We start from the raw sequence: 55,725 nt of genomic DNA, 5'->3' as shown, positions 1-55,725 counted from the left end.
ACCGCTAAAAAGTATTTGTCCATGATGAAGTTCCTTCATAAAATCATTGAGACGCCGGACCATTCGACAGCTGCAACCGCCATTCGGCACTGCAGAACGGCATAACCATCATTGATTAAAACAGCTGTCTCGTCGGTGTCCTGGCGTACATAGGACTTCTTACCTGCACTCCCCTGTAGCGTTCCGGGAATACGATGTCCGTCTTGCACACTCCACAGCAGAACCATCTTTTGGCGGCATTGCCTCCCGACGAATTCGGGCGCCTGCAGGCGCACCTTGAGCTAGTCTCGATGCCTCTGGGAAAGGTACTGTACGAATCGGGCAGTCAGATGCAGCACGTCTACTTTCCGACAACCAGTATCGTGTCCTTGCTCTATGTTATGGAGGACGGCGCCTCCGCCGAGATCGCCGTGGTTGGGAACGAAGGAATACTGGGGATTGCGCTGTTCATGGGGGGCGGAACGACGCCGAGCCGAGCCATCGTGCAAAGTGCCGGGCACGGCTACCGCTTGCAGGCGGCTTTTCTCCGGGACGAGTTCAATCGCGCCGGTCCGATGCTGCATCTGTTGCTGCGTTATACGCAGGCCCTGATTACTCAAATGGCGCAGACCGCGGTCTGCAACCGTCACCATACCGTCGATCAACAACTCTGCCGCTGGCTGCTGATGAGCCTTGACCGTCTTTCCTCCAATGAGCTGTTCATGACGCAGGAACTGATCGCCAACATGCTCGGAGTCCGCCGCGAAGGCGTGACCGAGGCGGCAGGCAAACTGCAAAGCGCCGGTTTGATTCAGTATCGCCGCGGCCATATTACGGTGGTCGATCGAGCCGGCCTGGAGTCGCGCGCCTGCGAATGCTATCAAGTCGTGAAAAAGGAATTTGACCGGCTCCTGCCTGACCTCATCGCCACCTGACCGCTTTGCATTGTCAGCGCTTTGCACTTAAGGATGACCACGCTGCATAGAGCATGTCCCGATGTTCGGTCCATGAACGCACGGCGTTCGACCAAGTCAGGCGACCGGCGCCAACCGAAAAATCGAGGCCGCCGGGCTTCAGTCCGTCTTGCATGAACCGGAAGCCTGCGGTCTTCGCATTCGCATCTGCCGCAGCAATCGATGACCGGACTTTGACCTGGCTGTTGACGCCATGGACGCTGAGAAGGCCGGCAATCTCGGTTTCTGCAATCCAGCGCTCATAGCCTTCGGCAACGTTTCCCGACAAGGTAACCCAGCCGTGCGACACCAGGACCCCGATTGCGTAATCAGTCTTCGGCGTCAGCCGTCCCAGCACCCGTTCGCAGTCAAGCGCAATATCTTCGTCGGCAGGCGTGATATCCGGGGCGAAGGAGGTTAATTGTCCTGACACGCCTCGTACGCCGGCGATACGCCACGCCGCCGCTTCGATCAGCCACCGCTCGCCATCTCCGTCGACGATACCGGCCAATGTGACCATTCCGTCTTTGACGTGGATGCTGATGGCGTCCGCATGCACCGAGGGCTCGATTTCCAATTCTTCGCGCACGTCCTGCTCAATCTGCATGTCCGTCCTTGCAGTGCCACACGGCTTCGCGGCACGCGCTTCGTCTTCTGATGCAGAAGAACTCTCCGACCGCATGGCAGGACTTCTGAAAGCGGCGAAATATGAGTTGTGTTGGGGCCAATAGGCCGTTTGATAGCGGTGCATACAGTTTTCCATTGGTGGCTTGAGCGAGCCTGATTGCGCATGAAGTCGATAACGTGCCGCATCGTTGCCATGTCGGCGATCCGGGCCATTTGAAACAGGATGCGCCTTCAGCTGGTCGGCGTCTGTGTGACACCGAACATAGAGGCGCGCCAGATGTCCTTTCGCGTGTCAGGCCTTCTCTGCATGTTTGAACCTCCTGACCGTGTTAGCAATCGAACCCGAGCGACACGTTCTTTCTAAAAGAAAGGAGATGACATGAATCGCGATCAGATCATGGGCGGCTTTAAAGACACCGCCGGCAGAATTCAAAGGAAATTGGGTCAACTGGTTGGAAGCCGTCGACAGGAAGCAAAAGGCACGGGAACACAAGCGGAAGGCAAAACGCAAGGCGCTGTAGGCGACGCCAGCGACGCTTTTGAAAAGACGACTGAAACTGTGAAAAACGTCTCGAGACGGTAAGAAACCGACGGAGTTCGGCGTGTTTGTTGAGAGCGGCGGGTTTTTCCGCCGCTTTTCATTTTTCAGCTATGTTCGCTTCCGCACCGACAACGATGCTGCCATGTCCGATTATCGAATTTGGCGCCACTCCCTGTCATGACTTGGCTGGATCCTGGGGCTCGGCTTTCGTCGCAATGAGCCAATCATCCGGCTTACCAACGCAAAGGATTCATCATGTCTATTCCTACACTTGAATACAAAGGGAATGAGTTACGCGCCTACGCCCACCAAACGCTGCCGCCTATTGGCGATCCCTATGCAGCGGGCCCGCATCGATTCGCGGCCGTCGTCCGGATCGACACCATGCCCCCGGGTGACGGGACAGCGCGGCGTTACCAGACCGAGTTCAAAGGCGGCGATCCGGCGACGGCTGTTGACGCGCTTGACCGCGCGATGCAGTACGCAAGGGACATCGTCGACGGCAAGGTGCAAGCACAAATGCTTTAATCCTGCTGGCGAATCTGCCTCCGTGCATGAGGCGATCGCGATTTATCAGCCATCACAGGAGAGCGCGCCATGGCTACCAACGGATCGGAAAATAGCAATGTGAGTCCGGGCATTCAGTTAGAAAAAGAAAGTGAGCGCCACGCCCTGCTTGCTGCTGAGAGAGAGGTTGCGGCGCCAATGGGTATCGGATTTGACGGCCGGTTTTATCGGTACAGAACGTATCGCTATGAACGATTCGCCGATGCAATCAATTACGCCAGGCTGGATCGCGGCAATCCCGCATATCGAGCAAAGGTGATTGATGCTGCCCCGTGGGAAGAACCGGTTGAGCCGACGAATCAGGAGCGGCGCGTCATGGCGGCGTTGGGCATCACCTTTGACGGACGAGACTTTCGCTATGACGGTTTTCGGTACGAACAATGCTCTGACGCAGCGAACTATGCGCAATTGCGGATTCGCACACTTCGGCATTGACTGTTCAATTCGATTCGCAGGTGGTCTTGAGGGGGCGCATTTTTTCGGAAATCGCACAGCGTGAATCGACAAGTCCCTCGCCTGCTTTCACACAAACCATGAAGCAGATATACAGCCGTCTCCGCGCATTCGCTCACGCAGCCAGTCGGATGCCGAGGAAACCGCAAACAGCGCCAGTCATGGAATCGGGTTTGTTGCGGTAATTGCCGGTACGCCGTTTTTGATCATGCACGCGTTCAGGTACAGCGATGCAGTCGTGGTCGTCGCAACGGCGCTGTTTGCGGCGAGCATGATCACGCTTTACCTTGCCTCTACGCTCTATCATGCGTTTCCGCCCAGAGGAGTAAAGCGGGCGTTCCGGGCGATCGAGCATTCTGCAAAATTTCTCCTGATTGCCGGAACGTACACGCCTTTTACACTCGCGATTCTCCGGGGGTGGCTCAGTGTAGACGGTTGCAATCGTCGGGATTGTGCTCAAAAGATTTGGAAAACTGCCCATTCGGTGTTATCGACCGTCCTTTATATGGTGGTGGGATGGCTTATCGCCGTCGGCTTGTCCTATTCGGTCGGCGTAGCGTTCTTTGCGCTCGATGCGCGAATTGAAATACGGTCACTTCATCTGGCATCTCTTCGTTCCTTGCGGGAGCGCATGCCATTATTTTGCCGTGCTCTGGTATGCCGCTTGGTGAATCGATCGCACGTGTGGTCGGAGATAGCAGTGACGATCAGGCCGGGAAGTGAAGACCCAAGCGTTGCACCATGGGATTTCTGCCGTGTTTGAAAAGGCCTACGCAACTCGAACGCTGGGCGACGATCAAAAGAGGCCCCTTTACACGTGTTTGCTGCATGGAGGTTCATATGGGTCTATCCCGCATCCGGCAGTTTGGCATGATCGTATGCGCTGCAGCCGCTGCAAGCCTGTCGGCGCACGCCGGCAGCCGCACAACGGCAAGCAGCAGTTCAACAGGCGCATCTGGATCCAGCAGCGAGATTGCTTTCACAGCCAACGAGGGAAGGCACACGGTGAACAGCGACGTGCTGGAAGTCAAGGGGAACGAACTTTTTCTGAATGGTATTTCATACGGAAAAGTAAACCGCTCATCGAATGTCAAATATCGCGTTCACGGAAACGAGAAAGCCGTGTACGTGGACGGGAAGAGCCGTCAACCGGTCAAGTGAGCTTGCGCCGAAATGAAACCGGGAGACGCGTCGGCGCGTTTGTTACTATTCCCATGACCCGGGCGCAAGGGAAATAACTGAAGAAAAATAAACCATTAGCGACTTGGATCCCTATCCCGACAAACCCGGCAGGCCACACAAACTTCCGTTGCGGCGAGTCAACGACCGGCTCGCTGTCGAAAGACGCATTCTTGCCTATAGCTAAAGGGCTCCCTGCACCGTCTGCTTTGGGTCGATAGCGGACGCAAAGAAGTAGCCTTTCGACATAAGCCTGGAAAAATAAAGCCGCTGTTTGACCAGCGGCTTTATTTTTTGCAACAGCGCTTACATCGGCGAAGCTATCAACACGTTAACCAACCGACTCGCCGGCAATGTCGGATGGCTTTTTCGCTAGCGGGCAAGCTTCACCGGTTCAAGCCGCAACTCCCCGCGCAGCATCGGCCTGACCAGGATCTTGTAGGTATCGACATCGAAAGTCCGGCGCGCGGGCTGCTTCACCGGCTTCGCGCCTTTCACGTGGTCGATCGATCCGATGTAGAACCAGCGGTCGATCACGTGCACCTGCTTCCACCCGTCGCACTCTTCCACGATGCCCATCGGCCCCGGATACGGCCAGACAATGATGCGCATCTCTTCCAATGCGGCGCGCAGCCGGAGGTAATGGTCCTCGACGGGCTCCTCGCCGACACAGGCGCCGAGACAGCGCGCGATCTGCCGTGCGAAGCAGGCGCGTCCGCGCACGGCGGTTTCCAGCCCCGACATTGCAGGACACAGGCGCTCCATCTCGACAATCATCCGCAGCCGCTCCAGCGCCGCCTTGCGCGTGGCAAATAGGCCGTAGAGGTCGGCCGTGACCGCGAAGTCATGGTCGCGCGCATAGACGATCTCGGGCACGGCATTCACTTCCGGCCCGAGGCGCAGCGTGCACATCTCGCGCGTGCGGCGCAGTTTCTTGTTGTGCAAGGGCTGCATCTCCTTGATCAGGCGCGACTCCAGCAGCAAGGCGCCGATCTCGCCGGCAGTGCGCCGGAATTCCACATGGCGGCTGGCCTGCAGCATGCGCGCCTCTTCCGGTGTGCGCAGGTGCGACAGCACGCGGCTGCGGATGTTGACGCTCTTGCCGATGTACAGCGGCCGCTCCTGCTCGTCGCGGAAGATGTAGATGCCGGGCTTGGATGGCAAGGCATCGAGGCTGCCGCGGTCGATGTGATCAGGATAAGTGAAGCGGTCAGCGGGGTCGGGCTTGATCAGGAGTCCGACGGAGGTGATGCGGGATTGCATGAAAGACAAAAAAGGTTGTGAAGCAATATAAAGACAGATCAATCACATAACCAATTTGACTAATCGTCGTTCGGATTCTACTGTATATTCATACAGCATATTGAGGAGCAATTTCTTGCTCAAAAGAAGAATTAAGAGGTCCGCATGTCCGCATTAGTTTCCTCCATCGCGTCGCCGAATGCGACGCTTTCCTCGCTGCCGCATTCCGTCTGGCGCGCCGACCAGATGGGCTCGTACCAGGCAGCCGTCACGCAGACCGGCCACCCCGAGCTCGACCGCGAATTGCCCAACGGCGGATGGCCCAGCGCCGCATTGATCGAATTGCTGCTCCAGCAAGCCGGCATCGGCGAAATGCGCCTGCTGCGTCCCGCGCTCGACGTCATCTCGCGCAAGCGCCGCATTGCCCTGCTCCAGCCGCCCCATCTCCCGCAGATTGCCGCCTGGACTGCATGGGGTCTGCCAGCCGATCGTCTTCTGTGGATCAAGACCGCCCGCAGCGCCGATGCGTTGTGGAGCGCGGAACAGGTCCTGCGCAACGGCAGCTGCGGCGCGCTGGTGTTCTGGCAACAGCAGGTGCGGCCCGAATCGCTGCGCCGCCTGCACCTCGCCGCACAAGGCACCGACATCCTGTTCTGGATGATGCGCCCGCTTGCCTGCGCACAGGATGCCTCCCCCTCGCCCCTGCGCCTGGCCCTGCGTCCCGCCATGGGCGGCATCGATATCGGCATCGTCAAGCGGCGCGGCCCGCACCGTGACGAATCCCTTTTCCTGCGGCTCGACGGCATGCCTGCCGGGCCGGAATTTTCCAACTCCACCGTTTCTCCCGCTCATGCGCACATGGATCAGCGTGCACCTGCCGCACCTGCCGCTCGAAACCTTCCGGCCGCGCTGGTCTGAACCGGGACTGCATGTCGTCGTCGACCGCGAGCGCGTGCTGTCCATGAGTGCGGAGGCCGCCGCTGCCGGCGTGCGCAAGGACATGCGGCGCGGCGGCGTGCAGACCCTCTGCCCCGACGCGATCCTGCACGAGCACGACGCACTGCGCGAGCAGGAAGCGCTCGAAGGCATCGCACTCGCCCTGCTGCAGTACACGCCGGAAGTCGCGCTGGCCGAGGAAGCTAGCCTGCTGCTCGACGTCACCGCCAGCCTGCGTTTTTTCGGCGGACGGCCGACGCTCTGCCGGCTGGTGCGCAACAGCATCCACGCGCTCGGCTTCACACCGCAGCTGGGCATGGCGCCGACTGCGCAAGGTGCCTGGCTGCTCGCGCGCTACCGTACCGAGCGCAGGAATGCGCAGCGCCGCAGCGTGCGCATGGAGACCATGATGCGGCGCATTGATGCCCTGCGCTGCACGCTGCTGCCCGCGCTGCGCCCCTTCCAGGAATGGCTGGAAGGCATCGGCTGCATCACCTTCGCCGACCTGCGCCGATTGCCGCGCGCCGGCCTGCAGCGCCGCTGCGGCAAGGAGGTGCTGGAAGGCCTCGACCGCGCCTACGGACAGGCACCGGAACTCTTCGAATGGGTACAGGCGCCAAAGACCTTCGCCGCGCAGCTCGAACTGCCCGACCGCATCGAGCATGCGGAAGCCGTCCTGTTCGCCGCGCGCCGGCTGCTGCTGCAGATGACCGGCTGGCTGGTCGCGCAGCAGCTCGCCGTCTCGCGCTTCGTCCTGCTGCTGCAGCACGAACGCGGGCGCACCGCCATCCCGCCCACGCCGGTCGAGATCGCGCTGGCCGATCCCGTGTGGCATGAGGAACACCTCACCCGCCTGCTGAAGGAAAGGCTGGGCCGCATCGAACTCGCCGCCCCCGTCATCGGCCTGCGCCTCGAAGCCGGACAGGTCAGCCCCATGCTGCCGCCCACCGAATCGCTGTTCCCCGATCCCGGCAGCTCCCCCGCCGACTACCACCGCCTGCTGGAACTGCTGACCGCGCGCTTGGGCGACCGCAGCGTGCTCGCCCCCTCTCCACGCGCCGACCACCGGCCGGAAGTGTGCAACGCATGGATGCCCGCCGCCACCGTCAAGCGCCCCTCGCCCTTGCCGCTGCAGAACGAGCGGCCATTCTGGATACTGGAGACGCCGCTCGCCTTGATGGTGCGGGAGCACCGGCCGTTTTACGGTTCTCCGCTGCGACTGATCAAAGGGCCGGAGCGCATCGAATGCGGCTGGTGGGATGGTGGGCTGGTGGTGCGGGATTACTTCATTGCGCAGGGAACGACGTCGACTTGCTATTGGGTATACCGGGAGAGGATGGGGGAAGAAGTTTGCTGGTATTTGCAGGGGTTGTTTGGGTAGGAGTGGATGTCCGGAGGGGGGGGGGCAAAGCAGACAGCGACTTTTCGATGCGCTGGCGTTTGATCAAGGCTCGTTTTTCTCGAATGCTCCCACATGGCGAACGTATTTCCGACAGCCGCATGCGCAAAGGGGAACGCGGCATTTGGCAGCGACGATATTGGGAGCATGTGATCCGGGACGAGCGCGACTTGCATCGCCATCTCGATTACCTCCACTACAACCCGGTCAAGCATGGGCATGTGGAACGGGTGATCGATTGGCCGTATTCTTCATTTCATCGTTATGTGGCGCGCGGCGTTTATCCGAATAATTGGGCCGCGTCGCCGGATGTGCTGAATCTTGAGATGGGTGAATGAGGTGATTTGCTGGGATTGCATCCCAGCCTACGACATCCCTCATACATGCAGCAATCAACTTACCTTGAAACAATCATTATCCCCGCGCCTTGACAGCCCCTTCCCCTTGGCAAGATGCGTTTCTTCATCGTTCTCAAGAAATCCCTCTCTCATACCCAATATCCCTGCATCTTTTCTGATCGAACGCGTCGAAGCAATAGGCCGCCAATCAATGGCGAACGGCAACACTTCTATTTGTTGCGTCGGACCATGCGATCCAACGCAAGGCAATTTGGCGGGAAACCATTCATCATGCATCGGTGGAATCACTCCGCCCTTTCGCATAAGGGCAAGGGCAAGCATATGGGGGCAAAAAAGACAGGAGGAGAAAACCGCGTCCAGGTTCTTCTTGTCGCATTCCTCACCCTCATCTTCATCGCCATCATTGCCAATCTCGTCTTTACCCTGTCCCAGGCGCGCCAGCGCGTGCTGGAGGGCCAGTATGTAACGCTCGAGAAGCTGGTCCAGGTCCTCGAACAACAAACGGTTGACAGCTTCAATGCGGTGGAAATCGCACTGCAGGCGTCATCACGCGCCATCCAGCTTCTTCCGCCGCAAGCGCCCGGCCGTGACGAAGCGGTGCAGGACATCCTTGTCAGCAGCATCCACAACCTGCCCTTTGTCAGGGCCATCTGGGTCCTTGATCCAGCAGGGAACATGATTCACGACAGTGAACGCCTCCCGGGAAAATACAACCTCGCCGATCGCGAATACTTCAAGGTTCATCGCGACAAAACCGTACAGGGGCTTTACATCGACCGCCCGATGCTGAGCAAGCACGGCGTCTGGTTCATCGGCGTCAGCCTGCGCATGACCAATCCTGACGGTTCCTTTGCCGGCGTGATCGCAGCGGCATTCGAGCCCAAACATTTCCGGCGCTTCTACGAATCGATCAAGCTAGGCAACGAAGGCATCGTGTCACTCGTGGGAGCCGACGGAACGCTGATGCTGCGGGTACCGGAAGTCGCCGGGGCAGAAGGAAAGCGCCTCCATCCGCTTCCGGGATTCATCAAGATGCTGTCGCAGTCCAATACGGGCAAATATCGTGCAGCAAGCAGCGTGGACAAGACCGAACGCATCTACTTTTACCGCAGTATCGGCAAGCGTCCGCTGGTTGTCGTCGTCGGCGTAGGTGAGCGCGAAGTCCTCGAACCGTGGCGAAATACGGCAAAGGCATACACCGCCGTGTCGATCGCCTTCCTGGCACTTGTGGCCTGGCTGGGGCATTTGGGGATCACTGAATTACGGCGCAGGACTGCGCTTCACCAAGCGTTGACGGAGAGCGAGTCGGCCCTGACGTCGGCCCAGCGAATCGCGCGGCTCGGGAGCTGGGAACTGGATTTTTCGAGCAAGCAAGGGAGATGGTCGGATGAAATGTTCGCCCTCCTGAGAATGGAAAAAACATCGCAAGCGCCGCCGCTTTCCGACTTTCTGGCCACCCTGCATCCGGAAGACCGGCTTGCAATTGAAGAGGCTGTCCGCAGCAGGGCGGCGTGGTCCGGCACCCTGCGCACCAACCCTGATCTCGGCCCCGTGCGTTACCTGTATGCGAGCGGCGTGGAGCATTTGAACGATCAGGGCGACGTGGTTGCGATGACGGGAACCCTGCAGGATGTCACGGAGCGCCACCATGCGGACGAAAAACTGCGCGTCGCAGCCCGGGTATTCGATCACATGCAGGACGCCATTGTCGTTACCAATACCGACGGCATGATCGCGGCGGTCAACGATGCCTTCGAGCGAATCACCGGCTATCGCGAAGAAGAAGTGTTCGGTCAACATCCGCGTCTGCTTCGGTCTGAGCGGCACGACGAAGCGTTCTACAACGCAATCTGGCATGCCCTTGAGACGACGGGAGAGTGGCGCGGCGAAATCTGGGGAAAAAGAAAAAGCGGCGTCACCTATCCACAATGGATGACCATCAGTGCCATGCATGATGCGCAGGCACGTTGCACGGGTTACCTCGCGGTGATTACCGACACGAGCGAAATCAAGGAGGCAACCTCCCAACTTGCATTCCTTTCCAACCATGATCCGCTCACACGCCTCCCCAACCGCCGCCTGCTCAGCGACCGCCTGCAGCAAGCCATCGACACCAGCCATCCGGAGCAGCCGTCCGTCGCGGTGTTGATTCTGAATATCGATCGCCTGCAGCGCATTAACGACAGCATGGGCCACGGCGCAGGCGATGATGTCATTTGCAAAACGGGCGCGCGCCTGATGGCGCGCGTGCCGCACGGCGACACCCTTGCCCGCCCGGGAAGCGATGAATTCGTCGTGGTGCTGACGCAGTTTGACGACATCCACGGCGTTATCACGTTTTCACACCAACTGCTCGATACCGTGGCAGAGCCGCTACAACTCCATGAACAGACGCTATCAGTGACCGCGAGCGTCGGCATTGCCCTGTATCCGCAGGACGGCGCAACGGCCAGCGAACTGCTGAAGAATGCGGACGCGGCACTTTCTCATGCCAAGCAGAGCGGTCCGGGAATCATGCGTTTCTTCAAGGCCGAAATGAATGCGCAGGCACTGCACTAGATCTCCCTTGAAAACGCTCTGCGCAGCGCCCTTCAAAACGACGAGTTCATCCTTTATTACCAACCCCAGGCAAGCATGGCTGACGGAAGTCTGTGCGGAGTGGAAACACTGCTGCGCTGGCAGCATCCTGAACTGGGGATGGTCATGCCGGCCGACTTTATTTCGATAGCGGAGGACATCGGTCTAATCGTACCGATTGGAGACTGGGTCATTCACCAGGCATGCAGGCAAGCAAGAGCGTGGTTGGATATGGGCCTGCCTCCGCTCTCGGTGGCAGTGAATGTATCAAGCCACCAGTTTTCCACCGGCGGCCTCGTGCAGACGATAGAGAGCGCCCTCGCGCAAGCACGCCTGCCTGCCGCCCACCTTGAAATCGAACTCACCGAGAGCGTCCTCATGCGCGATGCTGAAACCGCGATGAGGCAGATCGATGCCCTCAGAAGAATCGGTGTGCGCGTCTCACTGGATGATTTCGGCACCGGCTATTCGTCGCTCGGCTACCTGAGCCGGTTCACCCTGGACAAGCTGAAGATCGACCAGTGCTTCGTGCGTAACATCACGACCGACGCACGCAGCGCCGCCATCGCCCGCGCCACAACTGCACTCGCCCATGGCTTGGGCATGACTGTTGTTGCGGAGGGTGTCGAAACGGATGAACAGCTCGATTACCTGCAAAGTGCAGGGTGCGACGAGATCCAGGGTTTCCTCATCGGACGCCCCCTTCCTCCGGACCAGCTCATCGACCTGCAAATGAATCAGCAGACCTTGACCCGGTTGCTGTCCCGATTTACCTCGAAGAATCCCGGCTCTTCCTGAGGGCGACAGCCTACACACTGGCAACTTTTCAATGCTGACCTACACTGAGTACGCGCATACCGCGCGTCCCTCGGTCCGATCATGCTGTATTGAAACAGGAATACCATCATGAACAACAATAACGCCAGAGCGAAGATCGAAACCGTCGAAGCCATTCCCCTGCGCATTCCCTTCACCGCGGGAGGCCGATCGGACGCCGGCGCCTGGGGCGGCAAGGACCTGAAAAGCGTCGATTCCCTGATTGTGAAAGTCACGACGGATCAAGGCGTTGTCGGCTGGGGCGAAAGCTTCGGGTTCACCTCGGTGCCTGCCGTGAAAGTGGCCATTGACGAGATCATTGCGCCGCTTTGTACCGGCCGCGATCCCGCGCTGATCGGCAAGCTCATGCACGAGCTTCAAGTGAAACTCCACATCTTTGGACGCAGCGGGGCCATCATGTTCGGCCTGTCGGCGCTTGATATCGCGTTGTGGGACATCGCCGGCAAGATGGCCGGCCAACCGGTTCATCAGTTGCTGGGCGGTAGCGACGCCGAAAGCCTGCCCTGCTATGCGAGCCTGATTCGCTACACCGATCCCGAGCTGGTTGCGGAAAATACCCGGCGTGCGCTGCGCGACGGTTACCGGTATATCAAACTGCATGAAGTGGACATCCGCGGTGTGCAAGCGGCGCGCGAGGCTGCAGGGAGCGACGTGGAAATCACGCTCGACGTCAACTGTCCGTGGTCGGTGCGCGAAGCGCTGGACATGGCCAACAAGCTGCGCCCCTACCAGTTGCGCTGGCTGGAAGAGCCGGTGTGGCCGCCGGAAAATTACGATGGCCTTGCACGCGTGCGCCGGGAGGGAGGCATCCCTGTTGCAGCAGGTGAAAATGCCTCGACCTTGATGGATTTCCAGCACCTCCTGCAAGCGCAGGCCGTCGACTTCGTGCAACCCAGCCCGTCGAAGATGGGCGGCATCACCGAACTGCGAAAGGTATTCGCTCTGGCCAATGCGCATAACACGACCGTCATGGTGCACACTTTTTACGACGGCCCGGGATTGCTCGCCAGCGTGAACGCGAGTGCCGCATTGGGCGGCCCCAAAGCGCTGGTCGAGTGGCGCTACTTCGACCTGGAAGCGCAGTTGTACGGCGACGCGATCATCCCGAGGAACGGTGCGATCGCCGTGCCCCAAGGCCCCGGGCTTGGCATTGAACCGAATCCGGATGTCATTCGCGACTATCGGGTGACGTGACGGCGCCGTCGCTCCCGTCAGGCGATTGGCATGCATGAAACGCATGCCAAGCATGCATAAATGCCGGTTGAGTTGAATTCCCCGAATCTGTTTAATGCCGGACAGGCGTGAAGGATTCCGCCGCGATCAACTCAACAGGAGATGCAGATGATTATCGCCGTCACGACGTTTACTTTGCCGAAGCCGATCACGCTCGACGAAGCCCGCACCATCTTCCTGAGCACCGCGCCAAAATATCGCGGTGTGCAAGGTCTGCTTCGGAAGCACTACGTGCTCTCGGAAGACGGCAGCACGGCAGGCGGTGTTTACCTCTGGAATTCGAGGGCAGAGGCGGAAGCCATGTACACGGAATCATGGCGTGCGTTCGTCCGCGAAAAATACGGCACCGATCCGGTCGTCACCTACTTTGAAAGTCCCGTCGTGGTCGACAACGTGGCGCAGGAAGTCCTCGCCGGCGAGTAGGAAAGCAGCGCCTCCTCCTACCGCGCCATCCTCTCGTCAAACGCCTCAGCGAAGGCAATGTGATTTCCATCGGGGTCACGAATCATCAGCGTCGCCACTTTCTCGCTCGAAGTCTTGGTGCTTGTATCGATCCCGAACTTGCTTACGTGCGCCACGACTTCGTCCAGTCCCGTCACCGCAAGGGTGACGGAGCCTTGGCCGGCTCGCTCAGGGGCCTGATAGACCTGCAACCAACCGCCGCGCTCGAACTTCCACTCTGCAACTTCTGGCATCGGCCTTGAATCCGCCGGCCTGTCGAAGAGTCGCGCATACCATGCTTCTGCTTCCTCCAGGTTCTTCACTGCCACGCTGGCTATTGCGTTATCGATGGACATCCCGTTACCTCTTTTTTGACATTGGGAAAAACGGTTGTGGCGCTGTTCCATGCTCAATCCCGTTATCCAGAATTGACCTTCCTGCAATTGAAACGTTGCATCGAGACAGGGCCTGCATCCACGATGCCGTTACAGCTTGTTGCAATATCAGCACCGAACCCCCTTCGCTTTTTTCTGCCTAAGGAAAAGGCACATGACGAAGGAGAAAAGCCATGAAATCCGGACTCAAACAAAAACTCACCTGTGTTGCATTGGCCTCGGCCTTTGGACTGGCAGCGTCGATGCCATCCTTTGCTGCCTCCGATGCGAAAGAACATCCAACGGCAAGCAAAGCCTCTGCTGACGCGAAGCAGACTGGCCGCGATGTTCGCGCAAGCAAAATCATCGGCAAGAACGTCGAAAACGCTCAGGGCGAAAACCTGGGTGAAATCAAAGACCTGATCGTCGACGTCGGCAGCCAGCGCGTCCACTATGCCGTCCTCGAGGGCGGCGGAACGCTGGGGATGGGCGACAAGCTGTTCGCATATCCGATCAGCGCATTCAAGTCGCAATCGGACAGCGACAAGCTCGTCCTGAACGTCGACAAGGACCGGCTCAAGAAGGCACCAGGATTCGACAAGGACAAATGGCCGGACTGGAATGACAATCGCTACCGCGGCGAAGTCGACCGCTACTTCAAGTCCGACACGGCAAAAGCCGTCCCGCGCAGCGCGAGGATGGTGCGTGCTTCCGAGCTGGTCGGCAAGAATGTCAATGACCGTGCCGGCAAGGACGCCGGCGAGATCGAGGACGTCGTCGTGAACATGAGTAGCGGCCGCGTGTCGTACGCTGTCCTGGACTTCGACAAGGCCTGGAGCCCGGACGACAAGCTCCTGCCGATGCCGCTCACGGCCTTCACCTTCCCGACCGACAAGAAGAAGGACATCGTGCTCAACCTCGCACGCAACCAGATCGACATGAAAACGGGATTCGATGAGAAGGATTGGCCCGACCTCAATGCGGCCGAGTTCCGCCGCGATGTGAGGGCGCATCTTGCCAGTATCGAGAGAGGTGCCCATCGCACCGCCCGTGCTGCGCACGATGGAATGACTTCGTCCGGCCGGTAAGAACGGTCTTCAGGACGAACGCCGGACGGCCGGGAAACCGGCCGGGCGGCTTTTGCGTGTCACGCAAGGACTTGACCCTGCGAGCCACGCAGTCGAGGGTTTAATCTAACGCAAACAAACAGCCCTCTCCCCCCGTAGAGTAAGATCGCCGTATTCCGGTACAAGACAACAAGACTCACTGGGGACAATCCATGCGTTTTTCCGAGGACAGGCTGGCCACGCTCACCTGCAGCGACAAGGTCGGCCGCGCCATCCATATCTGGGAGCCGCCGCAGCCGCGCGCCGTCATCCTCGCCATTCATGGCGGCCTCGCGCACGCCGGCGATTATGTGACGCCGGGGCGCTGGTTCCGTGACAAGGGTTTCGCTACCATCAGCTATGACATGGTCGGGCACGACGGCAAGAAGCGCGTGGATATTCCCGGCTTCCGCAGCTTCCTCGATGACGGCGAACTGTTCCTGCAGTGGGTGAAGCGCCATTACCCGGGACTGCCTGTCTTCGTGATGGGGCACTCCATGGGCGCGCTCATCGCGACCCATCTCGGCCTGGAATGCTTCCCGCGCGATCCGGCCATCAAGGGTTTCATCCTGTCGTCTCCGTACTACGTGAATGCGATCAAGGTGCCTGCCGTCCTGCTCAAGCTGTCGAAGGTGCTGGCCGCACTGTTCCCGACCGGGAAGGTGCCGCTGGAGTCGATGACCCACGTGCTCACGCACGATACAGCGATCACGAAACGGCACTACGAGGACGAGCGCGACAACATCCGCGCCACGGAGGCGAGTTTCCGGTTCGCGAAGGCGCTGCAGACGGCGCAGGAAGGACTGGCGCAGAAGATGCCGGCCTGGCGTTATCCCACCTTTGCGGTCGTCGCGGGGGATGACAAGCTGGCCGATGCGCGCGCGTCGGAATCGATGCTGAAGAGCGTCAACCCCGCGCTGATGGAATACCACTTCTGTCCCGAGAATTACCACGAGAACTTCAACGAACTGAACCGCGAGACAATCTTTGCCGACATCCTGCAGTGGATGGAAGCACGGTTGGCCGGACAGGATGCCGGCCGCGCGCTCAGGGCTTGAAAGCGCTGTCGGGAAGGTCGCGGGGATAGGACACCTTTTCGATCACGGAATAACCGGTGTGCTGTCCCATCGCGTAGTGCTCCTCGCGCGCCGCATGCAATCGTCCGTTGACAGTGCGGAAATCCGAGTAGGCGGTAGCGAATTCCATCGTCCCCTCCCCCATGCGGTAAATGCCGCGCGAGCGCAGGATGCGGCCGCTGGCAGGATCGACCTCGACCACCAGCTTGAGCTGTTCTTCCAGCGGGAATTCGATGGCGTGTCCTCCCGCAGGAACCGGGCCGAGATCGACGAGTGAGGAACGCTTCGCGAGCATGTTCCATGGCAAGGCAATGCGGGCGACCTGAAGGGCGATGGCGCCGCGCAGCATGGGATTGGCCGGCGCGCCCTGCTGCCATGCCTTCTCGCCCACCATTACCCTGGCCTCGCTGCCGGTGCTGTAATCGATGCGGATGCTGAAGCGGTCCGGCGACTGGTATTGCCGCAGCAGCTTGCCGTCGCCGCGCCGGAAGGAGGTGGTTGTGCCCTCTTCCACGATGGCCGTCGGCGCGGTCGTGCCGTAAGCCGCGGCAATCCTGGCGAGGAGGTCCTTGGACGGTTCGGCTGCCATCGCTGTGCCGCATAACAAGACAAGCATTATTCCAAGGCTGCGTACTGGCAAGTTCAAGATTTTTCCTTCGCGTCATTTGCTGAAGCTCCTGACAATAGCGACGCTTCCCGGCAGCGTCAATCCGGCTTGCCGGACACAAAGAAAACCATCACAGGCTTTCGCGGTCACACGGCATATCTTCCACAGCCGAAAACACAACATGCCCTGCCCCGATTGCCTTGCCCTTGAAGGAGCGAACGTCTCCGTTTCCCCGCACGCCAACCTGCTGCTGCATTCCGACGCCGGTATCAATTTCGGCGCGACGGCAAGCGGGCACGTGGAGTATTACGTGTGCAATGCCTGCAAGACAAAGTGGGAACGGATACGGGCGAGGAGCGAACCGGAGGCGGAGTGGCGGCATACGGAGAAGGAGCTGGAGTAGGCGGAGGACCGTTGCCCGGAGGCGTACGTTCGAAGGTGGGCTTCGACAGTTGTCCCGATCACCGCACCCCACCCCGTCATCCCCGCGAAGGCGGGGATCCATAAGCCCGGTACTCGAACTGACTCACCATGGGTCCCCGCCTTCGCGGGGACGACGGGGAGAGGATATTGCCGAAGGAACTGGCAGTGCCCGCATACAAGCTCACCGACGCACGCAAAGTTCGGCAAACCGCAAACGCTTCACTGATAACTCAACTCCCGCGCCTTCCCCCAGAACACCCGATACGAAAACACCGTGTACCCAATGATCGTCGGCAGCACCACAGCTACGCCGTACAGGATGATCTTCAGCGACTCTGGCGCACTGGCCGCCTGCCAGATGGTCAGCTTGTCCACCACGAGATACGGGAACACGCTGTACGCCAGCCCATTGAACGCCAGCAGGAAAATCCCCACCGTCGCCGCAAACGGCAGCCAGCACAATGCCTGGTTATCGGTCGATGCCTGCAAGCGACGCAGCACATACTCCGCAAGGAAGAACAGCGCCGCCGTCATCAGCGGAATCGGCGCCAGCAACAGCAGGTTCGGGAAGGAGAACCACTTGTCGAAGATCTGCTGGCTCACCATCGGCGTCACAATGGACACGGCCGCCACGCCGAGTGCACACAGCAGCAGGCTGCCGCGCGCCCACGCAATCGCCTTGCGCTGCAGGCGTCCTTCCGTCTTCATGATCAGCCAGGTGGCGCCGAGCAGCGCATAGCCGGCCAGCAGTGACAGTCCGGTGAACAGCGCGAACAGGATCTGCGGCGTGCCGTGGCTGAAGCCGACGATGTACAACCCGATCATCATCCCCTGAGCGCCGGTGGCAAGAATGGAACCGGCATAGAACGCCATGTTCCATGCCTGCTTGTGCGACGCCCTCGCCTTCACGCGGAAATCGAAGGCGACGCCGCGCAGGATCAGTCCGGCCAGCATCAGCGCGACCGGAAAGTACAGCTCGCCGAGGATAACGCCATGCGCCATCGGAAAGGCGACGAGCAGGATGCCCACGCCAAGGACCAGCCAGGTTTCATTGGCATCCCAGAAGGGGCCGATGGAGGCGATCATCATGTCCTTTTCGTGGTCATCCGCGCGGCGCAGCAGGATGCCGACGCCAAGGTCGAAACCGTCGAGGATCACGTAGGCCATCATGGCAATGCCCATCAGGCCGAGGAAAACGAGCGGCAGCCAGCCGCCAGGTTGGGTCAGTTCAGTCATGGCGGTTCTCCTCAGGCGTTGGCGAGTTGCGTGTGCATCGAAGGCGCAAGGGCTTCATGCTTGCCGTATCCCGCCTTGCGCGCGAGGAAGAACAGCACGGTGACGTAGGCCAGCGTCAGCACCGCATACAGGGACAGGTACATCGCCAGCGTCGTCGCAATCATCGGCGCGGGGACGGTCGAGGTTGCCTGGGCGGTGGTCAGGACGCCCTGCACAAGGTAAGGCTGCCGCCCGATCTCGGTCACATACCAGCCTGCCACAGTCGCCAGCCAGCCGGAGAAGGTCATCACGACGAGCGCACGCGCGAGCCACGGCGCCGGTTCGCCATTGCGCTTGAGCTGCCATGCGCCCATCCATGAGAAAAGCAGCATCAGCACGCCGGTTCCCACCATCACGCGGAAGCCGAAGAACAGCGGAGTTACCGGCGGATGCTTGTCGCCGAATGCATCGATGCCCTTCAGCTCGCCATCGACGTCGTGCTTGAGGATCAGACTTGCCAAGCGCGGGATACCGATTTCAAGATGATTCGCGCGTTCCTTTGCATCCGGCACGGCAAACAGCAGCAACGGCGCGCCGCGTTCGGTTTCCCAGATGCCTTCCATCGCCGCGATCTTTGCCGGCTGGTGTTCCAGCGTATTGAGGCCGTGCATGTCGCCGACGAAGATCTGCACCGGGATCAGCAAGGCGGCGATGGCGACACCCGTCCTGAGTGCCGCAATGACAGAGGCCGCACGATCACCGCGCAGCCAGCGATAAGCCGAGATGCCCGCAACAAGGAAGGCAACCGTCAAGCCCGACGCGAGCAGCATGTGCGTTAGGCGATACGGCATGGAGGGATTGAAGATGATCGCCAGCCAGTCCACCGCATGCGCCTTGCCGTCGATCATCTCGAAACCGACGGGCGTGTGCATCCAGGAGTTGAGCGCGATGATCCAGAAGGCCGACAAGGTCGTGCCGGCAGCAACGAGGAAAGTCGCCAGCGTATGCACGCGATTCGAAACGCGCTGCGCGCCGAACAGCATGATGCCGAGGAACGTTGCCTCGAGGAAGAAGGCGGTCAGCACTTCGTACGCGAGCAGCGGGCCGGCGATATTGCCGACGGTTTGCATGAAGCCTGGCCAGTTGGTCCCGAACTGGAAACTCATGGTGATGCCGGATACGACGCCCAGCGCGAAGGTCAGCGCAAAGATTTTCACCCAGAACTGGTAGGCCTCCGCCCATTTCGCATCGCCCGTTTTGCCGTGGCGCAGCTTGAAGAACAGCAGCACCCAGCCCAGCGCGATCGAGATCGTCGGGAACAGGATGTGGAAGGTGATATTGCTTGCGAACTGGATGCGCGCAAGCATGAGCGGGTCAGTCATCGATGTGCCTCACGTATGGTGGAAATTCGTCGGCGACGGGCATGGAGCACAGTCGAATGACGCGCAACATCACACTCGTCTCCCTCGCAAATCACAGTCGGCGGCTGTGCCGCTCTTGCCGCGTATCCACGCGCACTGCTGTGCGCCGGCTCGCGTGTCTCCATACTCTTGCAGCCATTGATGACACCGGAAGGTATCGCCTTGAATTGATCCCGTAGGTGCAACTCCGTATGCGCCGACAGACAAAAAGGACTATATATGCAAAGAAAACACAAGAAAAATTAATTTTTCTGCCGATTCGATAAGCATTTGCTTATAGGTTTTCTCTCGTTCACTGGCGGCGCCAATGGTGCCGCTTGCTGAAACGAAGGAATTTTTCTCTGTCTGGCAAGTCTGTCAATCGTTCCCCTCGTGCAGGCAGTCCTTAACCATAAGGAAGAAATTCTTGGGCGCCACCACTGAAGCGATCCCTGCCTTGCCGGCGGCCTCCCGCTGGCGCTACCTCGATACCGGGGCGACCCGCGACTTGCGCATCGACTTCATGCGCGGGCTGGTTTTCGTCCTGCTGTTTACCGCGCACTTCCGCTACTTTTCGTGGTTTTCCCTGGTCGCCTGGGAGCGGGTCGGTGTCGTGTCGTCGGCGGAGACCTTCATCATCCTCGCGGGCGTCGTTACCGGCGCGGTGTATGGCAAGAAGTTGAAGTCGGAAGGACTGGGGCCGTGCACGATCAAGCTGTTCAGCCGCGCATGGACGCTCTACAAGATCGCCGTGATCGTCGGCGCGGCGATCGCGCTGCTGCGGCTGGTTCCATGGATTGCCACCGAGTCCGTTACCCACTTCACCGACCCGGTCACACGGCGTGAATACTCGTTGTATCCACCGGTGGAACAAGGCCTGCTCACCTTCTACCATGTGCTCTTCCTGAAGACCGGACCGGACCAGTTCCAGGTGATCGGCCTGTATGTCGTGCTGTTCCTGCTCACGCCGCCGGTTTTCTGGGCGCTGGAACGCAACAAGCCCGGCGCCCTGCTGACCCTGAGCTGGGCTGCCTACCTGATCAATTACTTCGCCCCCGAAAGCGAACCGGGGACGGCCGCCATCCGCCTGAGCGGCGCGCAATTCGAATTTGCGTTTCCCCTGCTTGCCTGGCAATTGCCGTTTGTGAACGGCATCGTTGTGGGCTACTACAAGAAGCAGATCGTCCGGTTCTTCCGGACGCGCGCAGGCAAAGTGCTCGTCGCCCTCTGTATCGTGCTCTCCATGCTGCTGGCCCTCTTCTCGCTCAACCACCCGCTTCCCGAGCTGCCGGACTGGGCAAGGCTATCCTTCATCCAGCCCGAAACCTTTCAATGGTGGTATGACAAGTTTTTCCTGAAATACAAGCTCGGCCCGGGACGCCTGCTGAACAACCTCGTCCTGCTCGTCACCGTGTATGCCCTGCTCACCGTGGCATGGCAACCGATCAACCGAGCGTTGGGATGGTTCTTCATCCCTCTCGGGCAGGAATCCATGTATGTCTTTTTCGTCCACGTTTTCCTGGTCCTCGCGGTTGCCAACTCGCCGCTGCCCGCAATGAACAGCGCGATGGTGAACACGGCCATCCACGCCGGTGCGCTGCTGTTGTGCTGGGCGATGGTAAAGAAACGCCTCTTCTTCCCCTGGATCCCCCATTGATGTCGCGTCGAAGCGACAAATACATTTCGTTACTGCATTGTTGACCTGTGTTACTCCTGCCCACCGCATGTAGTGGTAATGTTTCCGTATGGAAATTAGTTTCCGGTATTTCTACCGGAGGCGGAAACACAGAGGTCCGACATGAAGTTCAGGAAGCTGGCCGGTGCGCTGCTCTGTGCGGCAGGACTGGCAGTGGGTAGCAACGTGGGCGCACAGGTGACGCAGGTCTTTTACGACGACTTCAGCAACAAGGGGAAGCTGGGCGCTGCCTGGGACATTGCGTCCTGGGTGAATGGCCACCCGTTCGGCTGCACCTTCTCTGAACAGGACGTGAGCAAGTCCAAGGGCATGCTCACGCTGAGCTTTAGCGGCAGCTCTGGCAAATGCGCGGAAGTGCGCACGAAGCAGTTCTGGCGCTACGGCACTTTCATCGTGGACATGAAACCGTCCGACGTGAAAGGCACGATTAGTTCCTTCTTCCTTTATGACGGCAAGGCCGGGACCGAAAGCCATTTCGAAATCGACATCGAATTCATCGGCGGCACGACGCTGCTGCACACCAATTACTGGATCGGCGGCCGGCAGGATCCCCTCGACGTCGACCTGACCACGCTCGGCATCAATCCCGCCTCCGCCCTGCGCCGCTACAGCTTCGTCTGGCAGCCCGACTCCATCGCGTGGCACGTCATGAACGATGCGGGACAGTGGGTAGAGATCCGCCGCGTGTATGTGGCGCTGGCCGCACCAATGAAGCTGATGATGAACGCCTGGTATGGCGACAACACCGGCTCGGCGATCTACTTTCCCGGCTACTACGACGGCACGCCGGGCAAGGCGGAATACAGCTCGGTCTGGATCGGCCAGTAAGCCTATTGGCCAAGACTGCCGCGGCGCCTTTGCTGCGGCTTGCACACCGGCCGCTCGGCCGGAAGGCACGTTCCTGGTCGATCGAAGACATCCGCCAGCCGGCGATCGAAGTATCCCGCCGGCGTTTCCTCCGGATGCAGCCGTCCGCGCACCTTGAACAGCAGAGTTTCCAGCACCATCGCATTCGTCGACAGTGAAATGCTCTCCAGCGCCCCGCCGCTGTGCTCGAGCCGCCCTTCATACCATCCGCGGTTGGGCTGGTGCAGCGCCTCGACTGCCTGCAGCAGCCTGTCGGTGTACTCGCCCGGCCACAGTACCCACATGCCGAACGCGGCGCGGGTCGAGACCAGCGCCAGCTTCTCCTGCTCCTTGCCGTCCGGCCCGGCGGTGCTCCATGGCACGCCCGCGTTGTAGATCGCATCCGTCACTGCGTACGGCGCCTCGCGCACCTGGTAGTCGGTTCTTGCAGTAAGCACGCCCTGCTTGCGGTAGCGCGTCTCCTGCACCGCATACACCTGCTGCGCGATCCGGCGCAGGTCAACCCTTTCGCCCGCGCTTGCCACACTTCTGCCCGGATAGCGCCAGCCGTACTCCATCCCTAGGAGGACATGGGGCATGGTCAGCACAGGCGCCTGCGCGCCGGTCTCGCGCGGATCGCGCGGATCGAAGGGCACGGGAGCCCCGAGGATGGTCACGCTCGCCAGCTTCGGCGGGCTCCAGATTCGCGACGCGTCGAATCCCCAGGCAGAAAACCCTGCGGCGGCGGCCTGCTCATACCCGAACCTGCCCTCCTGGTAGCGATGGCGCTGCCCCTTGGCGCGCGAGGTGCCGAACATCGTCCCGCAGTCGTCGATCACCTGGCAGAAATTCCAGCGCAGGACAGCCTTGTCGAGATACTCGCGGTACTGCGGGTAACGCGCGCCGACGATCTTCATCCAGGTCAGGAGGCGGCCGGTTTCCACGGCCGACCAGCCGATGTCCTCGGGCTGGTTGCTGTAGTTGACCATCTTGCCGGTGACGCTGTTGTACAGCTTGTTCGGCACGCTGCCTTCCGACAGGTCCATCGTATTCAGGAACTTGAGCACGCGCGACATGCGTTCATCGAATTCGCGCAGCTCGATCAGGCCGAGGTCGCGCGCCGCTGACAGCGCGGCCATGTAATCGGCGACATGCCACATCGAGAAGGCCGGATAGCGGTCGAAGCCGTTGACCAGGCCGTTCTCCGGATTGGTGTTGTTCTCGAAATAACGCCATGCGACCTTCGCCCATTGCATTTCCTGCTCGGTCAGGCGGCCGTAGCGCCCGACGTCGCCGACATGGCGGCTGTAATCGATAGCGCGATTGGCCTGGCGCACGACGATGCCGCATCCGGGCAGGGCCAGCGCGGCGACCAGCGCCAGGGCGACGGGGAGCACGCGTGCCCCCGTCCGATGCGTCCGGCGGCTCAGCACGCCGGCCGTCCGCTTTCCGCGCCGTCGGACGAACAGGCTTCCCCCGCCCTGCGGAAATTGAAGCGCGTGAGCGCATTGGTGCCGTAGGGCTCGTTCATCGATTTTTCCCACAGCCCCGGCTTGCCCTGGCCCCAGCGCAGCAGCTTGCCCTGCGCCTTGTAGAGCAGCGATTCGAGCATGATGCCGTTGTTGTTGGCAGTGAAGGTCTTGATCGGCCCTTTTCCGTTTTCCAGGATGCCTTCGAAATAGCCCTTTGCAGGGTCGTAGGTGTTGACGATTTTCTGGAACAGCAGGTCGGTGTATTCCGATTTCCACAGCACCCACATGCCGAGCGCCGCCTTCAGCGAGACGGCGGCGAATTGCGGCACGTGCTTGCCGGTATCCGTGATCGTGTTCCAGGCAAAGCCGTCGGTGTAGACGGTGTCGTAGACGAAGTACGGCTCCTGGTCGAGCTGGTGTTCCGAGCGCGCGGTCACGATGCCGGTGTCGCGGTGGCGATTTTCCTGCGCCTGGTAGACGCGGTGCGCGAATTCCTCCATCCATTCGTGGCTGTGGCGGCGATCGCTGGTGTCGCGATCCTGCGCAAGGTCCCAGTTGAACTCGACGCCGTCGAGCACATAGCTCTCGGACACCACATAATTGTGCTGGTGCGTCTTGCGCGGATCGCGCGAATCGAACGGCACGTCCACACAATGCGCCGTGATGATTTCGTAAGGCTCGGGCTTCGATGCGAGCTCGGTGCCGATGCCCCACAGCTCGAACCCCTTGGCTGCATATTCCTCATAGCCGAGGCGGCCTTCCTGCACGTACTCCACCTTCTTCTGTTCGTTCAGGCGGGCGCCGAACAGCGTGCCGGTCTTGTCCACGATGTTGTCGAACTTCCAGCGCAGCACGAAGCGGTCGATGCCCTCGGCGTGTTCCGGATAGCGCTCCTTCACGATTTTCAGCCAGATCAGCAGCCGGCCCAGGTCGATGGCGGAAAAGCCGATTTCGCCGGGCTTGTTGGTGTAGTCCACCTTCTCCACCGTCTTGGCGTGATAAACCTTGTTGGGCAGCTCGTCGCGGAAGAAGGCCATGCGGTTGAAGGTCTGGATCACGGCAGCAAGGCGGTCGTGCGCCTCCTTGCGCGGAATGATGCCGAGCTCGACGGCGGAGACGATGGCGGCGATGTAGGAAGCGGTGTCCCACATGGTCGTCGACGGATAGCCGTCCACCGCATTCACCAGGCCGGATTCCTTGTGCAGGTTGTTCTCGAAATACTTCCAGGCGACGCGTGCCATCGTCATTTCCGCTTCGGTCAGTGCACCGTTGCGCTGGCTGTAGCGGGCGGCAGGAAGTTCGGGACCGGAACAGGCCGCGGCTGTTGCCACGCCATATGCGCAGAAAAGCATCGCGGCGATCGCCATCCTCGCACGAGCACCCATCATGGCTTTTCCTCCTGTCTGTAGTTCACCAGGCGGCCGCTGGCGATGAAGGCGAGGCTTTCCAGCACGACGGCGTTGGTATTGGCCGTGATTGCCTTGTTCGGCGCGCCGCCCTCTTCGTACATGCCGGCGTACCAGCCGCGCTCCGGATCGAACAGCTTCGCCGCGGCCCCCACCAGTTTTGCCGTGTAGTCTGACCGGTACAGCGCGTGCCAGCCGAAGGCGGCCTTCACGCTCAGACTGCGCAGCTTCGAGGCATCCTCTCCCTTCTCGGTCAGCGTGTTCCACGCCTTGCCGTTGCTGTAGACGGTGTTGTAGACGAAGTACGGCGCCCGGTCGATGTGGTCTTCGGTCACGGCCGTCAGCGTACCGGTGCGACGGTACCGCTCTTCCTGCGCGCGGTAGACACGCCACGCGAATTCGCGCGAGACGCGATCCCAGCCGAACTCGAGGCCATCGAGCACATAGGGTTCGCTCACCACGTAGTTATGCCCGCCGGTGGCGCGCGCATCGCGGCGGTCGTGCGGAAGCTGGATGCCATACACATCCGCATAGTCGAGCTGCGCACGGTAGTCGAGCGCCTCCGCCACATCAAGTCCGACCAGACTGGCTGCCTTGGCGGCGTATTGCTCATAACCCAGCCTGCCCTCCTGCAGGTGCTGGAACTCGCCGGCATTGACCACGTGGACGCCGAACAGCGCGCCCTCGTGCGTCAGCCGCTGCATGTTCCAGCGCGCAATCACGCGGCGTGCCGATTCGCCATGCGCCGGGTAACTCCAGGCGATGATGTTGAGCGGCACCAGCAGGCGGCTGATGTCGATAGCCGACCAGCCGATGCCGTTGGGCGTGGGCTTGTTGGCATAGTCCACCATCGATAGTGTCGCGGTACTGTAGGATTTGTTCGGCAACGCAGCATCGAACAGCGGCAGGCGGCCCAGCGCGGCCAGTGCTTTTGCCATCCGCGCGTCGAACTCCTTCATCGGGATCAGTTCCAGCCGTGCCGCTGAAATCAGCGCGAGCAGGTAGGACGCCGTATCCCACATGGTCGCCGCCTCGTACTTGTCCACCGAGTTCACCAGCCCGGTCTCGGGATGGGTGTTGTTGTCGAAATATTTCCACGCGACCTGCGCCCACTCGCGCTCGCGCGCATCCAGCGGCCGGGGCTCGGGCAATGCCGGAATACCCTGGCTATAAGTAATGGTGCGCGGCACGTTACCGGGTCCCCAATTGCGTCCCTGTGCGAGCACTGCCGCATCCTGCCCTGGCGGTGCGACGCTGTGCTTTTCCACCCACATGACCAGGCCGAAGCCTACCAGCAGGGCGATGATGAAAACGATGTTGCTCCGGGCGCGCAGCAGGTTCTCGTTGTTCATCTTGCCCCCGCCGCTTCCAGTGCCACGGCCGGAGACACCCCGGATTCCTCCGGCGGGGTCCATTGCGCTGCCCGGATCATGGGCAGCATGACGAGGATATTGTTCAGTCCCCAAGCCGTGTTGACGATCCAGCTCTGCAATTCCTGCGTCTGCCCGAGCGCAAACACCACGTAGGAGCCATACACGATGCCGGCGATGGTCAGCGCGACCACAGCCATCTGCGGGATCACCAGCGCGAGGAAATTGCCTTCCTGCCGCTCCTTCGGGGTGACCGGGAACTTGATCTTTTCGCCCTTGAGCACCGTCCATAGCGCCCGGAAATTGATCGAGAAGAACGACAGGTAAGAAGACTTCCCTTCCCACGAGCGCGCGCCCCACATGCCGAACATGAAGGCCAGTTCAGTTGTCAGCAGGAAGGGAATCGAATGCAGGTAGAACGAGGTCGAGTAAGCGGACAACGGCGGAATGCCGGTGAACAGGTAGATGATGGGCGCGGCGATGAACACCACATTCCACAGGCAGCCGAAATACGACCAGAAAGTCGACAGGTACATCGCCCGTTGCGCCCAGCTCATTCGGCCGCGGAACAAGGGATTGTCGCGAAAGCAGATGTCCAGCGTGCCGCCCGCATACTTGAACCGCTGGATCACCCAGGAAAGCAGGTCTTGCGGCGACAACATCTTCGACTCCACCTCCGGATGCAGCACCGACTTCCAGCGCCGTGCCTCGTCGTTGTGCAGGACGATGGAGGTATAGATATCTTCGGAAACGTGGAATTTGTAGGGCGTAAACTCGGTTTCCAGGATCATCTGCCGGCGCATCTCATCGCTGAAATCCTGCCGCAGCGCGGCGTCCTGGATGTCCGACGCGTAGCGCTGGACTTCCCGGTCCACGGTCAGCGCGAAGGCGCGCAAGGCCGCCTGCATCACCGCTTCCCGCCGATGGATGGAACCCGCACCGCAGCAGAACGAGGCATTGGCCCAGTTGCGGCGGCGCATGATGATGTCGTAGAACATTTGCGCGTCGCTCACGAACGGGTCCTCGCCAATGCGCACCGGCCCGACGACACGCTCCACGCATTTGCCCAGCAGCCGTCCGGCACGGCCGCCGCGCTTGCCGAGGATCTCCGGCAGCCGCTCGCCTTCGGGAATGTCGTAGAACCACTGCGGCGTCTGCACCCATGCCACGTCGACGTCGCGGAAATAGCCGAGCGTATGCTCGAGGAAGGTCGGAAACAGGCGCGTATCCGCATCGCAGATCACGATGAAGTCGCCGCTCGTATGCTCCATCGCATTGCGCAAGTTACCCGCCTTGAAACCGATGTTGCTCGCTCGCGTGATGTAGTTGACGCCTTCCTCTTCCGCCACCTGGCGCATGGCCGGGCGCTTGCCGTCGTCCAGCACATGGATGCGGATGTCGATCGGATGCGGATAGCGGACCACCTTCGCGTCGCGGATCGACATGCGCACGAGCTCTTCTTCCTCGTTGTAGGTGGTCAGGAAGATGTCGACGGCAATGCGGCGATGCTCGTCGCCCGGGTTATCCGCGCATTCGCCGATCTCGCGCGGCGGCGGGCGGCGCGGATAATCGCGCACCGTCCACAGGTTGATCGCGAACAGGATGAGTCCGATGTAGGCCAGTGTTTCCGCCACTACAAGCGGAATGGCAAACCACAATGCATCGAAATTGAGCGACTCCATCCATCGCCAGCGGATGTAGTTGGCGCCGAGAATGAGCGCGACGACGACGAGGAACTGCCAAGTCAGTTCGATGGCCGGCGAATGCGGCAACGGTGGTGGCGGCCTGCGGTGTTCGAATTGCCTGAAATAAAAATCCAAGTTCACTCCTGCATTCAATGCCCTTATCCGATCTCCACTTCCGGTGCGCCGAAACGCTTGGCCAGCGTCAGGCGGTTGACGCCATCGCTGGATTCGTATTGCACGGCATCGAATACCGTCCGGATGATGGACAAGCCCATGCCGCCTTCCGGCAGCTGCGAAATATCCGCCGGATCGAAATCGAATTTACCGAGCCCGGCACTGCCCAGCGCCGGCATGGGAATCGGCCGTCCCGCATCGATGATTTCCACGATGGCCGCGTCCGCGGACTGCTCGAAAGAGAGCTCGACTGCTCCCGGCTCCAGTCCGCCATATCCATGCATCACGATATTGGTCAGCGCCTCGACGATCCCGAGTTCGATCGCGTTGCATGCTTCTTCCGGCAGGCTACGCGACATGAAGGCGCGCAATGCCTCCGCGGTCGCGGACACATTGTCCAGCTCCGCAGGCATGGTGAAGCGCACGCGGCGAGTCATTTTGGTCGGCGTACCGGACATGGCGGCTCACCAAGGTCCCTGGCCGTGCTGCACCATTTCGCGCAACACGTCGTGCACCGGATCCGTCACCAGTCCCTTGCGCGCGTCGTCGAGCAGCCATCCGATGTCGGCATCCTCGATGTCGACCACGGCACCGTGCGGATCGATGAGCTTGCCGGCGAACACGATGCGGTCGGAGACCGATGCAACTGACGCTACCCGGGTATAGTCGCCGATGATGCTTTGCCGTACCTGCGCGCCCGGTTCGATCACGCAGTTCGCGCCGATGACTGCCGGCCCCTCGATCACCGCCCCGTCACCGATGGCGGTCGCCGCGCCGATATAGACTGGCCCATTCACCTGAACTTTGTCCCAGTCAGCGCGTATCCCGAGACCCGTCCGGATGCCGGGCCGGATTTCCTCGCCCGGCAGGCGGTATCCGCGCACCTGCCCCGTCAGCGCCAGGCGCGTCGCCTGCCAGAAGTCCGTCACCGAACCGATATCGACCCACTGGAACGGCTGCGCCGTCGCAAACACCGGCGCACCTTCGTCGGCCAGTGTCGGGAAGAGCTGTCCGCCGATGTCGTACTCCTGCCCCGGGGGAATGGTGTCAAACACCTTGGGCTCGAAGATGTAGATGCCGGTGTTGGCATCGGTCGATGCCGCATGCGCCGGCGCGGGCTTTTCCTGGAAGCGCAGCACGCGCCCGTCCTTGTCCGTGACGACGACGCCGTACTTGCTGACCTCTTCCAGCGGCACGGTCTTGGTGACGATGGTCGCCAGTGCCTTGCGGGAGCGATGGAAATCCAGCACCGCCGTCAGGTCCACGTCGATCAGGGCATCGCCGCACAGCACGGCAAAGGTGTCATCGAAGAATCCGCAGAAATCCTGGATCCTGCGCATGCCGCCCGCGGAACCGATGGGACGGTCGACGAACTGCCCGTTCTCCAGTTCGCCTTCATACGAATAGGCAATCTGCACGCCGAAGCGCTCGCCGTCGCGGAAATAGTTCTCAATGGCGGACGATAGATAACTGGTGTTGATGAAGATCTTGTCGAAGCCGTGCGCGGCAAGGTGCTCGATGATGGATTCCATCACCGGCTTGCGCACCAGCGGAATCATCGGCTTGGGAACGACATTGGTCAGCGGCCGGACGCGCGTTCCCTTCCCGGCAGCCAGGATCATGGCTTTCACGGTCAGGCCTTCAGCATGCCAATGGCTTCCGCCGGTGCCGACGCAATGGCAAACACCCGGTCCATGCGTGTGAGCTTGAACAGGCTGAGGACGGCTCCGGTCACATTGCACACTGCCAGCCTGCCGCCCGCGCCGAGCGCCTTCAGAATGGACACCATTGCACCAAGTCCGCTCGAGTCCATGAACTGCACATCCGCGAGGTCAAGCACCAGCGCCTTCTCGCCCGACTCCACCACTTGCTGCACCTCCTGCTTGAATGCCAGCGCAACGGACGCGTCGAGCCGCTTCACCTGCGGGCGGACAATGGCGATGTCGTTCTCCTTGCTCACATCGATGATTTCCATGTGCTTCCTCTTTCTGTTCTTGTCTACCGATTGTTGACCGTCTTTCCATGCATAAGTTTGGGCAAGCGGATCTACCAGCTCTTCGACCAGGAAATCGAAACGCTGCCGCGACGAAACCCGCCCTGCCCGCTATTGCGGTCGCGCCACGGAAAGCGGTTGCCCGCGTAGTTGTTGTACTGGATCGTGATCGTGCCCGGCCGCCAGTCGAAATAGCCGAAGCCATAGGTGAAATCGGGATCCCAGGGCTGCTGCTGACTGCGGTCAACGTAACGGAAGGCGGTCAGGTTCGCGTACAAGTTGTTCGGAAGCATGTAGCGGCAGCCGAGCGAAACGCTGCGTTTGTACTTCTTAATGGACAGGGTGCGCAGGTCGGTATAGCGCGGCGTCACGTTGGCGTTCACGCTGCAGCTGACTTCATCCTTTTCGTCGATCTTGAAGATGGGATCGAGCGCTTCGTGCATGCGGAATTTGTAGCCGAGGGACCAGTTCCCCTGGCGGAAGCGGCTGTGGGTTTCGCCGGCGCCCGGGTCGAGGCGGTTGCCGGAATAGTTGCCGTAGACGAGGCTGAAGGTATTCGGATGCCAGTCGTCGTAGCCGAAGGTGTAGGTGAAGTCCGGATTCCACGGCTGCTGGCGGTCGGAATACAGGTAACGGTAGAAGGTGATACCGGCAAACCAGTACGACGCCGGAGTGATGCGCAGCTCGGCCTGCAAGGTTGGCGACACTGCCGGCGTGCCTTGTGTGCCTGCGCCGACAGCGCCGGCCGCATTGGTACGCAGCGGATAGTCGAAACCGAGGCGCAACCTGGCCTTGGGTGCCGCCTCTTCCGACGTTGTCGTCGCGGGGCGCGGCATGGAAGTGTCGTTCCAATCCTGCGCGAAAGCCGTCAGCGGCAGCATGCAAGGCGCGATGAATGCAAACAGGCCCCGGGCATTGCACATCGTCATGTCGTTTCCGTTATCGTCCTCCTGACGCTTGCCTGACACGTTTCGGTGCGTGTTGGTTCGGAAGACCATATTCGACCGTGAGGAAAGTCACATCGTCCTCGAAGCTGTCATTGCCGCCACGCCATTCTTCCAGCGCGCTGTCCAGCGCTTCGCGCACGGCGTGCAGCGGCGCGCCGGGATTTTGCGTCAGGAGGCGTTCCAGGCGTTCCCGGCCGAACATTTCCTCGCTCGCATTCGGGCATTCGGTCACGCCGTCTGAATACAGGTAAAGACGCGATCCCGGCGTCATGCGCACGACGTTCGCTTCGTATTCCACATGGTCCAGGATGCCAATGGGAAGGCCGCCTTCGCCGACCGCTTGCAGCGACTGCTCCCCGGGCTTGCTCAGCAAGGGCGGCGGATGTCCGGCCTGCACTAGCGCGGTTTCGCCGGTATGCGTATCGAGGATGCCGAAAATCAAGGTGAGGTAAAGGCTGCTTTCGTTCATCGCGGCAAAACGCTGGTTGAACTCCTGCACGACGAACGAGGCGGCGGAGGCAATGTCGCCATCGAGGCGGTGGATGAGCGCGCGCGTCTCGGAGCGAGCGGAAAACATCTGGCGCTGCGCCGCGAAGGCCAGCAGTGCGGCCGAGACGCCATGCCCCGACACGTCGATGACATGGAAACAGAGGTGGCGTTCGTCCAGCGGAAAATAATCGAAGATGTCGCCGCCGATATAACTGGATGCACGAAACAGCCAGTCGAAGCAGACGTCGCCGATGTGCTTGGGGCTGGGTAGGAAGCGCAATTGCATTTCGCGCGCGATTGCCAGCTCGTCGCTGAGCTGGCGGTACGCATGGCTCATTTCCTGGTGATGGCGCTCGAGGTTGGCATGCAGCTCGGCCTTGACCTGGTCGAGCTTCTTGCGCTCCGAGATGTCGTGGCCGATCAGGACGACCTTGGCCCCGTGCCCTGTCACAAGCCGCTGCAGGCGAAGCTCGACGACACGCTCCGGTTCGCCATTTTCCGCCGCATTGCCGCGCGGCAGTTCCAGCCGAATGCTGTTAGCTGTCCCGGACTGGAAGGAATCGATCAGCTGACGGTGCTGGTCGTTGCCGTCCGTCTGGGCGATGTCGGACAGGCGCATGCCTGCCAGGCTTCCCTCCGGGAGATAGGCTTTGTGGGCGGCGAGGTTGGCGTAGGTGCAGGCGAACGTCAATGGATCGGCCAGCATGATTTCATCGTCGAGCTGGTCCAGCACTTGCCCGAGCACGGCCAGGCGCGCCTCCTTCTTGCGTGCGGAAAACAAGGCCTTGAGCACATGCGACAACTGCTTCAGGGATTCAAGCTGTGCTTCGCTTAATGCCGTCGGGCGGTCTGACAGCACGCACAGGGTGCCCAGCTTGTAGCCCTCCTCGCTGGCGAGGGGCATGCCGGCGTAGACCCGGATCGACAGCTCGCCGGTGACAAACGGATTGTCATGGAAACGCTCGTCCGCCAGCGCATCGGGCACGTAGAACACTTCATCATGGACAATCGCGTGTCCGCAGAAGCTGATGTCGCGCGGTGTTTCACGGGGCCCCTGCATCCCATGCACCGCCTTGAACCACTGGCGTTTGCTGTCCACCAGCGAAATCATTGCGTAGGGAACGTTGCATATGCGTGCGGCAAGGGAGGCGATTTCGTCGAATACGGCTTCGAAGGGCGTGTCGAGCAGCTGGTAGCTGTCGAGGTTCTGGAGGCGCTGTGCTTCGTCGGGCGGGATCGGTGCGGTTACCATGGATCAACAGAAAGATGACTCTCCCATATGACCCGGGCGGCAAAACTTGGTTCTTGGGAAGAGTCAGGCGAACGATTCAGTGAGGGCGCGGAAAGCGCGGCAGTAGCGGTCGGCGAGATCCGCCGCCTTTTGTTCCAGCAATAACGGATCGGCTGCGAGCGCGGCTTGGACGCCGTCGACGATGCCTGGCATTCCGATCGCTCCCGGCATGCCGTCGTCCCAGGTGGATGCATAAGCGCCCTGCTTGCTCCGCTCACCGCGTTGATTCATGCGAAGCAGGCTCACGCGGGGCAGGCCGAATGCCATTGCCACGATGCGGCCATGCAGGCTGCCGCCAAGGTAGCAGCGGCTGGCGGCAATGAGGGCGCAGATATCCCACAGGTCGAGCGAGGTGAATATGCGCGCGCCACGGCGCATGCGGGCGACGGTCCGTTCGAAGCAGGCGATGTCGTCATGCCAGGGCGCGGCGCCGGCGCGGAAGAAGACGATCCCGAGTCCCGTGTCATCGGCAAGTGCATCCAGCCGATCGGCCATCTCCGACAGCGTCGCGTCATCACCGAAGTCGGCACTGAACTGCACGGCGACGTACCCTTGGGGGAATGCCTTGCGCATGCGCGCAGTCTCGCCCTCGCCGCTCCGCCTGCGGATTCCCTCGCCGAACACTTGCTCCATCAGGACAGCGGGATCGGGCATGAGCAGGGTGCGCACCCCGGCGGCATGCAGGAGTGCCTGCGTAACGGTATCGCGGACGCCGACTGCATCAGCGTTGCGCAACTTTTCCAGCACCTCGTCGCGGAATGCCTGGTCCCATCCATCGAGATCCACGCCGCCCACTGCGTTGAAGACCACGCATTTCGCTCGTGGAAACAGGGCGCGATTGACGGTGTAGGGCGCCAGCGCGGCAATGCCTGTCCTTTGCCGCGCCCATTCGCGGGCATCGCGCGGGCGTTCATCGAAGCGCAGGATGGTGTCCAGCGCTTCCTCCGGAGGCAAGGTCATCACCGCGGCCTGCCATATGTCGCAGGCAAGCAGTTCGCCGCCGACGTGGAGGATGTTGACCGGCTGGTCGCGCAAGCGCGCGGCGAGGTCGGCAAGCGCCTCGACGCGATGTCCGCCGAAGGTACGCAGGTCGCGTGCGGCCACGCCGGCAAGGACGGGATGTGCCGGCGAAAGCAAGGCAAGGGCAATGTGCGGAAACAGCAGGTCGCCGAAGTTGTGGCGGTCGAATGCGCCAAACAGGATGGTGGGAACGGCGTCGGATGCTGCTGGAATCACGAAGGCCATGATATACCCGCCTCCTGTCACGAGGATGGCCGCTGTCGCGGAGGTCGGCGCAGGAAAGCCGGGAGAAAAGCGCGCAGGCGGCGCTGCAGGCGCAGCAGTCGCCGTTGATGTAGCCGCTGGAGGCGATGGCGGTAAGGCATGGCGGCGCTCAGCGCGCGGCTAGCGGTGTACAGGGAGCGCCTTCGCTGCATCCTGGCCACCAGCGTTCGACATACGTTTCCGGATGCAGCCGCGTGTCGGCGCCATTGTTCGCTTGCGGCGAGACACCGGGATCGCCGCCGCCCCCGCCGCAGGCAGCGATGGCGACCGCCAGCGGCAACGCAATGGTGCATGCCTTCACGCTTTGCGATGTAACCATGGCGGCCTCCTGCGGTTGGATCAGGATGAGTCTACCGTTGTGCAATTGATAACCTTTGAGCAGGCGCAATCGCTGCCGCATGCAACCGGCACAACAGACGCATCCTTACCGTGACGAAACCTGCTGCAGATCATATACTGTGTTTTTGTACAGTATACGATCTGCAGCATGTCCGCCCTTCCCGCCTATGCCGAACTGCAATGTGTGACCAATTTCAGCTTCCTGCGGGGCGCCTCGCATGCGGAAGAACTGGTGGCGCGCGCGGCGAGCCTGGGCTATGCGGCGCTGGCGATCACGGATGAATGCTCGCTTGCAGGGGTGGTGCGCGCGCATGTGGATGCCAAACAGGCCGGCCTGCCCCTGCTGATCGGCAGCCAGTTCCGGCTGGTGCGCGACGATGGCCGCCCTGCCTTTTCGCTGATCCTGCTTGCACAGAACCGCGAGGGCTACGGCAACTTGTGCGAACTGATCACCCTCGCCCGCATGCGCGCCGAAAAAGGCGCATACCACCTCATGCCGGAAGACCTGCACGCACCGGAACCCGCCCATGCTCATTTGCGCGGTATGCCACATTGCCTGGCGATCCTCGTGCCCGAACACGGCATCGATGCCGCCACGCTGGCGCCGCAGGCCGAATGGCTGCTGCGTACCTTCCCCGGCCGCGCATGGATCGCGATGACGCTGCTGCACCGCTCGGGCGACGACATGCACCGCACCGTCGTCGAACAGGTCGCGCAGGAACATGCCCTTCCCATCGTAGCGACCGGCGATGTCTGCATGCATGTGCGCTCGCGCAAGCCGCTGCAGGATACGCTGACCGCCATCCGGCTGGGCAAGCCGATTGCCGAATGCGGATTCGATCTCGCCCCCAATGCGGAACAGCACCTGCGCTCGCGGTTGCGCCTGGGGAACATCTATTCGCCGGCCGCACTGGCGGAAAGCGTGCGGATCGCAAGCCTGTGCACCTTCTCGCTGGACGAACTGCGCTACGAATACCCCGACGAGTTGGTGCCGCCGGGAGAAACGCCAGCCGGCTACCTGCGCAGGGAAACCTGGACCGGCGCGCATCGCCGTTATCCGAAAGGCATTCCGGCGAAGGTCCAGGAGCTGGTCGAGTACGAGCTCAAGCTGATTGCCGAAATGGCGTACGAACCCTACTTCCTCACTGTGTACGACATCGTGAGCTTCGCGCGCAGCCGGCACATCCTCTGCCAGGGGCGCGGCTCGGCGGCCAACTCCGCCGTCTGCTATTGCCTCGGCATCACCGAGGTCGATCCATCGCGCAGCCATTCCCTGTTCGAGCGCTTCATCTCGAAGGAGCGCAACGAGCCGCCCGACATCGACGTCGACTTCGAGCACCAGCGGCGCGAGGAAGTCATCCAGTACATCTACGGCAAGTACGGCCGCCTGCGCGCCGCGCTCACCGCGGTTGTCATCAGCTACAAGCCGCGCAGCGTGCTGCGCGACGTCGGCAAGGCGCTCGGGGTCGATCTCTTCATCGTCGACAGGATCGCCAAGTCGCATCGCTGGTGGGACGGCAAGACCGGCCTGTCGGAACGTTTCCAGGAATGCGGGATGGATCCCTCGTCTCCGATCGCGCAGCAGTGGTCGGACATCGCGGAAAAGCTGATGCGTTTTCCGCGCCACCTGTCGCAGCATCCCGGCGGCTTCGTCATTGCGCGCGGCAAGCTGTCGCGGCTGGTGCCGATCGAGAATGCCTCGATGCCCGACCGCAGCGTGGTGCAATGGGACAAGGACGACCTCGATGCGCTGGGCCTGCTGAAGGTCGACATCCTCGCGCTCGGCATGCTGTCCATGATCCGCCGCGCACTGGACATGATCAGCGAATGGCGCGACGAGCCGTTCTGCATGGAGGATATTCCGGCGGAAGATCCGGCCACCTACGCAATGATCCAGGAGGCCGATACCGTCGGCGTGTTCCAGATAGAAAGCCGCGCGCAGATGACGATGCTGCCGCGGCTGAAACCGAAGGAGTTCTACGACCTCGTGATCCAGGTGGCGATCGTGCGGCCGGGGCCGATCCAGGGGGGAATGGTGCATCCCTATCTGCGGCGCAGGCAGGGACTGGAACCCGTTACGTATCCGAAGGAGGAAATCCGCCCGGCCCTGGAGCGTACTTGCGGCGTGCCGCTGTTCCAGGAGCAGGTCATGCAGATTGCCATGGCGGCGGCCGACTTCACGCCCGGCGAGGCGGATCAGTTGCGTCGCTCGATGGCCGCCTGGCGGCGCAAGGGGGACCTCGGCAAGTTCCAGCAAAAGCTCAAGGACGGCATGCGGAAGAAAGGCTACGAAGAGGAGTTCATCACCGCCATCGTGCGCCAGATCGAAGGCTTTGCCGAGTATGGTTTTCCCGAGAGCCATGCCGCCAGTTTCGCTTTGCTTGCGTATGTGAGTTCCTGGATCAAGCGCCATGAACCGGCGGCCTTTCTTGCAGCCCTGCTGAACAGCCAGCCGATGGGTTTTTACGCGCCATCGCAGCTGGTGCAGGATGCGGTGCGGCATGGCGTTGAAGTGCGGCCGGTGGATGTGATGGCGAGCGAATGGGAGGCCAGGCTGGAACCGTCCATGGCGGGAACAGACGCCCTCCCAGCTGTCCGGCTCGGACTGAACATGATCCGCGGCCTTTCCCTCGAAGCCGCCTGCCGCATCGAAGAAGCCCGCGCCATCCGTCTGTTTGCCGACATGGCCGACCTCGCGCGCCGCGCGCAACTGACACGCCAAGACCTGGAATCGCTCGCGCATGCAAATGCCCTCGAGGGCCTCGCCGGCAACCGCCGCCAGGCGCTATGGCAGGCCGTCGTGAGCGAAGCCGGCAAGGACCTCCTGAAGAAAACCTCGGTGCAGGAAGAAGACGTACCCCTCCCCGGCCTCACCGAAGGCGAAAGCATCGTCGCCGATTACCGCGCGCTCGGCCTGACGCTGGGACGCCATCCGCTGGCGCTGCTGCGGCCCATCCTGTTGAAGAAACGCTTCCTGCCGGCCGAGGTGCTCAACACCTTCGCCGACCGCCAGCTTGCGCGCGCCTGCGGCATCGTCACCGTGCGTCAGCGCCCCTCCACCGCCAGCGGCACCGTGTTCGTCACCATAGAGGACGAGACCGGGCCGGTGAATGTGATCGTCTGGCCCGCACTCGTCGAAAGCCAGCGCAAGGAATTGCTCGCATCGCATTTGCTGGGCGTGTACGGCATATGGCAATGCGAGGGCAAGGTGCGTCACCTGGTGGCGAAACGGCTGGTGGACATGACGCACCTGCTCGGCAGCCTGCAGACGAAGAGCAGGGATTTCGCTTGAGGTACTGACAGGCGACTAGGCGGCAGCGAGGACGTGGCGCGCCACGTCGATCCAGACGCTGTCTCCGTTCTTCGGTTTCACCGGAAGGATAGTGTCGCGCGACAGTCCATTGACGTGCCGCGTGACGACATCCATCACCCAGCCGTGCGAGATGACGAGCACGCGCTCGCCGCGATGCTGCATGCCGATGTCGTCCATCGCGCCAAGCACACGGTCGGCGAATTCATCCATCGACTCGCCGTCGATAAAGCTGGCAGCGGGATTGCGGCGCAGGATCTGTTCGAGCAGTGCGGGATTGAGTTCGGCCAGTTCGTCCTTCGGGATGCCCTGGATGGCGCCAAAGTGTCTTTCCTTGAGACCTTCATGGCAGGACGGCGGCGGAAGACGGAGTGCGGCAGCGATGATCTCGGCCGTTTCGCGCGACCGCACGAGTGAGCTCGACCATACAGCGGAAAAACCCGCATCGGCAAACCTCGATGCCATCTCGTGCGCCTGCCGGCGTCCCAGGTCGTTGATGGGCACATCGAGCCATCCCTGCAGGATGCCACGCCTGTTCCAGTCGGTTTCTCCGTGTCGTGTCACGCAGAGATGCGCAGCTCTCGCGCGCGTCGATGGATTCAGTCGTGGAACGACGTGGTCGGCTGTTACGGCATGCATGGCGGCTACCTCCCTGAAAGACGAGCCCGCTCAATGTGATGCCGATTATGCTGGCACGAAAGTTCCCGCAAAGCAACGACCCAGGTCAACTTGTGCCGAAGCGGCAAAGCGGTACACTGAAAGCCGTTCTTTTCCCGAGCCGCCGCATGAAACCCGACACTGCCTCCGCGATCCATTTGCTGCACCGCACTTCCTTCGGCGCACTTGCCACCCAGGCATCACGCATGCCCGGCTATCCGTTCGCCACAGCCCTTCCCTTCGTCCTCGACGAGCGACATTGCCCGGTATTCCTCCTGAGCGGCCTCGCGGAGCACACGAAGAACTTGCTGGAAAATCCGAAAGCGAGCCTGCTCGTCACCGATCCGGACCAGCCCAAGGTCCTGGAATCGCCCCGCATGACGATCGTCGGCGACGTGCAGCGTTTCGACGCCACACTCATGTTGCAGGCGCGGTACGTGCGCTACCAGCCCGACGCGGCGCAGTACCTCGAACTCGGCGATTTCGCCTTCTTCCGGCTGGTGCCGAAGCGCGTCCGATACATTGGCGGGTTTGCGCAAATGGGATGGCTGGAAGAGGAAGAATGGGGGAAGGCCGAAGTGCTCGACCTGGAAGACGAAGTGGCCTTGCTGCAGGCGCAAGGCCAGGCAGGCACGAACGTGCTCGGACTCGATTGCTACGGCATCGATCTGCTGCGGAATGGGCATCGCGAACGCATTGCGTACCAGAGCGCGGTGCCGCCGGAAGTCATCCTGTCCGAAGCCAAACGGCTGCTGGGATAGTCGACAGGAGTCGTCAGAACGACGAGCCCGGCTCCTTGAGGAAAGCAATTTCCTCTGCGCTCGATTCACGCCCAAGAATGCGGTTGCGATGCGGGAAGCGGCCGAATCGCGCAATGACTTCGCGATGACGCACGGCGTAATCGAGGAAGCCCGCAAACACCTCCCTGCCCGCTTCACCCACACTGTCCATCAGCTCACGGAACAAGGCCACGGCCTGCTCCTGGTCGTCCATCGACTCCGAGTGTTCCAGCGGGAGATAGAAGAAGACGCGCTCGATCGGGCGAAGCGCGTGATGCGCATTATTGCGCAATCCTTCCTTGCACCATTCCCGCGCCATTGCATCGAAGGCAAATGCCTCCGGCGTGTTGCGGTACATGTTGCGCGGGAATTGGTCCGTGAGGATGAGCAGCGCAAGCCTGCCCTGAGCCGACTCGCTCCACGCATCGAGTTCGCGCTCTGCCGCCTTGCGCACCATGTGTTCGAAGCGCTCGCGAATCACGCCGTCGGTTTCGTCGCGCTTGATCCACCACAGCTTCGCACGCTCGGAAGCGACGGCTGCATCGTCCTTGCTTGTGCCGAACCAGAACTCCAGGACGGACGCCGGATTTTCCATCTTGCCGCTCATCGTTGCGTGGTTGCCAGTTTGAGCGCCAGCGCGGCGAACACGGTGCCGGCAACGCGGTTCATGATCTTTTCCGCCCGTGCGGACTGCCCCAACTTGCGGCCTATCGTCCCCGCAAGCAGTGCGATGCCGCCGAACACGAGCAGCGTCGCCAGGATAAACAGCCCGCCGAGCAGCATCATTTGCCCCGTCAGCGATCCCCGCGCAGGCTCCGCGAATTGCGGCAGGAAGGCAAGGAAGAAGATCGACACCTTGGGATTGGTAATGTTCATGATGATGCCGCGCCGGTACAGCTCCCAGCCGCTAGCGCCGCTGCCCTCGCCGAGATGAATGCCTGCTGTCGGCGCACGGAAAGCCTGCCACGCGAGATAAAGCAGGTAGGCCGCGCCCGCGAACTTCAGCACGGTGAACGCAATGGCCGAGGTCTGGAAGATGGCGGCAACGCCGAACGAGACGGCGAGCGTGTGGACGATCAGGCCTGTGCAAAGCCCCAGCGTGACGAAGAGTCCCGCGAGACGGCCGCGCAAGGCGGACTGTGTCAGGACAAAGATGTTGTCGGGGCCGGGCGAAATACCGAGCAGGACCGAGGTGGTAAAGAATGCGAGGGCGATGTCGAGGGGGATCATATCCGGCGTGCGTTCTCAGGCGAAAAACCAGATTATGCCTTTGAATCCTGGACCGCGTTTCGCCGGCCGTCCCTACAAATGGCTGTAGAAAACCGGCGCGTTCTGCCAGTTATCGTGCAAGCCGTCGACATAGGTAATCGGCACCCTTGACAGCTCCTCTTCCGACACGCCTTCCAGGCACATGACATTGACGCCGACCATCTTTCCGATCGGCGTTTCGTTCCCGATGCCAAACGCGCGGACTCCGCAGTGCTTGCAGAAATAATGGTGGTTCTTGCGGGTATTGAACACGTATTTCGTCAGGTCGGTCTCGCCAGTCAACAGGCGAAATCCATCCGCCTTGGCAATCGCCGGCCAGAAACGCGTACGCCTGCAGATCGAGCAGTTGCAGCGGTAGGTACTCTGGGTGAGGTCGAGTTCGGCGTCGAAGGTAACGGCGCCGCAGTGACAGCTGCCATGGTAGGTTTTCATCATGATCTAGTTCCTCCCCTCGTTACAGCGCAAGCATGACCAGCGTCAGAAGATGTCGATGACGAATTCCGATGAACAATATCACAAGCGACCAACGTGGTCTGGCGTGGGAAGGACAACCGCAATAGCCGTCGCCCCTCCTGCAGCCCATTCTCAATACGTATAAAACCCCCTCTTCGCCTTCCTCCCCAAATACCCCGCATCCACCATCTCCCGCAACAGCGGCGCGGGCCGGTACTTCGGATCATTGAACTCCCTGTACAGCACCTCCATCACCGCCAGGCAGGTATCCAGCCCGATGAGATCCGCCAGCGCCAACGGCCCAATCGGATGATTGGCCCCGAGCTGCATGCCCGAGTCGATCTCCTCCGCCTTGGCCAGTCCCTCCTGCAGCACGAAGGCCGCTTCGTTGATCATTGGCACGAGGACGCGGTTGACGACGAAACCGGGGGAATTTTTCACTGCAATCGGCGTCTTGCCCACGCGCCGCGCCAGGGCTTCGGTCGCTGCGTACGTCTCGTCGCTGGTCTGGATGCCGCGAATCACTTCCACCAGCGCCATCACCGGCACCGGATTGAAGAAGTGCATGCCGACGAACTGCTGCGGACGTGACACGGTCGCCGCCAGACGTGTAATGGAAATCGACGAGGTATTGGTTGCGATGATCGCGCCCGGCTTTGCGAGGGCGTCGATGTCCTTCAGGATGTTTTTCTTGAGTTCGAGGTTTTCGGTGGCGGCTTCGACGATGAAGTCCGATTGCGCGAGTGCGCCGAGATCCGTCGTCCCGTGGATGCGGTCGATGATGGGCTGCTTGTCGGCCGCAAGCAGCTTGTCCTTCTTGATCAGCCGGTCGAGGTTGGCCGACACCGTGTCGATGCCGCGTTGTACGGCGGCGGCGTTGATGTCGCACATGACCACCTTGATGCCTGCCGTTGCGCAAACCTGTGCAATGCCGTTGCCCATCTGGCCAGCGCCGATGATGCCCAAAGTCTGAATGTTCATGGCTTTCCTTTGCTCGCGAGAAAAAATCCGCGGTGCAGCTCTGCCCGCTTGTCCATAGATGCAGCGGCACAAAAAAGAATCCCGGATGGGCCTGGGAAGATCCATCCGGGAAAAGCCGGCACTGAGGACCGGATGCTCATGGAAAAGCGGGAATCAGAACTCCATCTTTGCGGTCAGCTTCAGCGTGCGCGGGAGACCCACGCCGAGCAGGCCGTTGCCCGCGGTCGACCAGTAGTCCTTGTCGGTGACGTTGTCCACGACGGCCTGGAAGGTGCTGCGCTTGCCGGCCACCTTCGTCGTGTAGCGCGCACCGAGCGAAGCAGTAGCGTAGCTGTCGATGAAGGCCTGGTTGGCGTTGTCGACGGCGCGCTTGCCGACGTAGTACAGCCCGCCGCTCAGGGCCAGGCCGGGCACGTCCTGCAGGCGATATTCCGCGAAAAGGCTGGCGGTACGCTCAGGCGTGTTCTCCGGCACCTTGCCGAAGGTCGATGCGCTGGCGGCGTTCAGCTGCTTCGCATTCATGAAGACCGTCGAGGCGATGAGGGAAAGCTGCTTGGTCACTTCGACGCTGGCGGCCAGCTCGACGCCCTTGTAGTGCGCCAGGCCGTTCATCATGAAGACGTTGCCGGTCGTCGTGGTGGACGGGCGCTTGATGTCGAAGTACGCGGCTTGCAGCAGCAAAGATCGCTAAGAATTCGGACTGCGGCACGAAGCTGCGTTGGCTGGCTGGCAGCGCGGGAAGCGTCGAGTGGCTGGCGAGGTGTCTCGGATTTGACCTCCTGATCACGCACGCGCGTTACCGGAAATCAACATTGGGCGCATATTAATACGAATAATTCTCATTTACAACTGGAATCCATTGCATTCTTGAGCTGGATCGTCAATAATGCAAATACGAATTGTTCTCATTTACACTTTGGATACAAAGTGATGAGAACAGCCCTGCATCCCCAGCCAGCCATCCGCGAGCCTCGCGCTCGACGGTAGCCAGCCACGAAAAACAGTCCAAGGAACGTGACATGGCTACCCATGGATGTGCATCCGCACAGACAGAACTGAATCGCGCGCGTATTGGCGCCGCCAAGGCAGCATGACGGCCGCTGCCATGCGCCCCGCCCCGTCCGCGCTTGCTGCCCACATTTGGCAGCCGTTGCGTCGCATCGGCCCGCTGGGCGCGATCATCCTGCTGCACGTCGCTTTTTTCTATGCGCTGCAAAGCGGCCTGCTGCGCAAGGCGGCCGAAGCCTTGCCGCGTGAAGTCACGGTGAGATTCATCACCCCGCAACCGCAGGTCAAACCCGAGCCGCCGAAGCCCCAACCCGCGCCGGAAAAGCCGAAAACCGTCCCCGTCGTCAAAAAGCAGGTGGCGCCGCGTCCGCCCGTACCCGTCGTCAATACGACACCCTCGCAGAACGCTATTACCGCACCGCCCGCTCCTCCTGCCCCGCCCGCTCCGGCAGAACCCGCACCGCCGGTCGTTTCCGCCCCGCCGGCACCGGCCGCCCCGGCGCTTCCGAAGACCGTGACCTCGGGCATTGAATACCTGAGAGCCCCGCAACCCGACTATCCGCCGGTCTCCCGCCGCATGGGCGAGGAAGGCAAGGCCGTGCTGCGCGTGCTGGTCAATGACAAGGGCCGCCCGGAGCGCGTCGACGTGCAGCAGAGCTCCGGTTCCGCGCGGCTGGATGAAGCGGCGCGCCAGGCTGTCCTGCGCGCGATGTTCAAACCTTTCATGGAAGACGGCAAACCGGTTCCCGCGTATGCCATCGTCCCGATCCGATTCCAACTGGATAACTAACTTAGGACTCATCATGCAATCAAGCCCGTACGGACTCGAAACCCTGTGGACCCAAGGCGACTTCGTCACCAAGGGCGTTGCCTTCCTGCTGATCGCGATGTCGATCGCTTCCTGGTACGTGATCGTCACCAAGGCGCTGCAACTGTGGCGCTACGGCCGCGCCGGCAAGGCAGCGGGACATGAATTCTGGGATACCACCAGCGTGAACGAAGGCCTTACCGCACTTGGCAAGGACAATCCCTTCGCCGAGATCGCCAACGCCGGCGTCGTGGCCATGCGCCACCATAACGCCCACAAGGGCCACCTGCACGACCAGCTTTCCGTCAGCGACTGGGTCACGCTGTCGCTGCGCCAGGCCATCGACGAAGCCGCCGGCAAGCTGCAGACCGGCATGGCAGTGCTGGCCTCGGTCGGCTCGAGCGCACCGTTCGTCGGCCTGTTCGGCACGGTATGGGGCATCTATCACGCGCTGGTATCCATCGGCACGGCAGGCCAGGCCAGCATCGACAAGGTCGCCGGTCCGGTCGGCGAAGCACTGATCATGACGGCGCTCGGCCTTGCCGTCGCCATCCCCGCTACCTTCGGCTACAACGCCCTGGTGCGCGGCAACAAGGCGATCATCGCCAAGATGAACAAGTTTGGCTTCGACCTCCACGCCCTCTTCGTCACCGGCGCCCGCGCCGAGCAGACCGAAGGCGCGAAGCTGGTCGCCGTCAGCAAGTAAGGAGCGCATCATGGCAATGGGCTCCCTGTCCGATTCCGAAGACGATTTCAATCCCGAGATCAACACCACGCCGCTGGTCGACGTGATGCTGGTGCTGCTGATCATCTTCATCATCACCGTGCCGGTGATGAACCACAACGTGAAGCTGGACCTGCCGCGCGCGACCAGCCAGCCGAACGAGACCAAGCCGGAAAACATCAACCTCTCGATCGACGCGCAGGGCAAGGTGTTCTGGAACAACGAGGTGATCGATGACGGCGAACTGAAGAACCGTATCGCCGCCGCGGCGCAGAAGGAACCGCAGCCGGAGCTGCACCTGCACGCGGAACGCACGACGCAGTATGAAAAGATCGCGCAAGTGATGTCGGCTGCGCAATCGGGTGGACTTGGCAAAATTGGATTCGTGACTGATCCGCAGGGCAAGTAACGATTGCTCGCGGGCAGGAACGATTGATTCTTGACCTTCAACACCCCGTCATTCTCGCGAAGGCGGGAATCCATACTGAGGTTGCTTCGGCGACCTGCCTATGGATTCCCGCCTTCGCGGGAATGACGGGGGAAGAAAGCGGGGAAGTGAAACAGCCTGTCCCGCCCGCGGCCATGCTGTAGCTCACGAGGATACCGTTTGCACTAAAAGATTTTCCCTTTAATCGCCAGCCAGGCCCCGTCCCAGCCAGCCTCTTCACCTAAAACCAAAACATGAACATGAAGAAGACCAAGCTGGCGCTCCTGGTGGCGCTCGCTCTACAACATCTCGCCGCTCCCGCATTCGCACAAACCAAGGCGGCTGACGCAGACCTCCCCGAAGTAAAGGTCAAGAGCAGCCGCGAGGTGCCGCAGACCTTCAACCCGCCGACGGCGTCCAGTGCCACCAAGATCGAAGCGCCGCTGCGCGACATCCCTCAGACCGTGAACGTGGTGCCGCAAACCCTGCTGCGCGACCAGGGCGCGAACTCCATGCAGGACGTGATGAAGATGGTGCCGGGCATCGGCCTGTCGCACGGCGATGGCCAGCGCGACCAGGTGACCATCCGCGGCTTCACCGCGATTGCCGACCAGTTCATCGACGGACTGCGCGACGACGCCATGTATTTCCGCGACCTGTCGAATACCGAACAGGTGGAAGTGATCAAGGGACCGGCATCGGTGCTTTACGGCCGCGGCTCCTCGGGCGGCCTCATCAACCGCATCACGAAAAAGCCCGGCATCGACAAGAATGAAGTTGGCCTCACTGTCGGCAGCTGGGGCCAGCGTCGCGGCGAATTCGATGTCGCACGCAACCTCGAGGACAGCGGCGTGGCCTTCCGCGTTACCGGCGCCATCGAGCGCGCGGACAGCTATCGCGACCAGCAATTCCTCGAGCGCGAAGCCATTTCCCCTTCCCTGTCCTTCAAGCTGACCAACCAGACCAAACTGCTGCTGCAGGCAGAGTACCTGAAAGACCGCCGCGTCACCGATTTCGGCATCCCCGCCTACCGCGGCACCCCGGTCGGCGTTCCGTCGAACACCTACTATGGCGCGGCCAATGCGAAGGCCAACGATTATTCGCAATCCGACGTGAACGCCTTCGGTTTCACGCTTGATCACAAGTTCAGCGACACGCTGTCCCTCCGTAATGCCTTCCGCCGCTATACGTATTCGCTCGACCGCAACAACACGCTGGTCGGCGCGGTCAATGAAGCCGCGCTCACCGCATCGCTCAACCGCAGCAATGTGCAGCGCGACGAAGACGGCTTCTTCAACCAGACCGAACTGGTGCAGAAGGCGAATATCGCCGGCATGGCGCACCAGATTCTGTACGGCGTGGAATTCGGCAAGCAGGACAAGGACCAGTTCTTCCGTACGCAGAACAACATCGCCACCGTGTCCCTGTTCAACCCCGTCAACCCCGTGCTGCCGTTCACGGTGACCGCCGCGCCCTCGACCGACAACTTCGGCATCCTGAAGACTGCCGGCGCGTACGTGCAGGACCTGGTGACGCTGTCGGACAAGTGGAAGGCGCTGGTCGGCGTCCGCTACGACAACTTCGAACAGGAAACGCAGGAACGCCGCGTCGGCCAGCCGAACCTGAGCCGCACCGATACCGCCTGGAGCCCGCGCGCCGGTCTTGTGTACCAGCCGACGCTCGCGCAGTCGTACTACGCATCGTTCAGCAAGTCCTTCCAGCCCTCCGGGGAAGCGTTCCCGCTGGCAGCCAACAACGCCCAGATCGCACCGGAAGAAACCACCAACAAGGAGGTTGGCGCGAAATTCGACTTCCTCGACGGCAAGGCATCCGCCACCGCTTCGCTGTTCCGTCTGGAGCGCACCAATATCAAGTCGACCGATCCGGTGACCAACCGCCTGATCCCGATCGGCACGCAGCGCACGGACGGCCTCGAGCTGACCTTCACCGGCGACCTCTCCCAGGGCTGGCAGGTCTGGACTGGATATTCCTACCTTGACGCCAAGGTCACGTCCTCGATCGCCCGCGACGCCGGCCAGCCGGTGCAGGGCAAGCGCGCCACGCTGACGCCCAAGCACGCGGCCAACCTGTGGGTGACGAAGGCGCTGGGCGGCGGCTTCGGCGCCGGCGCCGGCGTCAACTATGTCGCCGACCGCTTCGCCAATCCGGGCAACACCGTCACCCTGCCCGCTTACACCACCGTGGATGCCATGGCCTATTACCGTATGGGCAGCCTCGACCTGACGCTGAATGTGATGAACATTTTCGACCGCGAGTACATCGTTTCGGGCCATGGCACCTCGCCCAACCTGAACCTGCCGGGCTCGCCGCGTGCCGTGCAGCTGACTGCACGCTACAAGTTCTGAACATAACAAGGAAAACCGATGAAAAAACTGACCATCGCACTCGCAGCCCTGCTGGCATGCGGCGCCGCGCAGGCCCATTACCTCTGGATCGAATCCGGCGAAGGCGGCGCCAAGCTGTATTTCGGCGAAGCAGAAGTCATGCTCAAAGAAAAGAGCCCGGGCAAGCTCGACAACATCAAGGGCCCGCAGGCATTCACCGCTGACGGCGGTAGCAAGGCCGCTGCAGCCCTCACCCGTACAGCGGACCATATCGCGATCGGCGGCAAGGCCGGGACCGTTCTTGTTGCGGAAGAGTCGCTGGAGGTGCGTGATCTGAGCAAGAACAACCTTGGCATCGCCAAGCCCAACTACTACGCGCGCACCGGCCAGGCGGCCAGCACGACGGCCACCCTGCCTCTTGACGTGCAGGCGCAGGGACCGAATGCCTTTGCCATCCTGTACCGCGGCCAGCCGCTCAAGGATGCGAAGCTTGAGGTGATTGCACCCAACACCTGGATGCAGGAACACACGACCGATGCGAACGGTATCGTGCAGATCAACACGCCGTGGCGCGGGCAGTACGTGCTGCATGTGCTGCACGTGGACAAGACGCCCGGCGAGTTCGGCGGCAAGAAGTACGACAACATCCGCAGCCACTTCACCTATACCTTCGTGAAGACCGACGGCACCGATCCGGGCCCGGCCGTTCCACCGAAGCATCCGATGGAGTAAGCGATGAAGGCCGATACGTACAGCCGCACCCTCGATACGACAGCCACGGCGCCGCAGGGAGTGCAGCCTGCGGTGCGCAAGCGCAGCAGGCGCGCCATTTTCCTGACCTGGCTGCGCAAGACGCACCTTTATGTCGGTTTGTGGGGCGCTGTACTCGGCCTGCTGTTCGGCGTGACCGGATTCCTGCTGAATCACCGGGCAATCATGAAGATTCCGGTCGAGAAAACGGTGCAGAACACTGTCCAGGTCAACCTTCCGGAACGCGGCTTCGCGAAGCCGGAAGAATTGTCCGCCTGGCTGCAGCAGGAACTGAACTTCATTCCTGCTTCGCCGGCCGTCATCAAGACCCAGCCGCCCAAGACCGTCGTATGGGCCGACCGCGAGGTCCGTCAACCGGAACGATGGAGCGTCACCCTCACCCGTCCGGAGCGGGGGGTGACCGCGGAATATTTCGTCGGCAACCGCTTCGTGAAACTCGACCAGGTCGATGCGACGCCGATCGGCACGCTGACACGCCTGCACATGTCGATCGGGGTCAATGCGTTCTGGGTGCTGCTGTCGGATACGATTGCCGGCGGCATGATCCTGCTGTCGATCACCGGCCTGCTGCTCTGGACACAACTGCACACCGTCCGCACCATCGCAGTCATGACCAGCGTTGGCGCCCTCATCGGCGCGCTCTGCTTCATGTGGTCCGTCTGATCCAGCGCCGGGCCGTTTCGCCCGGCGCCCCCACTCGCAATCGCCCTTCCCGAATCTGGAAAAACTTGTTCCAGATCATTCCCTCTCTGTCTTTGCGGCATCCACACTAACACTATGCATCGTCCGGAGGCAGCCATGCAGTCGGACACCTGGCAAGAGACGCGCATGGCGTGCCGCAACCGGCACCATTGCCCGCATTCGCTTATCTGCATCGTCAGAAAGGATGTGCATCATGCGTCTCTCCAACATGAAAATCTGGGTGCAGCTCCTGCTCACCATCGGGGCCGCTCTCCTTGTCGTCTGGACGGCCGTCATCGTCTGGCAAAACCATGTGTACCGCGGAACGGCCATCCAGCAGGCGCGCGGCTTTTCCGTCAGCATGCATGAGGCGACGATGGCCGGGCTCACAGGCATGATGGTGACCGGCACCGTCAAGCAGCGCGACGTCTTCCTCGACCAGGTCAAGCAGCTCAATACCGTGCGCGACGTCCGCGTGATCCGTGCCGACAGCGTCAGCAGGATTTTCGGGCAGGCGCCGGGGCAGCAGGTGCCTGACTCGCTCGAGCAGAAGGTCCTGCAGAACGGCAAGGAAATCGTCCAGGTGGAATCCGACGGCAAGGGCGAATACCTGCGGGCGGTGCGCCCCGCCCTCGCCAGGAAGAACTATCTCGGCAAGGATTGCGTGGCATGCCACCAGGTGTCGGAAAACACCGTGCTTGGCGTCGTCAGCATGAAAATTTCGCTGGACGACGTCAATGCCATCGTCGCGGAGCAGCGCTGGAAATCCATCCTCGCCGCGATCATCACGTGCATCCCGGTGCTGATGGTCATCTACCCGTTCATCCGCAAAGTCGTTACGCAGCCCCTGGAAGATGGCGTCAGGATCGCGCGCGGGATTGCCGAAGGCGACCTGACCCAGGACATCGACGTCAGGACTACCAATGAAACCGGACGGCTGCTCCAGGCGCTCAAGGACATGAACGACAGCCTGGTCAGGATCGTGACGCATGTGCGCGAAGGCACTGACGCCATCTTCGTCGCATCGGATGAAATCGCCACCGGCAACCGGGACCTGGCTGTCCGCACCGAGTCGCAGGCCAGCTCGCTGGAGGAAACGGCCTCGTCCATGGAAGAACTGACCACCACGGTCAAGCAGAATGCCGATAATGCCCTGCATGCGAACCGGACCGCCATGAGCGCCTCGGAAGTCGCCCTCAAGGGAGGGGAAGTCGTTGCACAGGTTGTGCAGACAATGGATGCCATCAACGATGCCTCACGCAGGATTGTCGACATCATCAGCGTGATCGACGGCATTGCCTTCCAGACCAACATCCTCGCGCTGAATGCTGCGGTGGAAGCGGCCCGCGCGGGCGAACAGGGACGCGGCTTCGCTGTGGTTGCCGCCGAAGTGCGCAGCCTCGCGCAACGATCCGCTGCGGCGGCCAAGGAAGTGAAAGCCCTGATCGACGACTCGGTCGACAAGGTGAATGCCGGCACGAAGCTCGTTCATGACGCCGGCGCTACCATGTCGGCCATCGTTGACAGCATCCGGCAGGTGACGAATGTCATGGGCGAAATCGCGGACGCAAGCGGTGACCAGACTTCCGGCATCGAGCAGGTCAACCGCGCGGTCATGGAGATCGACGATGTCACACAGCAGAACGCGGCCCTGGTGGAAAAAGCGGCAGCAGCGGCACAAGCGCTGCAAGACCGCGCAAGCCACCTGGAACAGATCGTCGGCGCTTTCAAGCTGAAGGGCGGCCTGTCCGGAGAGGCGGTGCATGCCGGTGCGCCGGAGGGCACACTCTCCCTGGCATCGTTCCGGCGTCCTGCCCCGCAGCTGCGCATCGTGCAAGGCAAACCGGCCGCCGACGCCGCTTAGGCGGCGCAGGCAGTTACGGACGCACGCGAGGCACGAGGAATACTGACGGCTCCTCGATCCGGATGCCGGGATCGTCGAGCGAGGCAAGCGCGAAGCGGATAGGGTTCGTCCCGATGTTGCCGCTGCCCGGCGCAACACGCACGCGAACAGGGACGGAACGCGTGCTGACCGCGGCAACGCGGATTTCGTCATCGGACACGAGCTGGAGGGAATCCATGCCCGATACGGTGAGGCGGAAGCCGCGGGCATGCTCGTCGGTATTCATGACCTGCAGGAGGTAGACGTTCTCGATCGCGCCACCTTCCACTTCCCTGCCCATGGCGCTGCGATCGAGAATGACGTCGACTTTTACCGGCGTGCGCGTTGCCAGCGTTCCGAAGTACACCGCCGCCGCGCTTCCCAGGATGCAGGCGTAGGCCAGCACGCGCGGACGGGCGATGCGGCGGCGGACCTCCCGCAATGACAGTCCGAAGCGCATGGCGTTCTCGGTCGCATAGCGAATCAGGCCGCGCGGCGCCCCAACCTTGTCCATCACGCCGTCGCAGGCGTCCACGCAGGCGGCGCAGTCGATGCACTCGAACTGCAGGCCGTCGCGGATATCGATCCCCGCCGGACAGACCTGCACGCACAACGTGCAGTCGATGCAATCGCCAAGCTTCGGCCCGGCGCCCGCGCGCCATGTGCGCCTCGCCCCGCGCGGCTCGCCCCGGCTCTCGTCATAGGTGATAAGCAGCGTATCGCGATCGAACATCACGCTCTGGAAGCGCGCATAGGCGCACAGATACTGGCAGATCTGCTCGCGCATCCACCCGGCATTCATGTATGCGAAGCCGCTGTAGAAAAGCATCCAGAACGCCTGCCACGGCCCGAGGCCGGCGCTTGCGATCTCCTGCAGCAAGGTGCGCATCGGCGTGAAGTAGGCCACCAGCGTGATACCTGTCCACAGGGCAACGACGATCCATGCCGCATGCTTGGCGGCCTTGCGCACGAACTTGCCGGGTGAAAGCGGCTGCTTGTCGAGCCGGATGCGCGCGCTGCGGTTGCCCTCGATCTTGTGCTCGATCCACATGAAGATCTCGGTGTACACGGTGTGCGGGCAAGCAAGGCTGCACCACACCCGGCCCGCGATGGCGCTCAGCAAAAACAGCAGGCAGGCGCAGATCATCAGCATGCCCGCCAGGTAGATGAAGTCCTGCGGCCACAGCACGATGCCGAAGAGATAGAACTTGCGCGCCGCCAAATCGAACAGCACGGCCGGTCGACCGTTCCACGTCAACCAGGGCAAACCGTAGTAGACGATCTGCGTCAGCCAGACGCACAGCCAGCGCCAGCGCGTGAACCGGCCGCTCACCTCCCGCACGTAAATCTTCTTGCGCGGGGCATACATGTGGACGACGGAGGACGAGCGTTCTGGTTGCATCTGCTTGGGGCCGCCGTGGAAGACCACGGCAGGTACGTCTACTCGCCGAGAGGGTGCGCGCCGCGATCGCGGACCATGCGCAGGTGCGACAGCACGGCAGCCCGTTCCTCGGGTGTCTCGGGAAGCGTGTCCGGCAAGTGGCGAACGGAATGGCGGATGCGGCGCAGGCGCAGCCCTTCCGCGCGCTGCCAGCGAAGCACACGGTCCAGCACGACGTGGGTGCGCTTGACGCCGCGCTGCGCGGTCAGGTCGAGACGCTGTGCCGCCAGCATCACCTTGTCGAGGCTGCGGACAATGCTCTTCACGTACCACGCCCAGATCCGGTCCGCGATGATGATGGCCGTGAGGTTGACGATACCGGTGCCAATCAGGATTTTCGCGCCGTCGATGAAAAAATCGCGCAGCATGTTGTCGTCGGGCGAAAAATGGATGCGATAGGTGTTGCGTTCAATGATCTCGTTCAACGAGGCATACAGCCCCCAGATGGCAAGCGCCGTCAGTGTGCACTCGAGGACGACCAGCGCAACCAGCAGCCACTTCTGCATGATGTGGTCGACATAGAAGGTCCGGCGGCGGTCATCGGCTGAAATCGGAATCATATGTCGTGGCACTCGTAACAGAGCTTGGAATGTTCAACGGTGACCACCAGCTTGCCGTGGTCTTTCTGGTAGGCCTGGTGGCAGGACACGCAGCTGACCAGGCCGCCCGGCAGCAGGATTTTCTTCTCGACCGTCTTGCGCGGACGATAGCCCCCGAAGGTGGAGGCCTTCTGGTAATCGACACCCACCGGATGATTGATCTGGCCGCCGGCGTGACGGGCGATGCTGTTGCGGTCGACCTTGGTATTGAGGCGCGGGTCGCCGTTGTTGCCGTGGCATTCCATGCACTGCCGCGTGTACACGTCCATTGACGGGGCACTGACGTCGCTCGCCCGCGCCAGATGGCCGACCATCAGGGAGGCGCCGCCGTCGCGCATCTTGCGGAAAAATGCCGTGTCGTGGCAGGAAAAGCACAGTTCCTTGCCGGCCTTGGTGCCGCGCATGAGGCCAGGCGATTTCCCATGGACATCATGGCAAGTGCTGCACGTGAGATCCCCCTTCCAGTCGAGCGGGTAGCCGTCGGGAATTTTCGCCTTGGGTGCGAATCCGCTGGGATGACTGACCTTGATCGCCGCCGGATGGCACTTGCCGCACAGGGCCTCCTGGCTGCCGAGCAGCATGCCTGCCTGCTGCGGCGTGACGTCCCGACCGCCAAGATGGCAGGCGGCGCAATCTTCTTTTTGAAGGTGTGTCTGTCCCGTGCCGGTCAGGGAAGCGTGCAGCAGCGAACCTGCCGCAAGCATGGCCAGCGCGAGCAGCGCAATGAATTTAAAGGCGTACCTGGTCATCAAGCGCCTTGAGCCGTGCGACGGCATCCGTGTACGCAGTGGCGTCGCCCTGCTCGAACGCCGCGAGTGCCTCTTCCGCCACCTGCTCCACCGTTGCATAGTGGTCGCGCAGCGAGGAAACCGCCATCATAATATTGGCTGACTGGTCCCGCAGCGCATCACCCTTGCGCAGTTCGATCAGCCGGGAAAAATCGCTGGTGCCGGCGAGCTTGAGGTTCTGCGTGAATCGATACAAAGGACCGACGATACGGAAGCTGCTGTACAGCGTGATCAGCCAGGTAATGACGCCCGCGATCGCCACCAGCATCAACCCGATGGTGAGCATGACCTTGCCGAGGTTGTCGTTCGTCATGCTGTTGCTGCGGATGATCGCCGAATAGGTCTCGTCCGTCGGACCGGAGATGAGCAACAGCGAGATCAGCAGGGACAGCACGGCTACGGTGCCGACGCCCAGGCTGATCTTTGCCACCAGCTTGAGGTGGAAAAAAATCAGAGGTTCATTACGCATTGCGGACTCCTCCCTGTCGTCCACACTCTTGCTCGTTGCTGCCCTGTGTGCGCCTTGCGCACCCGGTCTTATCCGTTGTGTGCTTTGACCGCCGCCAGCCGCTCGCGCATGGCCGGCGTGATCACCACATTCTTTTTTGTATCGATCAGCATCACTTCCTTCAGGCCAAGCCGGTCGGCCATCGCCTGCCAATTTTCCGGCCCGACGACGAACAGCGGTTTGGTATAGCCGTCCGAGCGCGTCCCCGCATCCTTGCCGCCGGAGGTGATGATGGTGACTGCGGCGACATGATCGACCGTCTGCCCGGTGCGCGGATCGATGATGTGCGCGTGGCGCTTGCCGTCCTTCATGAAGTAGCGCTGGTAATCACCGCTGGTGCCGACCGCTTCGCCGTCGCGCAGCTCGATGGTAGCGATCATGCCCGAGCCGCGCGGGTCCTGGATGCCGACCGTCCACAGCCGGTTGCCCGGCTGCCCGATCGCCAGCAGGTTGCCGCCGACATTGATCAACGCAGCCTTCACGCCTTCCGCGCGCAGGATCTGCGCGGCGCGGTCCAGCGCATAGCCCTTGGCATAACCGCCTAGGTCGAGCATGACGAGCGGATTGCGACTGGAAATCTTCGTGCCCTCGAAGACGAGGTCGGACATGCGCGGCTTTGCATCCACCAGGCGCTGGATCTCTTCCTTCGGCGGTCCCTGCGGACGGATGTCGCTGGTCTGGAATCCCCACAGCCGGATCAGGCGTCCGACCGCGGGATTGAAGGTGTGGTCGGACTCTTCCGCGAGTTTCGTCGCCGCCTTCAGCAGATCCACCATTTCGGCGTCGGCCTGGTAGGACTCGCCTTTGGCGATGGCGTCATTGAGCGCGGTAAGCTCGCTCGGCTTCCATGCATGGAACTTCTTGTGCAGGCGGCCGAACTCTTCCATCACGCGCTCGCCAAGCTGGTTCGCGCGCGCCTCGGATTCCCCGTAGATGCTGACATCGACCACCGTGCCGAATACTTCCCCCTTGGTACGGTAGGTCGTCTCGTTACGGCTGCATGCGACAAGCAGGAGCAACAACGAGAATGCCAGCAGGGAACGAAACGCGCGCATGGAAGACATCAGCTGTTGGCGACCTTCAGATCGGCGCTGCCGTCACGCATGGCCCGGCTCATCTCATGCACCGCTTCCACCAGCACGGAAACCGATTCCGGCGGCGTGAATTGCGAAATGCCATGACCGAGGTTGAACACGTGGCCGTGGCCCGCGGACGGCTTGCCGTACGAGTCCAGCAGCTTGGCCACTTCATCGCGGATCTGCTCCGGTCCGGCAAACAGCACGTTCGGGTCCAGGTTGCCCTGCAAGGCCACCTTGTGGCCCACGCGCTCGCGCGCCTGGCCCAGGTTGACCGTCCAGTCCAGGCCCACCGCATCGGCGCCGATGTCGGCAATCTCTTCCAGCCACAGGCCGCCGCCCTTGGTGAACACGATGGCCGGGATCTTCACGCCGTCGTGCTCGCGCTTGAGCTGCGATACCACGTCACGCATGTAGGCCAGCGAGAAACGCTGGTACACGCCGTCGGCCAGGGCGCCACCCCAGGAATCGAAAATCATCACGGCCTGCGCGCCGGCATCGATCTGCGCGTTCAGGTAGGCCGCGACCGCCGCCGCATTGGTGCGCAGGATGTGGTGCATCAGGTCCGGGCGGTTGTACAGCATCGTCTTGACCTTGCGGTAGTCGTCCGAGCCGCCGCCTTCGACCATGTAGCAGGCCAGCGTCCAGGGGCTGCCGGAGAAACCGATCAGCGGCACGCGGCCGTTCAGTTCGGTGCGGATC

The 55,725-nt window shown here is 61.6% G+C and carries 57 protein-coding genes (1 of these 57 only partly in view); 27 read left to right on the top strand and 30 right to left on the bottom strand.

The features are described from left to right. On the bottom strand, window positions 1-23 hold the 5' portion of the coding sequence (locus ACNOHI_RS03705; RefSeq protein WP_420473300.1) for a hypothetical protein. The gene continues 217 nt to the left of window position 1, outside the view; 23 of the gene's 240 nt are visible here — the first part of the coding sequence; its start codon is at window positions 21-23; the stop codon falls past the left edge of the window. Between the two features lie 171 nt (window positions 24-194). Here ACNOHI_RS03705 and ACNOHI_RS03700 point away from each other — a divergent pair, with 171 nt between their 5' ends. Continuing rightward, window positions 195-914 (top strand): Crp/Fnr family transcriptional regulator, encoded by a 720-nt coding sequence (locus tag ACNOHI_RS03700; RefSeq protein ID WP_420473299.1) that lies wholly within the window; start codon window positions 195-197, stop codon window positions 912-914. A gap of 13 nt (window positions 915-927) precedes the next feature. Here ACNOHI_RS03700 and ACNOHI_RS03695 read toward each other — a convergent pair whose 3' ends face one another. Next, the gene (locus tag ACNOHI_RS03695; protein WP_420473298.1) at window positions 928-1,539 is read right to left on the bottom strand and encodes a BON domain-containing protein; all 612 of its coding nucleotides are present in this window, start codon (window positions 1,537-1,539) and stop codon (window positions 928-930) included. Window positions 1,540-1,938: 399 nt separating this feature from the next. On the opposite strand from ACNOHI_RS03695, the gene ACNOHI_RS03690 reads away from it, so the two are divergent. The 5 genes from ACNOHI_RS03690 to ACNOHI_RS03670 all read left to right on the top strand — a co-directional run bounded on the left by ACNOHI_RS03690 (window position 1,939) and on the right by ACNOHI_RS03670 (window position 4,281). Beyond that, window positions 1,939-2,142 (top strand): CsbD family protein, encoded by a 204-nt coding sequence (locus ACNOHI_RS03690; RefSeq protein ID WP_420473297.1) that lies wholly within the window; start codon window positions 1,939-1,941, stop codon window positions 2,140-2,142. Between the two features lie 213 nt (window positions 2,143-2,355). Beyond that, on the top strand, window positions 2,356-2,628 hold the full coding sequence (locus ACNOHI_RS03685; protein WP_420473296.1) for a hypothetical protein: 273 nt from the start codon (window positions 2,356-2,358) through the stop codon (window positions 2,626-2,628). A gap of 69 nt (window positions 2,629-2,697) precedes the next feature. Further along, window positions 2,698-3,102: a hypothetical protein gene (locus tag ACNOHI_RS03680; RefSeq protein WP_420473295.1), complete on the top strand. Its 405-nt coding sequence runs from the start codon at window positions 2,698-2,700 to the stop codon at window positions 3,100-3,102. 64 nt (window positions 3,103-3,166) lie between these two features. After that, window positions 3,167-3,883, top strand: coding sequence for a PAQR family membrane homeostasis protein TrhA (gene trhA / locus ACNOHI_RS03675; protein ID WP_420473810.1), 717 nt, complete (start codon window positions 3,167-3,169; stop codon window positions 3,881-3,883). Between the two features lie 77 nt (window positions 3,884-3,960). Then, window positions 3,961-4,281 carry a hypothetical protein gene (locus tag ACNOHI_RS03670; protein ID WP_420473294.1) on the top strand — a complete coding sequence of 107 codons (321 nt, stop codon included), beginning with the start codon at window positions 3,961-3,963 and terminating at the stop codon, window positions 4,279-4,281. A 390-nt stretch (window positions 4,282-4,671) separates the two neighbouring features. On the opposite strand, the gene ACNOHI_RS03665 is transcribed toward ACNOHI_RS03670, so the two are convergent. After that, on the bottom strand, window positions 4,672-5,562 hold the full coding sequence (locus ACNOHI_RS03665) for an endonuclease (RefSeq protein WP_420473293.1): 891 nt from the start codon (window positions 5,560-5,562) through the stop codon (window positions 4,672-4,674). A 144-nt stretch (window positions 5,563-5,706) separates the two neighbouring features. On the opposite strand from ACNOHI_RS03665, the gene imuA reads away from it, so the two are divergent. The 7 genes from imuA (at window position 5,707) to ACNOHI_RS03630 (ending at window position 13,305) form a co-directional block, all read left to right on the top strand. After that, window positions 5,707-6,459, top strand: a complete 753-nt coding sequence (imuA, locus tag ACNOHI_RS03660; RefSeq protein WP_420473292.1) for a translesion DNA synthesis-associated protein ImuA — start codon at window positions 5,707-5,709, stop codon at window positions 6,457-6,459. Beyond that, window positions 6,392-7,858, top strand: coding sequence for a Y-family DNA polymerase (locus tag ACNOHI_RS03655; protein WP_420473291.1), 1,467 nt, complete (start codon window positions 6,392-6,394; stop codon window positions 7,856-7,858). Before imuA ends, ACNOHI_RS03655 begins: the two co-directional genes overlap by 68 nt. Before the next feature lie 2 nt (window positions 7,859-7,860). Further along, the gene (locus ACNOHI_RS03650; protein WP_420473809.1) at window positions 7,861-8,214 is read left to right on the top strand and encodes an REP-associated tyrosine transposase; all 354 of its coding nucleotides are present in this window, start codon (window positions 7,861-7,863) and stop codon (window positions 8,212-8,214) included. A gap of 291 nt (window positions 8,215-8,505) precedes the next feature. Beyond that, a complete protein-coding gene (locus ACNOHI_RS03645; protein WP_420473290.1) occupies window positions 8,506-10,794 on the top strand; it encodes a diguanylate cyclase domain-containing protein in 2,289 nt (762 codons plus the stop codon). Next, window positions 10,795-11,610: a putative bifunctional diguanylate cyclase/phosphodiesterase gene (locus tag ACNOHI_RS03640; protein WP_420473808.1), complete on the top strand. Its 816-nt coding sequence runs from the start codon at window positions 10,795-10,797 to the stop codon at window positions 11,608-11,610. A 108-nt stretch (window positions 11,611-11,718) separates the two neighbouring features. Next, the gene (locus tag ACNOHI_RS03635) at window positions 11,719-12,843 is read left to right on the top strand and encodes a mandelate racemase/muconate lactonizing enzyme family protein (protein ID WP_420473289.1); all 1,125 of its coding nucleotides are present in this window, start codon (window positions 11,719-11,721) and stop codon (window positions 12,841-12,843) included. A 147-nt stretch (window positions 12,844-12,990) separates the two neighbouring features. Next, window positions 12,991-13,305, top strand: a complete 315-nt coding sequence (locus tag ACNOHI_RS03630; RefSeq protein WP_420473288.1) for a monooxygenase — start codon at window positions 12,991-12,993, stop codon at window positions 13,303-13,305. Window positions 13,306-13,322: 17 nt separating this feature from the next. Here the strand turns inward: ACNOHI_RS03630 and ACNOHI_RS03625 are convergent, their stop codons facing one another. Next, complete coding sequence (locus tag ACNOHI_RS03625; protein WP_420473287.1) at window positions 13,323-13,730, bottom strand: VOC family protein; 408 nt, start codon at window positions 13,728-13,730, stop codon at window positions 13,323-13,325. Between the two features lie 161 nt (window positions 13,731-13,891). On the opposite strand from ACNOHI_RS03625, the gene ACNOHI_RS03620 reads away from it, so the two are divergent. Both ACNOHI_RS03620 and ACNOHI_RS03615 read left to right on the top strand, forming a co-directional pair. Then, on the top strand, window positions 13,892-14,785 hold the full coding sequence (locus ACNOHI_RS03620) for a PRC-barrel domain-containing protein (RefSeq protein ID WP_420473286.1): 894 nt from the start codon (window positions 13,892-13,894) through the stop codon (window positions 14,783-14,785). A 191-nt stretch (window positions 14,786-14,976) separates the two neighbouring features. Further along, a complete protein-coding gene (locus tag ACNOHI_RS03615; RefSeq protein WP_420473285.1) occupies window positions 14,977-15,861 on the top strand; it encodes an alpha/beta fold hydrolase in 885 nt (294 codons plus the stop codon). Here the strand turns inward: ACNOHI_RS03615 and ACNOHI_RS03610 are convergent. Next, window positions 15,851-16,468, bottom strand: a complete 618-nt coding sequence (locus ACNOHI_RS03610) for a hypothetical protein (RefSeq protein WP_420473284.1) — start codon at window positions 16,466-16,468, stop codon at window positions 15,851-15,853. The two genes, ACNOHI_RS03615 and ACNOHI_RS03610, sit on opposite strands and share 11 nt — an antisense overlap. A gap of 199 nt (window positions 16,469-16,667) precedes the next feature. Between ACNOHI_RS03610 and ACNOHI_RS03605 the strand changes: the two genes are divergently transcribed. Continuing rightward, on the top strand, window positions 16,668-16,889 hold the full coding sequence (locus ACNOHI_RS03605) for a hypothetical protein (RefSeq protein ID WP_420473283.1): 222 nt from the start codon (window positions 16,668-16,670) through the stop codon (window positions 16,887-16,889). A 239-nt stretch (window positions 16,890-17,128) separates the two neighbouring features. Here the strand turns inward: ACNOHI_RS03605 and ACNOHI_RS03600 are convergent, their stop codons facing one another. Beyond that, window positions 17,129-18,145 carry a cytochrome d ubiquinol oxidase subunit II gene (locus ACNOHI_RS03600; protein WP_420473282.1) on the bottom strand — a complete coding sequence of 339 codons (1,017 nt, stop codon included), beginning with the start codon at window positions 18,143-18,145 and terminating at the stop codon, window positions 17,129-17,131. Between the two features lie 11 nt (window positions 18,146-18,156). Then, on the bottom strand, window positions 18,157-19,506 hold the full coding sequence (locus ACNOHI_RS03595) for a cytochrome ubiquinol oxidase subunit I (RefSeq protein ID WP_420473281.1): 1,350 nt from the start codon (window positions 19,504-19,506) through the stop codon (window positions 18,157-18,159). A 445-nt stretch (window positions 19,507-19,951) separates the two neighbouring features. On the opposite strand from ACNOHI_RS03595, the gene opgC reads away from it, so the two are divergent. Both opgC and ACNOHI_RS03585 read left to right on the top strand, forming a co-directional pair. Continuing rightward, window positions 19,952-21,181, top strand: coding sequence for an OpgC domain-containing protein (opgC, locus tag ACNOHI_RS03590; RefSeq protein ID WP_420473280.1), 1,230 nt, complete (start codon window positions 19,952-19,954; stop codon window positions 21,179-21,181). A gap of 141 nt (window positions 21,182-21,322) precedes the next feature. Next, window positions 21,323-22,048, top strand: a complete 726-nt coding sequence (locus tag ACNOHI_RS03585; RefSeq protein WP_420473279.1) for a family 16 glycosylhydrolase — start codon at window positions 21,323-21,325, stop codon at window positions 22,046-22,048. A 2-nt stretch (window positions 22,049-22,050) separates the two neighbouring features. Here ACNOHI_RS03585 and ACNOHI_RS03580 read toward each other — a convergent pair whose 3' ends face one another. The 11 genes from ACNOHI_RS03580 to ACNOHI_RS03530 form a co-directional block, all read right to left on the bottom strand. Further along, a complete protein-coding gene (locus ACNOHI_RS03580; protein ID WP_420473278.1) occupies window positions 22,051-23,499 on the bottom strand; it encodes a DUF3131 domain-containing protein in 1,449 nt (482 codons plus the stop codon). Beyond that, on the bottom strand, window positions 23,493-24,926 hold the full coding sequence (locus ACNOHI_RS03575) for a DUF3131 domain-containing protein (RefSeq protein WP_420473277.1): 1,434 nt from the start codon (window positions 24,924-24,926) through the stop codon (window positions 23,493-23,495). The genes ACNOHI_RS03580 and ACNOHI_RS03575 overlap by 7 nt, the downstream gene beginning before the upstream one ends. Continuing rightward, complete coding sequence (locus tag ACNOHI_RS03570) at window positions 24,923-26,296, bottom strand: DUF3131 domain-containing protein (protein WP_420473276.1); 1,374 nt, start codon at window positions 26,294-26,296, stop codon at window positions 24,923-24,925. Before ACNOHI_RS03570 ends, ACNOHI_RS03575 begins: the two co-directional genes overlap by 4 nt. Then, entirely contained in the window at window positions 26,293-28,134 is a 1,842-nt protein-coding gene (locus tag ACNOHI_RS03565) for a glycosyltransferase (RefSeq protein ID WP_420473275.1), read from the bottom strand. The genes ACNOHI_RS03570 and ACNOHI_RS03565 overlap by 4 nt, the downstream gene beginning before the upstream one ends. A gap of 23 nt (window positions 28,135-28,157) precedes the next feature. Beyond that, complete coding sequence (locus tag ACNOHI_RS03560) at window positions 28,158-28,631, bottom strand: ATP-binding protein (RefSeq protein WP_420473274.1); 474 nt, start codon at window positions 28,629-28,631, stop codon at window positions 28,158-28,160. A gap of 6 nt (window positions 28,632-28,637) precedes the next feature. Further along, window positions 28,638-29,795, bottom strand: a complete 1,158-nt coding sequence (locus tag ACNOHI_RS03555) for a sugar phosphate nucleotidyltransferase (RefSeq protein WP_420473807.1) — start codon at window positions 29,793-29,795, stop codon at window positions 28,638-28,640. 11 nt (window positions 29,796-29,806) lie between these two features. After that, entirely contained in the window at window positions 29,807-30,148 is a 342-nt protein-coding gene (locus tag ACNOHI_RS03550) for an STAS domain-containing protein (RefSeq protein WP_420473273.1), read from the bottom strand. A 71-nt stretch (window positions 30,149-30,219) separates the two neighbouring features. After that, a complete protein-coding gene (locus tag ACNOHI_RS03545) occupies window positions 30,220-31,095 on the bottom strand; it encodes a hypothetical protein (RefSeq protein WP_420473272.1) in 876 nt (291 codons plus the stop codon). A gap of 10 nt (window positions 31,096-31,105) precedes the next feature. Continuing rightward, window positions 31,106-32,854: a SpoIIE family protein phosphatase gene (locus tag ACNOHI_RS03540; protein ID WP_420473271.1), complete on the bottom strand. Its 1,749-nt coding sequence runs from the start codon at window positions 32,852-32,854 to the stop codon at window positions 31,106-31,108. 63 nt (window positions 32,855-32,917) lie between these two features. Then, on the bottom strand, window positions 32,918-34,138 hold the full coding sequence (locus ACNOHI_RS03535; RefSeq protein WP_420473270.1) for a polysaccharide pyruvyl transferase family protein: 1,221 nt from the start codon (window positions 34,136-34,138) through the stop codon (window positions 32,918-32,920). A gap of 148 nt (window positions 34,139-34,286) precedes the next feature. Further along, window positions 34,287-34,496: a hypothetical protein gene (locus ACNOHI_RS03530; RefSeq protein ID WP_420473269.1), complete on the bottom strand. Its 210-nt coding sequence runs from the start codon at window positions 34,494-34,496 to the stop codon at window positions 34,287-34,289. Window positions 34,497-34,664: 168 nt separating this feature from the next. On the opposite strand from ACNOHI_RS03530, the gene ACNOHI_RS03525 reads away from it, so the two are divergent. After that, window positions 34,665-37,808, top strand: a complete 3,144-nt coding sequence (locus ACNOHI_RS03525) for an error-prone DNA polymerase (RefSeq protein WP_420473268.1) — start codon at window positions 34,665-34,667, stop codon at window positions 37,806-37,808. Between the two features lie 15 nt (window positions 37,809-37,823). On the opposite strand, the gene ACNOHI_RS03520 is transcribed toward ACNOHI_RS03525, so the two are convergent. Beyond that, complete coding sequence (locus ACNOHI_RS03520; protein ID WP_420473267.1) at window positions 37,824-38,465, bottom strand: histidine phosphatase family protein; 642 nt, start codon at window positions 38,463-38,465, stop codon at window positions 37,824-37,826. 146 nt (window positions 38,466-38,611) lie between these two features. On the opposite strand from ACNOHI_RS03520, the gene ACNOHI_RS03515 reads away from it, so the two are divergent. Then, window positions 38,612-39,244, top strand: coding sequence for a HugZ family protein (locus tag ACNOHI_RS03515; protein ID WP_420473266.1), 633 nt, complete (start codon window positions 38,612-38,614; stop codon window positions 39,242-39,244). 13 nt (window positions 39,245-39,257) lie between these two features. Here the strand turns inward: ACNOHI_RS03515 and ACNOHI_RS03510 are convergent, their stop codons facing one another. The 5 genes from ACNOHI_RS03510 to ACNOHI_RS03490 form a co-directional block, all read right to left on the bottom strand. Then, on the bottom strand, window positions 39,258-39,857 hold the full coding sequence (locus ACNOHI_RS03510) for a DUF924 family protein (RefSeq protein ID WP_420473265.1): 600 nt from the start codon (window positions 39,855-39,857) through the stop codon (window positions 39,258-39,260). An 8-nt stretch (window positions 39,858-39,865) separates the two neighbouring features. Beyond that, entirely contained in the window at window positions 39,866-40,492 is a 627-nt protein-coding gene (locus ACNOHI_RS03505) for a LysE family translocator (protein WP_420473264.1), read from the bottom strand. A gap of 72 nt (window positions 40,493-40,564) precedes the next feature. Continuing rightward, window positions 40,565-40,966: a GFA family protein gene (locus ACNOHI_RS03500; protein ID WP_420473263.1), complete on the bottom strand. Its 402-nt coding sequence runs from the start codon at window positions 40,964-40,966 to the stop codon at window positions 40,565-40,567. A 150-nt stretch (window positions 40,967-41,116) separates the two neighbouring features. Beyond that, window positions 41,117-41,965, bottom strand: coding sequence for a 3-hydroxybutyryl-CoA dehydrogenase (locus ACNOHI_RS03495; RefSeq protein ID WP_420473262.1), 849 nt, complete (start codon window positions 41,963-41,965; stop codon window positions 41,117-41,119). Window positions 41,966-42,118: 153 nt separating this feature from the next. Beyond that, window positions 42,119-42,646, bottom strand: coding sequence for a TonB-dependent receptor domain-containing protein (locus ACNOHI_RS03490; RefSeq protein ID WP_420473261.1), 528 nt, complete (start codon window positions 42,644-42,646; stop codon window positions 42,119-42,121). A 409-nt stretch (window positions 42,647-43,055) separates the two neighbouring features. Here ACNOHI_RS03490 and ACNOHI_RS03485 point away from each other — a divergent pair, with 409 nt between their 5' ends. The 7 genes from ACNOHI_RS03485 to ACNOHI_RS03455 all read left to right on the top strand — a co-directional run bounded on the left by ACNOHI_RS03485 (window position 43,056) and on the right by ACNOHI_RS03455 (window position 50,593). Then, window positions 43,056-43,763 carry an energy transducer TonB gene (locus ACNOHI_RS03485; RefSeq protein ID WP_420473260.1) on the top strand — a complete coding sequence of 236 codons (708 nt, stop codon included), beginning with the start codon at window positions 43,056-43,058 and terminating at the stop codon, window positions 43,761-43,763. 13 nt (window positions 43,764-43,776) lie between these two features. Beyond that, window positions 43,777-44,487 carry a MotA/TolQ/ExbB proton channel family protein gene (locus ACNOHI_RS03480; RefSeq protein WP_420473259.1) on the top strand — a complete coding sequence of 237 codons (711 nt, stop codon included), beginning with the start codon at window positions 43,777-43,779 and terminating at the stop codon, window positions 44,485-44,487. Between the two features lie 10 nt (window positions 44,488-44,497). After that, the gene (locus ACNOHI_RS03475; protein WP_420473258.1) at window positions 44,498-44,914 is read left to right on the top strand and encodes an ExbD/TolR family protein; all 417 of its coding nucleotides are present in this window, start codon (window positions 44,498-44,500) and stop codon (window positions 44,912-44,914) included. A 272-nt stretch (window positions 44,915-45,186) separates the two neighbouring features. Continuing rightward, entirely contained in the window at window positions 45,187-47,298 is a 2,112-nt protein-coding gene (locus ACNOHI_RS03470; protein ID WP_420473257.1) for a TonB-dependent receptor, read from the top strand. Between the two features lie 18 nt (window positions 47,299-47,316). After that, a complete protein-coding gene (locus ACNOHI_RS03465; RefSeq protein ID WP_420473256.1) occupies window positions 47,317-48,009 on the top strand; it encodes a DUF4198 domain-containing protein in 693 nt (230 codons plus the stop codon). Between the two features lie 3 nt (window positions 48,010-48,012). Continuing rightward, window positions 48,013-48,711 (top strand): PepSY-associated TM helix domain-containing protein, encoded by a 699-nt coding sequence (locus ACNOHI_RS03460; RefSeq protein WP_420473255.1) that lies wholly within the window; start codon window positions 48,013-48,015, stop codon window positions 48,709-48,711. Window positions 48,712-48,943: 232 nt separating this feature from the next. Then, window positions 48,944-50,593, top strand: coding sequence for a methyl-accepting chemotaxis protein (locus tag ACNOHI_RS03455; protein ID WP_420473254.1), 1,650 nt, complete (start codon window positions 48,944-48,946; stop codon window positions 50,591-50,593). Between the two features lie 13 nt (window positions 50,594-50,606). Here the strand turns inward: ACNOHI_RS03455 and ccoG are convergent, their stop codons facing one another. From ccoG to ACNOHI_RS03425, 6 genes are all read right to left on the bottom strand, one after another. After that, window positions 50,607-52,013 carry a cytochrome c oxidase accessory protein CcoG gene (gene ccoG, locus ACNOHI_RS03450; RefSeq protein WP_420473253.1) on the bottom strand — a complete coding sequence of 469 codons (1,407 nt, stop codon included), beginning with the start codon at window positions 52,011-52,013 and terminating at the stop codon, window positions 50,607-50,609. Between the two features lie 38 nt (window positions 52,014-52,051). Then, window positions 52,052-52,612, bottom strand: coding sequence for a hypothetical protein (locus ACNOHI_RS03445; RefSeq protein ID WP_420473252.1), 561 nt, complete (start codon window positions 52,610-52,612; stop codon window positions 52,052-52,054). Further along, the gene (locus tag ACNOHI_RS03440; protein WP_420473251.1) at window positions 52,609-53,400 is read right to left on the bottom strand and encodes a cytochrome c3 family protein; all 792 of its coding nucleotides are present in this window, start codon (window positions 53,398-53,400) and stop codon (window positions 52,609-52,611) included. The genes ACNOHI_RS03445 and ACNOHI_RS03440 overlap by 4 nt, the downstream gene beginning before the upstream one ends. Continuing rightward, complete coding sequence (locus ACNOHI_RS03435; RefSeq protein ID WP_420473250.1) at window positions 53,381-53,908, bottom strand: hypothetical protein; 528 nt, start codon at window positions 53,906-53,908, stop codon at window positions 53,381-53,383. Before ACNOHI_RS03435 ends, ACNOHI_RS03440 begins: the two co-directional genes overlap by 20 nt. Window positions 53,909-53,976: 68 nt before the next feature. After that, complete coding sequence (locus ACNOHI_RS03430) at window positions 53,977-55,002, bottom strand: FAD:protein FMN transferase (protein ID WP_420473249.1); 1,026 nt, start codon at window positions 55,000-55,002, stop codon at window positions 53,977-53,979. A gap of 8 nt (window positions 55,003-55,010) precedes the next feature. Beyond that, a partial coding sequence (locus tag ACNOHI_RS03425) for a uroporphyrinogen decarboxylase family protein (protein WP_420473248.1) occupies window positions 55,011-55,725 on the bottom strand: 715 nt, incomplete at its 5' end.

Source organism: Noviherbaspirillum sp. ST9 (genome assembly GCF_048799745.1).
GTDB lineage: Bacteria > Pseudomonadota > Gammaproteobacteria > Burkholderiales > Burkholderiaceae_D > Noviherbaspirillum.
This window is presented reverse-complemented; position numbering and strand designations above follow the sequence as displayed.

What these genes read in the sequence shown, in the direction of transcription:
- ACNOHI_RS03700 (WP_420473299.1), top strand. Translation starts at nt 195, where the DNA reads ATGTCCGTCTTGCACACTCCACAGCAGAACCATCTTTTGGCGGCATTG.
- ACNOHI_RS03695 (WP_420473298.1), bottom strand. Translation starts at nt 1,539, where the DNA reads ATGCAGATTGAGCAGGACGTGCGCGAAGAATTGGAAATCGAGCCCTCG.
- ACNOHI_RS03690 (WP_420473297.1), top strand. Translation starts at nt 1,939, where the DNA reads ATGAATCGCGATCAGATCATGGGCGGCTTTAAAGACACCGCCGGCAGA.
- ACNOHI_RS03685 (WP_420473296.1), top strand. Translation starts at nt 2,356, where the DNA reads ATGTCTATTCCTACACTTGAATACAAAGGGAATGAGTTACGCGCCTAC.
- ACNOHI_RS03680 (WP_420473295.1), top strand. Translation starts at nt 2,698, where the DNA reads ATGGCTACCAACGGATCGGAAAATAGCAATGTGAGTCCGGGCATTCAG.
- ACNOHI_RS03670 (WP_420473294.1), top strand. Translation starts at nt 3,961, where the DNA reads ATGGGTCTATCCCGCATCCGGCAGTTTGGCATGATCGTATGCGCTGCA.
- ACNOHI_RS03665 (WP_420473293.1), bottom strand. Translation starts at nt 5,562, where the DNA reads ATGCAATCCCGCATCACCTCCGTCGGACTCCTGATCAAGCCCGACCCC.
- imuA (WP_420473292.1), top strand. Translation starts at nt 5,707, where the DNA reads ATGTCCGCATTAGTTTCCTCCATCGCGTCGCCGAATGCGACGCTTTCC.
- ACNOHI_RS03655 (WP_420473291.1), top strand. Translation starts at nt 6,392, where the DNA reads ATGCGCACATGGATCAGCGTGCACCTGCCGCACCTGCCGCTCGAAACC.
- ACNOHI_RS03645 (WP_420473290.1), top strand. Translation starts at nt 8,506, where the DNA reads ATGCATCGGTGGAATCACTCCGCCCTTTCGCATAAGGGCAAGGGCAAG.
- ACNOHI_RS03635 (WP_420473289.1), top strand. Translation starts at nt 11,719, where the DNA reads ATGAACAACAATAACGCCAGAGCGAAGATCGAAACCGTCGAAGCCATT.
- ACNOHI_RS03630 (WP_420473288.1), top strand. Translation starts at nt 12,991, where the DNA reads ATGATTATCGCCGTCACGACGTTTACTTTGCCGAAGCCGATCACGCTC.
- ACNOHI_RS03625 (WP_420473287.1), bottom strand. Translation starts at nt 13,730, where the DNA reads ATGGAACAGCGCCACAACCGTTTTTCCCAATGTCAAAAAAGAGGTAAC.
- ACNOHI_RS03620 (WP_420473286.1), top strand. Translation starts at nt 13,892, where the DNA reads ATGAAATCCGGACTCAAACAAAAACTCACCTGTGTTGCATTGGCCTCG.
- ACNOHI_RS03615 (WP_420473285.1), top strand. Translation starts at nt 14,977, where the DNA reads ATGCGTTTTTCCGAGGACAGGCTGGCCACGCTCACCTGCAGCGACAAG.
- ACNOHI_RS03610 (WP_420473284.1), bottom strand. Translation starts at nt 16,468, where the DNA reads ATGGCAGCCGAACCGTCCAAGGACCTCCTCGCCAGGATTGCCGCGGCT.
- ACNOHI_RS03605 (WP_420473283.1), top strand. Translation starts at nt 16,668, where the DNA reads ATGCCCTGCCCCGATTGCCTTGCCCTTGAAGGAGCGAACGTCTCCGTT.
- ACNOHI_RS03600 (WP_420473282.1), bottom strand. Translation starts at nt 18,145, where the DNA reads ATGACTGAACTGACCCAACCTGGCGGCTGGCTGCCGCTCGTTTTCCTC.
- ACNOHI_RS03595 (WP_420473281.1), bottom strand. Translation starts at nt 19,506, where the DNA reads ATGACTGACCCGCTCATGCTTGCGCGCATCCAGTTCGCAAGCAATATC.
- ACNOHI_RS03585 (WP_420473279.1), top strand. Translation starts at nt 21,323, where the DNA reads ATGAAGTTCAGGAAGCTGGCCGGTGCGCTGCTCTGTGCGGCAGGACTG.
- ACNOHI_RS03575 (WP_420473277.1), bottom strand. Translation starts at nt 24,926, where the DNA reads ATGATGGGTGCTCGTGCGAGGATGGCGATCGCCGCGATGCTTTTCTGC.
- ACNOHI_RS03570 (WP_420473276.1), bottom strand. Translation starts at nt 26,296, where the DNA reads ATGAACAACGAGAACCTGCTGCGCGCCCGGAGCAACATCGTTTTCATC.
- ACNOHI_RS03560 (WP_420473274.1), bottom strand. Translation starts at nt 28,631, where the DNA reads ATGTCCGGTACGCCGACCAAAATGACTCGCCGCGTGCGCTTCACCATG.
- ACNOHI_RS03555 (WP_420473807.1), bottom strand. Translation starts at nt 29,795, where the DNA reads ATGATCCTGGCTGCCGGGAAGGGAACGCGCGTCCGGCCGCTGACCAAT.
- ACNOHI_RS03550 (WP_420473273.1), bottom strand. Translation starts at nt 30,148, where the DNA reads ATGGAAATCATCGATGTGAGCAAGGAGAACGACATCGCCATTGTCCGC.
- ACNOHI_RS03545 (WP_420473272.1), bottom strand. Translation starts at nt 31,095, where the DNA reads ATGACGATGTGCAATGCCCGGGGCCTGTTTGCATTCATCGCGCCTTGC.
- ACNOHI_RS03540 (WP_420473271.1), bottom strand. Translation starts at nt 32,854, where the DNA reads ATGGTAACCGCACCGATCCCGCCCGACGAAGCACAGCGCCTCCAGAAC.
- ACNOHI_RS03535 (WP_420473270.1), bottom strand. Translation starts at nt 34,138, where the DNA reads ATGGCCTTCGTGATTCCAGCAGCATCCGACGCCGTTCCCACCATCCTG.
- ACNOHI_RS03530 (WP_420473269.1), bottom strand. Translation starts at nt 34,496, where the DNA reads ATGGTTACATCGCAAAGCGTGAAGGCATGCACCATTGCGTTGCCGCTG.
- ACNOHI_RS03525 (WP_420473268.1), top strand. Translation starts at nt 34,665, where the DNA reads ATGTCCGCCCTTCCCGCCTATGCCGAACTGCAATGTGTGACCAATTTC.
- ACNOHI_RS03520 (WP_420473267.1), bottom strand. Translation starts at nt 38,465, where the DNA reads ATGCATGCCGTAACAGCCGACCACGTCGTTCCACGACTGAATCCATCG.
- ACNOHI_RS03515 (WP_420473266.1), top strand. Translation starts at nt 38,612, where the DNA reads ATGAAACCCGACACTGCCTCCGCGATCCATTTGCTGCACCGCACTTCC.
- ACNOHI_RS03510 (WP_420473265.1), bottom strand. Translation starts at nt 39,857, where the DNA reads ATGGAAAATCCGGCGTCCGTCCTGGAGTTCTGGTTCGGCACAAGCAAG.
- ACNOHI_RS03505 (WP_420473264.1), bottom strand. Translation starts at nt 40,492, where the DNA reads ATGATCCCCCTCGACATCGCCCTCGCATTCTTTACCACCTCGGTCCTG.
- ACNOHI_RS03500 (WP_420473263.1), bottom strand. Translation starts at nt 40,966, where the DNA reads ATGATGAAAACCTACCATGGCAGCTGTCACTGCGGCGCCGTTACCTTC.
- ACNOHI_RS03495 (WP_420473262.1), bottom strand. Translation starts at nt 41,965, where the DNA reads ATGAACATTCAGACTTTGGGCATCATCGGCGCTGGCCAGATGGGCAAC.
- ACNOHI_RS03485 (WP_420473260.1), top strand. Translation starts at nt 43,056, where the DNA reads ATGACGGCCGCTGCCATGCGCCCCGCCCCGTCCGCGCTTGCTGCCCAC.
- ACNOHI_RS03480 (WP_420473259.1), top strand. Translation starts at nt 43,777, where the DNA reads ATGCAATCAAGCCCGTACGGACTCGAAACCCTGTGGACCCAAGGCGAC.
- ACNOHI_RS03475 (WP_420473258.1), top strand. Translation starts at nt 44,498, where the DNA reads ATGGCAATGGGCTCCCTGTCCGATTCCGAAGACGATTTCAATCCCGAG.
- ACNOHI_RS03470 (WP_420473257.1), top strand. Translation starts at nt 45,187, where the DNA reads ATGAACATGAAGAAGACCAAGCTGGCGCTCCTGGTGGCGCTCGCTCTA.
- ACNOHI_RS03465 (WP_420473256.1), top strand. Translation starts at nt 47,317, where the DNA reads ATGAAAAAACTGACCATCGCACTCGCAGCCCTGCTGGCATGCGGCGCC.
- ACNOHI_RS03460 (WP_420473255.1), top strand. Translation starts at nt 48,013, where the DNA reads ATGAAGGCCGATACGTACAGCCGCACCCTCGATACGACAGCCACGGCG.
- ACNOHI_RS03455 (WP_420473254.1), top strand. Translation starts at nt 48,944, where the DNA reads ATGCGTCTCTCCAACATGAAAATCTGGGTGCAGCTCCTGCTCACCATC.
- ccoG (WP_420473253.1), bottom strand. Translation starts at nt 52,013, where the DNA reads ATGCAACCAGAACGCTCGTCCTCCGTCGTCCACATGTATGCCCCGCGC.
- ACNOHI_RS03445 (WP_420473252.1), bottom strand. Translation starts at nt 52,612, where the DNA reads ATGATTCCGATTTCAGCCGATGACCGCCGCCGGACCTTCTATGTCGAC.
- ACNOHI_RS03440 (WP_420473251.1), bottom strand. Translation starts at nt 53,400, where the DNA reads ATGACCAGGTACGCCTTTAAATTCATTGCGCTGCTCGCGCTGGCCATG.
- ACNOHI_RS03435 (WP_420473250.1), bottom strand. Translation starts at nt 53,908, where the DNA reads ATGCGTAATGAACCTCTGATTTTTTTCCACCTCAAGCTGGTGGCAAAG.
- ACNOHI_RS03430 (WP_420473249.1), bottom strand. Translation starts at nt 55,002, where the DNA reads ATGCGCGCGTTTCGTTCCCTGCTGGCATTCTCGTTGTTGCTCCTGCTT.